The following is a 57,671-nucleotide window of genomic DNA, read 5'->3' on the forward strand; positions in this document are numbered from 1 at the left end:
CTTTTACCCCTCTTGGCCCCAACACTCTTTTAATATCTTCAAGGTTTTGTTGTTGTTGAGATTCTATTAAATAGAGTATTTCATCCGAGTCGATATTGTGGTCGAGTACAGGTGTAAGCGTGTTAATAAAGTTAGTGTCGATAAAACTAAGGTGTACGTGCGTTGTCATGACTGTCCGTAAAAGTTATGTCCTTCATGAAAGATGAAATTACCCTATAAAACGGCAAGTGTAAAACAGAGTAATACTTAGTTATGAATTTGCCGCCATTTGGCGTGAAATCCCAAAGTGTGTCTAAAGTTCTGCACTGTAAAGTCGATAAATCTAAGGAAAATAATAAGTTGTACTTTTAATGCACGGAATGATTTACATTCATTTATAATTTGTAGCAGTTCAGGTAATGTTAAGCTTAACAATTTGGCGAAGTTATGCTCAAATGAGTTCGCTGCATTAAAAATAACAACATAACAATAAGATCGTGCATACTTTTCAGGGTTGATGAATGTCATTATTTCGTTTTGATGAGGATGAGGGCTATGTCTACTTGCTCTCTCATCCAGTGGAATCCGGATTTCCGGCGAGCTCGTCTCAATTGATAGAGATGATTGAGGAGTCGCCATATGCGGATTTTGAAATCATTCATGCCAATATAGGTCAATTATTTGCTGCTAGTGAGACGCCCGAGCAGGACTCGCTGATTGTGGCTCGCGCTATCGATGCGTCTATTTCTGTGCGTATTGAAGAAGGCAATATGCTTGCCGAAGCGAGAGTAACCACAGCCCGAGGCGGTAAGTTGGTTTGTATGAACAAAGCCAAACAAGCATTAAAGCAAGCTGGTATTAAAAAAGGTGTCAGTGGCAAAGCCCTCGATAATCTTCTCGGTCAGCAGTTAGAACTCCCTCCTGGACACACTTACAATGGTATTGTTGCGCATGGTCAACGAGCCAAAGATGGCAATGACGCACGGTTTGTGCGCCTGTGTATGACAGCGCAGGACAGAGTGCTCAGCCCGCAAGAATCGAGCGGCGGTAAGGTCGATATGCGCAACTTAGGTGCTATCATCACCGTAAAGCCGGGCAGCCCATTAATGAAAAAAGTCCCGCCAACTGAAGGCGAGCCGGGCTATACCGTGTTTGGTGACGTGATTGACCCTAAACCAGGAAAAGACGCGCCACTTGAGGTGTCAGAAGGCACCAAGCTCGATCCCAACGATAAGAACCTGCTTATTGCCGATTCAAAAGGCGTGCCTGTAGCCGTTCCTCGTGGCATGCGTGTTGACGATGTGCTGTGTTATGAAAACATTGATGTGACGACTGGGCATGTTGAGTTTGATGGCAGCGTGATTGTGAGCGGTGATATTAAAGATGGAATGCGTGTTAAGGCTTCGGGCGATATTACTGTTATTGGCTTTGTGGAATCGGCCATTCTTGAAAGTGGTAGCGCGGTCACGATAATGCTTGGCACCATTGGTCGTAAGCGCACCGAAGGCGAACCTTTTTCGTGTTCGATTAAAGCAAAGCGCAGTGTTTCGTTAGGCTATGCGCAGTACTGCCGAATTGAAAGCGAACAAGATATTCTCATTGAACGTCAAGCTTTGCATTGTGATTTGGCTTCCAAGCGTTTAATCAAAGTAGGTAAAGGTGAAACCCCTAGAGGCAAACTGATTGGCGGAAATGTATTGGATGCCATGCGTATAGAAACGGGTGAACTTGGGGCACCTTCAGGCACAAGAACACGTATTTCACTAGCCCAAGACTGGGATAGTTTGCACGATAAGCACCGCGAATTAGTGGAGCTGGAAAAGGTGCTGGCGTCCAAAGTCATCGATATTAAACAAGCCATGAATAAAGCACAGGCGTCGCCGCAATCGCAAAAACGAGATGCATATCTTGCCAAGTTGCAGCACAGCGAAATGCAAATCAACAAACACTACGGCCGTAATCAGCGTAACATCGGGTTAATACAGCAAAAAATACATCGATTAGCACGCTTGAGTCGAGTCACTGTTAATGAGCTGATGCACCCCGGAACTGAAGTGAAAATAGCGAAAGACACTAAACTGTTTTCACGAATTTACCCGCCTAATTTCGTTAAATTGCATGAAGGTAAGATCATGCAGCAGTTTACGACTGCCAAAACCGCAGAAATAGCTTAAAAACGAGCACTTATAAAAATGCCAGCTGGATTTGCTGGCATTTTTATTATTCGGTGTCGGTTTCGGTTGTTGACTCAGGTTCTGACTCGGCTTCAGGCTCTGGTAATGGCCAGCCACCTAATGCTTGCCACTTGTTGACTATGTAGCAAAAGAGCTCTGCGGTGCGCTCTGTGTCGTAAAGTGCACTGTGTGCTTGACTGTTATCGAACTCGATACCTGCTGCACGACATGCCTTTGCAAGCACCGTTTGCCCTAGAGCAAGCCCGGCAAGTGAAGTGGTGTCAAAGCTGACAAATGGGTGAAAAGGCGTACGCTTTATCTTGTTACGCTCAATCGCTGCATTTAAAAAGCCGTGATCAAAAGCGGCATTATGGGCGACGACAACGGAGCGCTGACAGCCCGCGGCTTTTTGGGCTTTACGCACGGCTTTGCAAATTTCTTTCAGCACTTCATCTTCTGCAACTGCGCCTCTGAGTGGTGAAAATGGATCAATGCCATTAAAGTCAATCGCAGCTTGCTCAATATTTGCGCCTTCAAAAGGTGCAACATGAAAGTGTACTGTCTGATCTAAGCTTAATACCCCGTCATCGTCCATTTTTAACATACTGACGGCAATTTCTAGTAGGGCGTCAGTATCTTTATTAAAGCCAGCGGTTTCCACGTCGATAACTACAGGAAAGAAGCCGCGAAAGCGTTTTGAAAATAGCGTTTGCTCGGTATCAGACATAATCTTCTTGGTTTGTGAAATTTAGCGGCCTATTATACTGATACCTCGACAAGAAGCGAGCAGCTTGAGAGCGCTTAGTATGGTACATTTATTGCTTAACTCTAAATAGCGCGAATTGGTAGAGATAAGCTCTAGTTTTTGGCGTGTTGAGCGCATGTAGATTAATGGTTGATGTTGTGAGGTGTGGGGTGATCAAGTTATATAAATCAGTAGGTTGGGTTGGTATATCGTTATGCGCCATTACCTTTAATAGCGAGGCTGCAATGCGGCAATACGCTGCCGAAGCTGATTCATCACATTGGAATGTTGACCAAAACAATCGCTTGAGTTGTGCGCTTAATCATGAAGTTCCGTATTACGGTGAAGCTATATTTTCAAGTAATGCCAGTAAAAATAAAGACTTAACCTTTAACCTTGATATGATGGTACGTCCTGAAAGTTACGATTTTGCAGGACTTGAATCGGTGCCACCGCTTTGGCGAGCCGGCAAACCGGCAAGAAGCATCGGGCAAATGAAATTACTGAAAAAATTTGACGGTGAACTTGAAAATGACGTCGCGTGGCAGTTGCTGACTGAGCTTGAAAAGGGCTACTTTCCCACTTTTTATTATAAAGATTGGCACAACGACGTAGATAAAATCTCAGTTTCTTTGTCGTCAGTGAACTTTAAACAGGCATATTGGGCGTTCTTACAATGTCGCGATAACTTGTTGCCATACAGCTTTGAAGACATCGCTTTTACGGTGATGAATTACAAGAAAAATTCCAGCGAACTGACAAAGTCGTCACGCAAACGCTTGGATATGATCGGCGAATATCTTAAAAATGACTCGAAAATTGAGCAAATTTATATTTCGGCCTATAGCGATAGTTATGGCGGCCGTGATACCAACTTGAGGTTGTCAAAGAAACGTGCCGAAGCGATTAAATCATATATGGCGAGCTTAGGGGTTGAAGAGAATAAGATTATGACTGACGGCTTTGGCGAAAAGCGCCATATTGATACCAACGACAATGCTATTGGTCGCGGTAAGAACCGTCGAGTCGTGATCCAAATTTCAAGACCTTGATGTTGGGGTTTTGGTTTTGTAGTGGGTTGTTGGTTAGTTGGGTTGTCGGCTTAAAAGCCGACCTACAAGCCGAGACACGGTGCTGATATCGGTTTTATTCTAATACCGTACTACATGACGCTTTTAATGCATTGGCATGGCTTAGCTGATTGTGATAGGTGATGGTAATGGGCTGTGCGGTGTTTATCTCATAAGCCAGTGCTAAATCTAATTCTACGCTTTTACTTTGCCCAGCATTTAGGGTCATAAATTCATTGGCTGTCGGCGCGAGTCGTTTCGCCATGGGTCCTTGATAATTAAGCGACTTACCATTTTGTGTTACCTCTAAAAATTGGCTCCACCAGCCTTCAAAAGGGGTATGCCAAATTAGAAACTTTTCATCATTATGGCCTGCGTTGGTAAAAGTGAAATTAATGGGGTAGGTCATACCTGAGTCGGAACCCTTACTCACACTGCATTGAATGTTACTTTGTGCATTCATCGTTGCCTCTGATTTTGTAGTTGGGGCGGTGTCGTTGCAAGCTTGGAGCAGCATAGCAGCGGTGATCATCATTAGGGGTTTCAACATACTGTTTTTGAGCCTGTTGCCACGCTCATTCCTTTTTTATTTTCAACGTAAATACTTTGCACTATGCTGAGTATTACAGTCGAATAACGAATCGCATACTCTCATGACCAAAAATAATAACAAAGAGTTCAATTCTTTTGCATCGTTTTACCCTTATTATCTCGCGGAGCACAAAAACAAAACCTGTCGTCGCTTGCATTTTATTGGCTCAACCTTAGTGCTCTTGGTTTTGCTCTTTGCGCTGGTTTTTGCATATTGGTCTTTACTATGGTTGTTGCCAATCGCGGGTTATGGTTTTGCTTGGGTGGGGCATTTCTTTTTTGAAAAAAATAAGCCTGCGACATTTCAATATCCACTGTATAGCTTGATGGGTGACTGGGTCATGTACAAGGACATTATCCGTGGTAAAGTACCTTGGTAAAGGAGACTCAGTAGATAATAAAAATGAATGTAAAACAAAGTGTTATTGCTATGAGCTGTGCCGTTTTACTGGCTGGTTGCCAAAGTGTGTCAGCCACTGGCACACGCACGCTAGCAACTTTTAGTGTAGATAATACTCAGTGCTACGACCGCAAGGCGCAATCTAGTTATTTTGCCGTTGATTCTCATCACCATTTTCAGCCATTTCGGGGAGATGCGGTCCCGTTTGATAAGCTCGTTACTTGGGCAGAGCGTGTGGGGGTGGTGTTTATCAATGTTTATGGCATTGGTCAAACCTACGAGCGAAAGTCCGATTGCTTTGGTGAGCGTGGGTGCTACAGCCAGTTGATTTCACCCAGCATTCAAAATGACTTTAAAAATGCGAGCAATTATCTTAAATATGGCGCAGATAACGTGCATATAACCTTGTCTATGACCTTTGCTGACTTACACAAACCAGAGACTATTTTGCCAAAAATGGCACTACTTGAAGGCGAGTTTGGTGACTTATTTCGTTGGATGGGAGAAGTGAATTTAGTTAAAGCAGCGCATTTTGGTAATGGGCATCAAGCGGTAGAAAAAGAGACTATCGCCAAGTGGCAGCCATTTATGGCTGTGCTAAAAGAAAAGCGTATTCCGCTTGCTCTGCACGCTGACTTAGGCGATAACAACACGCCACTTAAATACTTACCTTTGCTTGAGGAAGTGCTAAAGCGCTACCCAGAAAACGATATTATTTGGATGCATATGGGAGTATCAAAAGAGCTAAGCCAAATTGATCCGGAGCTACACATAAACACCATGGAGCGGTTATTCTCCCAATATAAAAACCTAAAGGCCGATCTGTCATGGCGGATTTTGTACGACTATTATTTTGGTGACCCGAAAATTCAGGGGCAGTATGTTGAATTTATTAATGCCCATGCTGAGCGTTTTTTGCCAGGCAGTGACTTCGTCGCTAGTAAAAATAAACGCTTTTTCGATTATTTAGAAGAAGTCGATATCAATAGCCGAATTCTCGCCGAACTTGATGACAATGCTTTTCGCCAGATCGCCTTAGGTCAAAACTACTTTTCGCTATTAGATTTACCTTATCGCGCGCCAGAGATTTGTATTACAGCGTCTCCTTGAGCATGGATAGCACATCGTTTACGTCTAGCTTCATCACTTTGTCGGTGTTTGCGAGCAATTGATCCGCGAGGTCTTTTTTATGGTGATGGAGCTCGACAATTTGCTCTTCAATCGTGCCTTTGGCAATTAAGCGATAAATAGTAACGGGGCGTGTTTGTCCCATTCTATGTGCGCGGTCTGACGCTTGCTCTTCAACCGCAGGATTCCACCAAGGATCCATGTGAATAACATAATCTGCAGCGGTAAGGTTCAAACCAGAGCCTCCGGCTTTGAGGCTAATTAAAAATACCTCGCCTTCACCTTTTTGAAAGGCATTCACGGCCTTCTGACGTGCTTTGCTTGGGGTGCTGCCATCTAAATATTGAAACCTGATCCCGCGTTTTTCCAAGCGAGCTTTGATAAGTTGCAAATGGCCTACAAACTGACTGAATATAAGTGCCTTGTGATTGTTCTCTTGCAGCTCGGTCAGAAGCTCATCCAATGCCGCTAATTTCGAGCTGGTTATCTGACTTTCTGCCATTAACAGTTTTGGATGACAACAGGCTTGGCGCAAGCGGGTTAGCGCTGCCAGCATTTTAAAGCGTTGTTCATTGGCACTGTCTTGCTGTGTTGACTGTGAAATTTCGTCAATGGCATTTTGGCGCAGCGCTTCGTAAAAGGTTTGTTCTTCTTGGCTCAATTGAATTGGTACATTGATCTCAGTGCGTGGTGGCAATTCAGTTAATACCTGATGCTTCATACGGCGCAGAATAAAAGGCTGGATCAGGTGTTTGAGGCCTTTACGGGCACGGTGTGCTGCGAGCTTATCTTCATTGGCGTTTTCAATGGGAGCGGAAAACTTTTCGCTAAAGCGTTTGAGGTTACCGAGCAACCCTGGGTTTACAAAACGAAAGAGTGACCAAAGCTCGGTGAGGTTATTTTCTATTGGGGTCCCTGTGGTGATCAGCTTAAATTTGCCTTTGAGCGCGCACGCGGCTTGAGTACGTTTTGCTAAAGGATTTTTTAGCGCTTGGGCTTCATCGGCGACAATGGTTTCAAAAGCGATAGGCTTTAAGATATCAACTTCGCGCTGTAGTAGACCATAACTTAATATCACACAATCCAGTGGTTGCAAGTTGCTCAGCATCTCAGCTCTAGCATCAGAATGTGGATAGTCAGAAAAGAGTTTCACCGACAAGGTTGGAGCGAACTTTTGGATTTCTTGTTGCCAGTTGAAGCAGACCGATGTTGGCGCGATGACAAGCGTCGGGCCGACATTGGCACGGGCCAATATCATCGCCAGCGCTTGGATGGTTTTACCCAATCCCATATCATCGGCAAGGCACGCACCTGCACCCCAATGGGCAAGTCGCATTGCCCAGTCAAATCCCGCCTGCTGGTAGTCGCGCAGCTCGGCTTGTAATGTTGAAGGAAGCGTTGGAGTCAATGCGACGGCTTGCTGCATTTTTTCGTTTTGTTCTTCCCAAGCCGGCAAGGTTTTCATCCGCATTCCTGTGGTGGCTTCAGCAATTAAAGGCGCGGCTAACGGGTGAAACTTTCCGCCCTCGGTCGCGTTATTGAGCTGGTCAAGTTGCGCTTTTAAGTCACTTGAAAGCGCGAGTACTTGCTCACCGTCCAGCGCAATAAAGCGGCCATTGCTGGTGGCAACCATTTTTAGAAGCTGTTTAAGTTCGATAACTTGGTCATTACTTACTTGTAGCTCGCCGGTCATGTCGAACCATTCATTTTTCTTGCTCATGGCAAGTTGCAAATGTTGGCTTTCGAGCTTGCTACTGAGCTTAACCTTTTTGCCTTTAGGCCATCTGAGCTTGAGTGCCATAGGGCAAGGCTCTTGATTAATCACCAGCTCAAGTTCTTGCAGCACCTCTAGCGCTTCATCCATTTCGGCTAAACTTAAGCGATTATCCGTCATCTCCAAAAATAGCGGACAGTGCGTATCTAACTCATCCAATCTTTGCTGCTCAAGTAACAAGTTTCGGGTGGTGGATAAGCGCTTACCATCAATTTCGGCGCTGACAGTGGCAATACCGTGTCCTGGATGAAAAATCGGCCCTTTTTCGCCAAAGGGCATGACCACACAGTGAAAATCGAGGCCTTGATGATAAGGTTGAATGTTAATAACAAGCGCCGATTGCGCCTCGATACTATCCAGCCCAGTATCTATATCAGCTAAATCAGACTGTACATTAAGATAAGGTGCGATGGCTTTAATACTCGATAGCACCTTTTGTTTTGCACTGGTAGGCACGGTTAATCCAGACTCGCCAATAATCTCAGCGACCTGTATATGTGACTGGTTAAACACAATAAACTCGTAGTGATGCTCAGCTTGCTGAGTAAATGAGTAGGTTTGCGGTTGACCAAAATAGCTGGGTAAATTAGGAATAGAGAGTAGCAGATCGTCGCCATGTTGACGGATGTGTAACTCGGGAGATTTCTCGGCAATGGTAATGGCTTGTTTTAAGTCTTCTTCATGGTATAGGTTGGTGGCGCCGACTGCGGCTTTTAACGCTGGAATTCCAGCAAGGGTGTAGTCCGCACGAGCATTGTAGCCATAACCTGACTGTGGTGCGATGGCGTCGATCAGCTTTTTATCAGATTGGCTGATATAACTAAATTGCTCAGGGTGTTGTTTCAGTTGTTTGCAGGAAATTGGCTTACCTTTTCCCCAGCCTGTTTTACCCCGCTTTTGCTCGCGTGCTAAAAACTCAATATCAAAGCGACCTTGCCTAATTTGCCAAATCAGGCGAAATTGTTCGTCAACTTCTTGGCTGGTATTTGCGTTCGGGTTGAGCGCAATAAGCTTGTCCAGTGCCAGATCCCACGCCGTCTTTTTGGCAACAAGGTGACTAACATTAAGCTCGGGATTAAACGCAAGCTGATATTGCTCACCGTGCATTGCCAGCATCAACTGCTTTGCAAGCCCAGCAAAAAGAGGTAAAGAGAGGCGCTCAAAAATTGCGATGCAGTCGTCGAGACTGGCAAGCGCTTTGGCATCTAAGCTCTGATTACACCAGAAGTGTGCAAAGCAGTCGAGCAAGCGACCTAAGGAATAGTCAAAAACATGAGATTTCTTCAGACTTGAATAATTTAAATGGGCGCTGCTGTAGGTACTGTTTTGCGACAAGCTCTCTGCGCAGTATAACAGCACGTTACTGGCAAAGAAGTTATTATAAGGCGCTTTGCTGTCTTGGCTTTCAAACTCAAGCTGTTGAGAGAGGGTGTCAAATAATGCGGCATCATGGCTATTGGCTTGCTGCAATAACGCCAACTTATGAAACAAACCCAGTGTTCTACCTAGGTACTGCTTTTTACGTTTGGTGATTTTGTCTTTGGCTTTTAGTGCTTGTTCAAAACAAACGATAATATCGTCGTGTTGTTGTAAAAAAGCAATGCTTGCCATAATTTGTGCACTATAAGCGGTTTGGATATTGGCTACCAACGCCTGAGCCTTATCCAATTGCAGGGTATAGATTTGATACTCTGCTAATAAGCAGGTCAGTAGTGGGCTCTGTGTATTGGCTTGAACCTGTGTGAGTACTTCAAGTGCATAGCTAATGCTGTGACCACCTTGTAGTAAGGTATAGAGCAAAGTTGCAAAAGCTTGATATTGCAAGTCATCAGCAAGCGCCGAAAATCCTTCAACTGAAAAAGGATAAAAATACAGTGGTAATAGCACTTGATTGGTCTTATGACACACCGCCTGTGGGTCTTTCGCCAGTTCTAAATGATTGCGGGCTTTTGGTAGTTGGTTGATAAATAAAAAGTCTCGAATGAGTCGCTGTTCATCGGCAAATTGGCGTTCCCATTCATAAGCATTCAATACAGGGATAAACTCTTCAGCAGCGTTAAGGATTGCTAAAAACTGGCCGTCAGCCATGACTCGATGGCTTAAACTGGTCGCGAGTTTTAGATTTATTTGCACTCCATCTTCGTTAAAAGTCACTAACCCGGCTGAGCGCCACTTCATAATTTGGCTATGACTTACACCTTGTTCAAAGTCATTTTCGGGGATGATCTCTTTTGCCACGAGTGCTTGAACTAGGCGTTTGAGTTTGATTGCTGAAACGGGTTTATAGACGACCGCCAGCACACTCAACAGCGTTTGCTCGTGCATAGGTAGGTTATGCACTTGATTGATTAGCGCTGTGATTTCTTCGTTAATTGCTGGTAGAAAGTCAAAATTCATCGTTTGGTTGTAGTATTCAATTTAAGACACTGAAAACTACCATAATATAGGTTGGACTGCCATGAAGATAAACAAAGTCAAAGCTTATTTTTCGGTTATGGTGGTTCATTCAATACACTGAAAACTAGTACTATATTTAGTCTGAACTGCCATGAGGATAAGCAACAAGAAAGAAAGGGAGATGAGGGAGGCGATGCCTCCCTTTTGGTTAGCCTAGCATGTTATACAGTAATGCAGAAACCGCCAGCAAGCCGACGAATAGTACAAAGTAAGTGCCAATGTGGCTTTTGTATTTTTGTAGTGCCGGTACTTTAAACACGGCAATGGTTGGCATGATAAACAAGATCATCGCAATAATCGGGCCTGAGATAGCCCCCATCATGTCCAAAATACTTGGGTTTAATACGGCGCACACCCAAATAGCAACAAACATAAATACCACGCCTAGCTTGTCAGCAAGCTTGTAGCTCATACTCGTTTGCTTGGTTGCAAGGCCGTTAAAGCTTTCACGTGCACCAAGGAAGTGGCCTAGGAAAGACGAAGTAATCGCGATAAATGCCACAAGGGGGCCAAGCATTTCAATAAATGGATTGTTATACACGTTAGCTAAATAGGATAAAACAGAGACGTTCGCCGATTTTGCTTCTTCCATTTGCTCTGGTGTTAGAGAGAATACGCAGGAGAATACGAATAGCAAAACAAACACTATCAACATAATGGAGGTCGTACGAAGGATCGCTTCTGATTTTTGAACTGCCTCACTTTTGTAGTGACGACGCTGCACGTTAGCAAAGCTAGAAATGGCGGCTGCATGGCTAAATGAAAATACTACGATAGGAACGGATAGCCAAAGCAATTCGGCTAAGCTTGCAACATCTGGCGTGCTTACCACCGGCATTTGCCAGTTGGGCACTAAATAGAGTGACAAAAACAGTAATACCCCAACCAGCGGGTAAACCAAAATAGCAAAAGCACGCAGTAGCAGCTTTTCGCCGCCTAGCATAATGGCAATCATCCCGGCAACGAGCAAACCGGAGAGTAAAATACGAGATGGCGATTCAAAGCCAAGTTGATTGACAATAAAGCTGTCGACGGTATTGGTTAGGCCAACACCATAGATAAGCAAAATAGGAAAAATAGAGAAAAAGTAAAGTAAGGAAATTAAACGGCCAGCACCTGCGCCAAAGTGCTCTTCTACTACATCCGTAAAATCGGCATTTTTTTGCTTTGATGAAAGGACGAACCGGGCCAATCCTCGGTGTGCTAAATAGGTCATAGGGAAGGCAAGCACTGTCATGATAACGAGTGGCCAAAAACCACCAATACCTATGTTAATTGGCAAGAATAAGATACCTGCGCCGACCGCAGTGCCAAATAAACTTAATACCCAATGTGTGTCGTGTTGGGTCCAGCGCCCGTCGCTGATGGTATTCATCTCCATCATCGCTTCAGAGGAATTACTCATATACTTGTTGTCCTGGATTTAGAATTATAATCGGGCGCATCATATAAAAAATGACGAAGTGTTGCATGTATAAACCGTCTACTCCGAGGAGTTATGCGGTGAAATACGTTTGTTTGACTAAAACTTGCTCAAGGTATGGTGGGTTCTTAACCGGTTATTGTAAATCTAAGTCTGCAAATGTTCTTAATTGTTACCACTGGCAATGAATTGCTAGCCGACTTATAAATAAATTTTTATTCTAGTTTGCAAAGAGAATTAAAATAACCAAGTGGAAAAGTATGTTCAAGCTAAACTCTCTATTGCTCGCTTCAACTTTGTTGGGAAGCTTCGCTGCTAATGCAACGATTGTCGAATTTCAAACTTCTCATGGTAGCTTTCAGGTCAATTTATTTGATGAAAGTACGCCTAAAACCGTGGAAAACTTTTTGAAATACGTAGATAACGGGCGTTATTCTGATACGGTAATTCACCGCGTTATTCCAGATTTTGTTGTGCAAGGTGGTGGCTTCAAATATGAAGGAGACGTGCCTCTTGATGCCATCGCTACTTACGATGCTGTAAAAAATGAACCTAAATGGTCTAACGTAAAAGGCACTATTGCAATGGCAAAGGTAGCAAATAGACCTGATAGTGCGACAAGCCAATGGTTCTTTAACTTGGTAGACAACAGTAAAAATTTGGACGTTGACAATGGTGGCTTCACGGTCTTTGGTCAGGTGACTGACAGTGGCATGGATATAATAGAAGCGATAGCTAAAATTCCTCGTTGTGGTAATGTGCCATTAGTTAACTTCACTGATGAACAGTGTAAAGATAGCAATAGTGAGCCGGGTGCAGCTAACTTTGTAACCATAAACGCAATTACTGTACTAGATGATGATCCCAAATCAGCTCAAGGCTTAAGCCCAAAAGCAAATACCTTGATTGATCAAGTGCCTGATAAGCCTTCAACTGACTCTGATTCATCTGGCGGTTCAATGTTTGCCGGCCTTATGTTGCTGGCTGGTATTGTCGGATTTAGACGTAGATTTCATAGGTAACCAAGTTACTTTGGTTGCAGATGCTAACGATAGCATCACAGTCCCTAGTTAACCTGATCTCAGGTTAATAACTTGGAAGCGCACTTCGGTGCGCTTATTTCTTTATTATTAAGTTATTCGTCTTCGCCAAACAGTGCAATCGCTTTTGTCGTCAAACTATACTGGTCACGGCCATCCACTTGGATAAGCCCTTCATTAAGGTGATTAGTCACAACGTCTTCGAGTAGTTGTTGATCTACGTATGGGAGTGAAAAAGTGTGGTGATTGATATCGCACGATTCTGGAAAGCTTGCTTTCAGCTTAGACAGCAACATTATCGAATACATATTCTGTAAACGTTCCATAGCCGACCCTTTTATTATTCCAATTTTTGCGAGAACAATCCTAACAGTAAAATTGCGGGTTTGTCTATTTTTTGTGCTGGTTTATGAGGGGCAAAGATCCGCTGTGCCTGAGAAAATAAAAAGGGCCAATTTGGCCCTTCACAGTCTAATCTTATACGGCTTCAGCCGCTTTCTTCGCGAGGTATTCGTCGTACGTACCATGGAAGTCGGTGATCTTACCGTCTTTAATTTCCCAAATACGCGTTGCGAGTGATGAGACAAATTGGCGGTCGTGCGATACGAAGAATAACGTACCTTCGTATTGTTCAAGTGCCAAGTTGAGAGACTCGATTGATTCCATATCCATGTGGTTCGTTGGTTCGTCCATTAGTAGGATATTTGGCTTATGCATCATGATTTTACCAAATAGCATACGGCCTTGTTCACCACCTGAGATCACCTTAACTGACTTTTTGATGTCATTTTGAGAGAACAGCATACGGCCAAGGAAGCCGCGTACGACTTGCTCATCATCGCCTGGCTGTTGCCACTGTTCCATCCATTGGAAAAGATCCAGATCTTTTTCAAATTCGTCAGCATGGTCTTGCGCATAGTAACCAATATTGGCGTTTTCTGACCATTTATACTCACCTGCTTGCGGCGCTTTACGGCCTGCTAAGGTGTTGAGTAGTGTCGTTTTACCGGCACCATTTTCACCGATGATGGCAACTTTCTCGCCGACTTCAACAAGGCCATTTAGGTCAGAGAATAGGGTGTCGTCATAACCTTGTGATAGTGAGATAAGCTCAAGTGCGTTACGGAATAGCGGCTTTTCCTGCTCAAAGCGAATAAATGGATTTTGACGACTTGATGCTTTAACTTCTTCCAGTTGGATCTTGTCAATTTGCTTAGCACGAGATGTCGCTTGCTTCGCTTTTGAGGCGTTTGCAGAGAAGCGCGAAACGAACTGCTGTAGCTCAGCGATTTGCGCCTTTTTCTTAGCATTGTCTGACAACAGGCGCTCGCGAGCTTGCGTCGCAGCAAACATGTATTCATCATAATTACCTGAGTAAATACGCAGATCGCCATAGTCGATATCCGCCATGTGTGTACACACTGAGTTTAAGAAGTGGCGGTCGTGCGAGATGATGATCATAGTACAATCACGCTGATTCAATACGTCTTCCAACCACTTGATAGTATAGATATCCAAGTTGTTGGTTGGTTCGTCTAAGAGCATGATATCTGGCTCTGCAAATAATACCTGTGCAAGTAGTACACGCAATTTCCAGCCAGGAGCAACTTCTGACATCAAGCCATAATGTTGCTCGGTTGGAATACCCACACCGAGGAGTAATTCACCCGCTTTTGCTTCTGCGGAATAGCCATCCATTTCAGCAAATTGCGTTTCAAGGTCGGCAACACGCATGCCGTCTTCTTCGCTCATTTCTGGTAATGAGTAAATGCGATCGCGCTCTTGCTTGATTTCCCACAGCTCTTTATGACCCATGATCACTGTGTCTACAACCGTATATTGCTCGTAGGCAAATTGATCCTGATTTAGCTTAGCGATGCGCTCGTTTGGATCGTAGTTTACGTTACCTGCACTTGGCTCTAGCTCTTTGCTTAGGATTTTCATAAAGGTGGATTTACCGCAGCCGTTAGCGCCTATTAGGCCATAGCGGTTGCCGTCACCAAACTTAACGGAAATATTCTCAAACAGTGGTTTTGCACCAAACTGCATAGTGATGTTGTTACACGAAAGCATAAATTTGACTCATTACTGACAATTGCGGCGATCCTATCATTTATGGGTGACAAATGATGTAAAAAGTTTGGCTAACTCACACATTACTTTTGCAGCTGATATAGCAAAGACCTAGGCGTTGAAAATTTATCGCCATAAGATGTTTTGTTTACGATTTTATTAAATTTTATTTACCAATTGGGTGGTTGAATGTTAGCCTGTTTTAATGCGAAAGGATGGTATAAAAAACTAACTCTGGTGAACAAGGATGAAAATAGTTGAAGAAAAACATAATTGGTTGATTGACCAACAAATCGATGAGCTGGAAGTCTTACCACCCCATACCACAACCGCTCATTTACCGTCAGAAATTAGAACGCAACTAAAGCCTCATGCCAGTGATTGGATAGTATTGCAACAAAGACATAATTGGCGCCATGTTAAGCGTGACGAATTTACTCGTGTTTTTATAAAGACCAAAAAGGGCTTACAAAGTGTAAGGTCTGGCAGTGCTGCCGGTTCTAGAGAGCAGCTAATCATCGTTAAACGCAAGTCTTATTTCAAAGCAGAGATTAGAAACAATGCCTTTACAAGCAGTGGTGGGGTTGATCCTAATCAGCCCATTGGCGCAAGCCAATTAGACCCGTTAACACCGGTTGAACAGGTATTGGCCTCGATTAACGTCGATAAATCACCTGAGGTGGCTGAAAAGCGCATATTGGTGTCGCTGGAAGGGGAGTTGGCGGTGAGTTTTGTGATCCTAGGTGCTAATACTCCCACATTGTCCAGAGCTTCTGAAGGGACAACACAAACGCCTTTGATATTCGGCAAGTTGAGTGAAGATGGTCGCTATAGTCTAAAAGCAAAAATCTTGGGTGTGCCGGAGCAGGTGCTTTTTAACAATGTGCCCTATGCAGACCTACTTGATATAGAAAAAGTAAAAGCACTTAAGATTGGCGCTGAGGGTGGAGTGCAGCTGATTAAACACAGAGTGTCAGGTGAGGGTAATGTACACCTATATTTTATTAGCGAGCCACCGAGTATCGGGATCTTCTTTGATGGTACAGGCAACAACAAGTACAACGATATTTTGGACCCATTTGATGATAAAGAGCCGACGAATATCGCTAAGCTCCATGAGTTGTATGAAATGGATGATAAATTTCATTTTAAACATTATGTCGAAGGCGTAGGCACTAAGGCAGGAGAAGATAATAGTACAATTGATTTAGCCGTTGCCTACTCATTTGATGAAAGGTTGATAGAAGTCATAGATGTAATCGAGACGTTCATTAAGAGTAAAAGCTCAATTAGTCTTTGTAGCACGGTATTACTTGATTGCTTTGGCTTTAGTCGAGGCGCTGCGGCAGCAAGAGCACTTACTAATTTAGTCAATAAAATGAGGGAGAACCAGGATGCTAGACTAGCCGATAAAGAAGTGGTATTTCGCTTTGTTGGGGTTTTCGATACCGTCGCGTCTATTGGAGGGGATGGAGATAATGATCATGGTGAGCTGTATGCGAAAGATGAGTTAGACGATGCGGTTAGACTCGATCTTAATCAAGCCAGTGCAGGGGCTGTATATCACTTAACGGCTTGGGATGAGCGGCGTGATAAATTCCCACTAAGCTCATTAAAAAATAAGGATGGTAGTTTGTTTGCTAACCATAAGGAAGTCTACTTGCCAGGTGTTCATTCTGATATTGGAGGCGGGTATGCCCCTATCAGTATTGATATTGAGTATCCTTTAAAGCGCATTCGTGGTATTCCCGGAAATCCAGAGCATGAAGCAAAAGTGCAACAAGCGAAATTAGCAATTGAACATAAATATCAGTGGCCTGGCATTAATGTGGATATGGTCTACCGCTTTAAAAGGCTAAGGTATGGTGCTAGTCGCTCGGGAAGAGATAAGGATTTTTACACCACATACCGGCCTGTTTGGAGACGTAAAATAGATAATACCCTTGCCCATTATGGACTGCACCAAATGTATAACGAGGCGATTCAACATGGCGTTCCGCTAAAAGAAATGGCGCGTCTTCAAAGTATCTACCCTTATGAACTTAGCAACAAGGTCGCAACTTTGGTACCTAAAGCTCTTAAAGCTGGGCCAGCAAGCCAAGCTTGGCAGAAACTATACGAGCATTATATCCATATTAGTTCTAGGTATTCGGGATTTACAGATAAATTGGCTCACGGTGAGGAAACAAAAGCAAAGTACGTGACTGAAAATGGACAAAGGGAAATGTTTTACAATAATGCAAAAGCGCTACCGCAGGTACAAATTTGGAAAGCATTTAAAAATGGAAATAAATCAATTTGGAGAAAAGGATGAACAATAAGTTCTATACCGTTTTATTGGCAGCAATACTGCTTTGCAGTTGCTCTTCAAGTACAGAATTGGATAAGTTGCGGATTGGTGTATCTTCTTACGAAAATAGTGACCTTATGGTTAGATTAGTGTTTGATGATAAGTTTTCTCCACCAGCAGGCTCAATAGGTTGTTGTTGGGGTAATGCTAATGCAAATAGTACGTTTTGGGGAGCTGAAATCCCGCATAAAGTGAAAGCGCAGTGGTGGGATTATAAACAAGGAAGGCATTACAACGCTGAGTTCAGTGTACAACGTGATAAAGCATACAAAATCGCAAAAAACCTGCCTAGTATTACCTTCCGCACGGGAGAGGTAAAGGAAGATCTTGTCCCTCAGATTATCTTTGGTTTTGGTGAAAAGGGTGAAGTAAAAATGTGGATTTCTAATGCACCGTTTGATGGCGTCGAAGGACGAATTTTAGAAGAAATTGGTTCGGCACAAGCGACTTGGGAACCCTTTGAATTAACCGATGAAATGTTTAATTAGATAAGTGCCCACAATCCAAAGTTAATATCTAAAACAAATGAGACTAGGGATGTTCGAATTGGAGAAAAGGATGTTCAATAAGCTCTCTACTGTTTTACTGGCATTAATACTGCTTTGCAGTTGCTCTTCACATACCGAGCTAGCACAGTTGGATATAGGTATTTCAGCTTATGAAAATAGTGACTTGATGGTCAAAATAGTGTTTGATGATAAATTTTCTCCACCTGCAGGAGCGATAGGCTGTTGTTGGGGAAATGCTCAGAAAAAAGGATCGTTTTGGGGTGCTGAAATCCCACATAAAGTGGATGTTGAATGGCGAGACTACAAGCAAGCAAAACTCTACAGAGCTTCATTCAAAGTTCAGCGGAAGAAAGCCTACCATATAATTGACGAATTGACTCCTGTTACATTTGCATCAGGACGTGTTGATGATGATGTGAATCCATTCATCATTTTTGGGTTTGGTGAAAAGGGTGAAGTAAAAATGTGGATTTCTAATGCACCGTTTGATGGCGTGGAAGGACGCATTTTAGAAGAAATTGGTTCGGCACAAGCGACTTGGGAACCCTTTGAATTAACCGATGAAATGTTTCGCTAAAAAAGTGAAAACTAGGCGTTTTATCTTGGTACTTTCTGCATGGTTGTTTACATCGGTTTATCGAATTCCACCGAAATAAATTGCTATTTGGCGCTATCTTGGGTCACATTACTGACCGCAATTAAAATAATATAACATTTAGGATTGGAATATGCGTGTTAAAGCTATCTCCGCGGCCATGGTGTTGGCCTTTTCTCAGTACGTTGCTGCCGATGAAGGCATGTGGCAACCACATCAACTACCTGAACTTGAATCTATTTTAAAGTCTAAAGGACTAGAGATTGATGCTAAGTCAATTTCAAAACTCACTGAGTTCCCGATGAATGCGGTGATTAGCTTAGGTGGCTGTACGGCGTCATTTGTCTCTCCTAAAGGTCTGGTTGTGACAAACCATCACTGTGCATACGGCTCTATTCAATACAATTCAACAACAGATAACAATATTCTTGAGAATGGCTTTTTAGCAAAACAGCCAAGTGAAGACTTGCCGGCGGCACCGGGCTCACGCGTTTATGTGACAAAAGAAGTGTCGAACGTAACGGATAAAGTTAATGCTGGGACGGACTCACTGACCGGTAAAGCACGTTTTGATGCCATTGACAGTAAGCGCAAACAGCTTGTTGCCGAGTGTGAGCAAGATGAAAGCTATCGCTGTAATGTTTATACCTTTCATGGTGGATTGGAATATTACCTCATTAAATCGCTAGAGATAAAAGACGTCCGTCTGGCATACACGCCAGCGATGGGCGTGGGCAAATATGGCGGCGATATAGATAACTGGATGTGGCCTCGTCACACTGGCGACTTTGCTTTTTACCGTGCATATGTGGGTAAAGATGGTAAACCCGCTGAGTTTTCTAAAGATAACGTACCCTACAACCCAGAGTCATTCTTGAGTGTGAGTGCAAAAGGCGTGCAAGAGGGCGACTTTGTAATGGTGACGGGTTATCCGGGTCGTACCAACCGTTATCGCATTGCTTCTGAAGTAGATTATGTGTTTAACACGGTTTACCCCATGGTACGTAAACATAACTCAAAGTATGTGGCACTAATTGAAGAAAATGCACCAGAAGGGTCGCAAGCTCGTATCGCCTATGAAAGCACCATTGCAGGTTACAACAACTACATCAAAAACTTTGGCTCTATGATTGAAAGCTTCAAAAAAGGCAGTATGTATAGCCGCAAGCAGCAATTTGAGCGCGATCTTAGCACTTGGATTAATGCCGATGCAGACCGTAAAGCAAAGTATGGTGCTGTACTAAACGAATTGAGCGAGTTGGTTGCTCAATCTCAAGCTCATTATGAGCGTGATATGATGGTTGGCTATATCCACCGTTCGCAAATGATGTCTACTGCGCGTAAGCTTTATCGCTTGGCGGTTGAAAAACAAAAGCCTGATGCTGAGCGTGAGAGTGGTTATCAAGAACGTGATATGCCAAAAATCAAAGCGGGGCTTCAGCGGATGACGCGCCGCTATGATGAAACAGTTGATAAAGCGATTATGCTTTACTTCATGGAGCTTTATGCAGCCTTGCCAAAAGAAGCGCGTTTAACTGAAGTCGATAAGCAGCTTCAACTCGAAAGCGGCTTCAATAAAGCAAAACACCAAGCGCTGCTAGATGAGATGTATGCTAACTCTAAGCTTGCTGATGAAAAAGCCCGTCTTTGGATGTTAGATTTAGAGCTTGAGCAGTTAAATCAAAGCTCTGATCCATTCATTAAATATGCAAAAGCGATTTTTGCAGTGATGAAGCAAATCGAAGATGAAGAAAAAGAATTGGCTGGTAAGCAGCAATCTGCACGTCCAGCTTTGATGGAAGCCATTATTGCTTACAACAAGTCGCAAAATAAGCCAGTTTACGCAGATGCTAACAGCACACTCCGTGTCACTTACGGTACGGTAGGTGGCTACTCACCGCAAGATGGCTTAGTGGCAACGCCATTTACTTCGCTTGAAGGGTTACTGGCTAAAAATACCGATGTTGAACCATTTAACGCGCCGAAAAAGCAACAGCAGTTGATCCGCGAAAAAGTATATGGTCAATATACAGGTGGCATGAATACCGTACCGGTGAATTTCCTTTCTAACGTGGATACCACAGGTGGTAACTCAGGTTCGCCTACCTTAAACGGGAAAGCGGAGTTAGTAGGTTTACTGTTTGACGGTGTATATGAAAGCATTATTGGTGACTGGGATTACGATAAAAACCTAAACCGCTCAATTCATGTTGATTCGCGTTACATGTTATGGGTAATGGACAAGGTTGATAATGCACAAAACCTGTTAGATGAAATGAAGATAGTAAAGTAGGTCGACCTTTAGGTCGACAATCCCCCCAACGTTTAAAGGGTAGTCTTTGGGTTTAAAGGGTACCCTTTAGGTTTAAACGTTAGTCGGCCTAAAGGCCGACCTACGGGTGATATCAATTTTTCGAAAAATAATGCCGGCCATGAGGCCGGCATTATTATGTTACTTTGCCATTAACTGGCGGATATACTTCACCGGAGCACTACCAAAGCTTAAGAACTCTTCGTGGAATGTCTTTAAGTCAAATTCCTTTCCAAGCTTTTGTTTTTGCGTTTCACGAAAGTCGTAAATTTCGCGATAACCAGAGTAATAGCTGGTTAATTGTACTTGGCTCAAGGTTGCACGGCGCCATTTACCTTCGGCTTCTGCACGCTCTTGGAAAGCCCCATTCATCAGCAGATCTAAGCCTTCTTCTTTGCTTATTCCTTTTACTTGGATACCGTAATCTAGGATAGTGTTACAGATCACACGTAGATTCCACTTGTAGTACATTAACCACATTTCAGGCTCAAAGTTACCATAGCCTTCTTCTAGCATCATGCGCTCAGTGTATACTGCCCATCCTTCAATCATCGCGCCATTGCTTAAGATACTCTTCACCAAAGACGGAGATTCGTTAGAGTAAACCAACTGAGTGTAATGGCCTGGCACGGCTTCATGAATATTTAGGATCTGCAGGATCCAATGGTTGTATTCACGTAGATACGATTCAGCTTGCTCGTCGCTCATTGAGTCCAGCGGAGACACGTTATAATAGGTGTTCTCCTTTTTGTCGTATGGGCCCGGAGCACTGATTGAAGCGCCAGCAAAGCCGCGCATATATTCAGGCGTTTCGCGAACAACTAGCGGCTTTTCAGGGTCTAGCGTGATGAGATCCTTTTCCATCACAAACTTTTCAAGCTCTGGAATTTGCGCCTTGATTTCGCTCACAAAGTTTTCACGCTTTACGTGTTTGACTGAAAGGTGCTTGATAAGCGTGGCAATCGCATCAATGTCAGATTTTGGGCGTGGCTTGTCAGCAAAATACGTTGGCCAGAGTTGATCAACAATCTTAACCATTTCATTAGTAACACGGGCTTTGTCGGCCATTGCCTTTTCATACATTTGCTTGGCGGTGTAGCCAGACTGAATATCAAAGGCAAATTTTTCTTCGTACAGCTTCTCACCAATTCTAAATGAGCGCGCATTACCGTTTTCGCTTAACTCTTTTTCAAGGTTGCTAAGGTAAGATACATATCCATTGATGGCAGATTTCGCGGCAGCGAAGCGCTGCTTGAATAGGGCTTTTTCCTCGGCTGTTAATAATGAAGTCGCGAGTTTATCAAGCAACTCGTCGTTTAATACACTAAATGCGCCTTGGTTTTGTGCAATCGCAAGCTGAGTATATTCGAGCGTTGGATTGTTAATATTGTTTTGTGCTGCTTCATAATACGCTGGCACATATTGAAGACGTGCTAAAACGAGCTTGAGCTTTTCGTCATCCGTTTTAAAGCGGCTATTGAGTATCGTCGCAAAGCCATAAGAAACATTGTAGTTTGACGGATTCCACTGCCAGCTTTTGAAGGTTTCAATATGCCAGATATCGCGTTTTAGGCGATTTTCAATCAAGTGATAATCGATTTTTTGACTATTGCTTAAGTTAGCAAGGTCGAACTGTTGTAACTTAGCCAGTTGCGCCAGAGAGAAGGCAACACTTGCATCACGAGTCGCTTGGGTTGGTACAGTGATAATATCGTCGTACTTGCCAAAGCCTGCCCAGAGCGACGCTTCTGGGTACTGTTTCCATAAGTCATTGATAAATTGCTGAGAAAAGTCAGCGAATTGTGCATTTGTTGCTACTGTTTGCTGTGAAGCTGAAGGCGTCGTCTCGACAGACGAAGGAGAAAGTGAGCAGCCAGTCAGGCCCATTGCCATGGCTAGCGCCATGCACAAGGCAGTCTTTTTCATTATTGTGTCCTATTTAATGGTTTTCGCTATCATAACAAGATTTTGCTTTATTTGCTTTGTCTGGCTCATCCAACCACACCGCACCGTTAGCCTCTTTGGCAACGATGTCATCGGGGTTGTAGATAGGGCATGATTTCATCGACAAACAGCCACAGCCAATGCAACCATCGACATAGTCTCTTAAACGTTGCATGTAAGCGATTTTTTCGTCCAGCTTTGCTTGCCAGGCTGTAGAAAGTTTGGCCCAGTCCGCTTTAGTTGGTGTTCTTGAGTCGGGCAGAGTATCAAGGGTTTCTTTTATCTCCCCTAGGGTTATCCCCATTTTTTGGCCAGCTTTAATAATGGCAATTCGACGCAACACATCCTTTTTATAACGGCGTTGATTACCGTTATTACGCCAACTGCGAATAAGCCCTTTGTTCTCATAGAAATGCAGTGCAGACACCGCAACGTCAGCTCTATGGGCAACCTTACCTACACTGAGGTTCGGCTCGTCTCTTAATAATTTTTCAGTTTTCATAAATTAGTACTTTACCTTAACTTAAGGTGAGGTTTTAAGGTAGCACCCAACTTATTATTAGTGCAACTGGAATTGAAGATTATGAAAACAGTCGTTATTTACTCAAGCTCAAACCCCAATGGAAATACCTACCAATCTGCAAAGGCACTAGCAGAAGAAAAAAGAGCTGAGCTCATCTATTTAGACCGTTATAAAATTGGTGAGTATTGCTACAAACACTCTCACAGTGATGATGACTTTGTTAACCTTTTTAGATGGGTACTTGGTTTTGAGCACATCATTTTTGCATCCCCCGTTTATTGGTATGCAGTGACACCCAGAATGAAGGCATTTATCGACAGAATAACCGACTTTATGGACATCGAAGCACTAAAGCCTGAGCTTAGAGCGCTACGTGAAAAGCAGTTTTCGATTTTATCAACCTCATGCCAAGAGAAAGCACCGGCACCATTTACTGAGATGCTGGTGGGAACCTTTGAATATTTGGGTATGAAATTACAAGAGCAGCGTCATGTTCATTACCCTTATGCTGATTAATCGCTGTGGATTTTGTTAGGTGGGGTTGTGTGGCGATGGCTTTTAAAGATCGCTGCGTAAAGCAGCTCCTACTCCGAAGTAAAACCAGTCTGGTAGGAGACGGTTTACCCGCCGAGCAGTTTGTGACTGGCGCGCTAACCCCCCCCTTGCTACCCGACATTTCTCAGCGGAAGTACGCACTTCCGCCTATGCGAATAGGTGCAAGGTCACACCTTGAATTCATTGACTATTTGCGAGAGTCGTTGTGACATTTCGCTTAATTGCTGGCTCGACGCTTTGGTGTGTTCAGCGCCAAGGGCGGTTTGGTTTGCCACTGTTGCGATACCACTGATGTTGTCAGTCATGTCATTAAGATCTTCGGATTGCTTTTCACTCCAAGTGGCGATATTAACGTTAATATCATGCACGGTTGCGATGGAGAGGTTGATTTGTTCTAGTGCGTGCTTACATTCTTGGCTCACTTTGAGGCTTTGTTCGGATGCTGCACGGCAGCTCTCCATTTCTTCAACGGTTGTGGCGACGCCATTGTGCAGTTTATCAATGATCGCTTGAATGTCATCGGTAGATTGTTGCGTACGCTGGGCCAGTGTTCTTACCTCATCGGCCACTACGGCAAAACCGCGACCTTGTTCTCCTGCTCTCGCAGCCTCGATGGCCGCATTCAATGCTAATAAGTTAGTTTGATCTGCCACTTTTTTAATGACATCAAGTACTGCACCAATCTCGGTCGATGACCGTTGTAGTTCGAGCACAGCTTGTTGCGCTGAGTCGACGCTACGAGAGGCATGCGCTATGACTGCCACATTTTCGTCTACATGCGTCAGCCCTTGGGTCGTCAGTGTGGTTGTCTCTGTCACTTTATCAAGCGCACGCTTTGACTCATTATTGACAGCTTGTGCCACTTGATTAAGCGATTGCATGCGGTTTTGCAGCGATTCTGTTTCACTGTTTTGTTGTCCAATACCAGCTTGGATCTGCTCGGTAATACAGGATAATTCCTCTGCTTGGGAAGCCAAAGAATGGGTGTTTTCGTTGATATCATGCAGTACATCACGAAAATGCGAGTTCATTTTATTAAATGCGATAGCCATTTGGGCAAGCTCGTCTTTTCCGTGGCTTTTCAGTGCAATGGTGAGGTCTTTTTGCGCTGAAATAAGTCCCATAGTGCGGGTGAGCTTATCCAGTGGCTTGGTAATATTTTTGCTGATCAAGCTAGAGAGAAAAATAAGTAATATCGCATAGCCGAGCGTTTCAGCAGTCATCAACATGAGCCGGTCATAAAATTGCTCTTCAACGTCTTGAAGGTAAATGCCTGTTCCAATTGCCCAGTTATAGTGCCCTAAGTTAGCAATATAAGAGAGCTTGCCCTCAAGCTCCTTTGTCCCCGGTTTTGGCCATTGATATTGGGCAAAGCCTTGTTGATTTTGATTCGCAATGACGACGAACTGGCTGAATGCTTCGCGAATAAAGTGTTCATGATGGTGAGTCATTGAGGTGCCATTGAGCAGTGGCTTAATGGGGTGTGTTACCATATTCCCATCTAGGTCAAATAAGAAGAAGTAACCTGCATCACCATAGCGTGCGGCATCAATGAGCTTTTTTATTTTTTCTTGTCTTTGTTGTGGGGTGAGCGAGGCCTCGGTGGCAACCATATTAAGTTGTGCAATTGTGGTTTCCATTAAGTTTTTTGCATTAATACGTCTTTCTTGCGTTAAGCTGTCTCGTAAAACGAGTGCTGATGAGAGTTGCACAAGGGTAATGATCACGACAGACAAAAGCAGACTGAGTCTGAGTTTATTGGGCACTTTCATCAAACCTAAGAGTTTATTCAGCTGCTTCATGAGTTCCTCTAGTAACAAAGAATTAGTTAAAGTGACAGCGATGTCAGTTGGCGAGGATCATACTTAGAACGAACCAAAAATAAATAGCATGAACAAAAGATGAATAAGGTGTTAAGCCGTGCAGACGGCTATCTAATTGATAGTTAATAAAAATGTTAACATTCACGTTTTGTAAATAATTGTGAATGAGAACTATTTCCAATAAGTGTGTTTAAGTATTTTGTCTTAGAGAAGGATGAAGGTTAGAGGTAGATTAAGGAAATTTGATATAGATCATTGCAGATATCGCTTGAATCGAATAGCGACTTTGTTATACTCGCTGCGAATTTTCAGTTTAGACTGAAAGTTCTGAACTAATCAATTCTATCAAGATAAAAACATCAGGATAATCTGTGCCACTGTTAAGCTATGCTCGACAAACTGCTACTACTGACGACACAACCTATCAAGGTTGTGCGATGACGCGTGCGCAGTTATTTGGTCGTATTTTCAGTGTGTTAAGCGCATTGATGATGTTTAACGCGGCATTATTATTCACTGGCATGCTAGGTGATGTAGCTGAATTAGAAGCACTTTTTGCAGATAATTCACTACCTGACTCTGTTTTGGCGATGCTCGGAGAGTTTTTGGCTCAGCCTATCTTGTCATTGCAATTATTGACAGGTCTTTATTGGTTAGTTTTCCATACTATCTTGCCTACACGCGCTGGCGTTGTCCTGCGTAAAACGGCATTCGCCTCTACTGAGGCTATTCAACCTCAACCGGTGCCTAGCGCACATGGTTGTCGTGCTCCTCCTTTTGGGTACCGCTGTCTGTTTGCGTAATCGCAATATTTGAGTCCAGTGCGTTTGATTTACGCGATTTGGATCAGCAGTCAGCAATTCAGTTTCAATTACATTAATCGGCTACTTACAGTCCTTTTAGGGCGAATTGTAAGCTTAGTAAATGTGATTGTCCGTTTACTGTATCGATTATTTGGTAAATGGTTAGTGACTGGTATCAAAGGAGCTTTTCCCTTCACTAATGCATTTTCCCTGATGGATACAGTGCAATTCGAACTTGTGCAGCATAGCTTGCACAAATAGATACTCAGCGTGCTTGATAAATAAGCCGCAGCTTATCGTTGAAGGGTAATCAATTGAATAAACGTAGTGTTGTGAATTATGCGTTCGCTTCATTGGGGCTTATGCTCACCGGCTGTAGTGGTGGCATTTTAGATCCCAAGGGGCAAATTGGCATGGATGAGAAGTCCTTGATCATCATTGCCACTGTACTGATGTTACTCGTTGTAGTACCAGTTATTATTCTTACCTTATATTTTGCGTGGAAGTACCGAGACGGTCGTGACCACGAGATCTATGCACCTAAATGGGCTCACTCTAACAAAATAGAAGCCGTGGTTTGGACCATTCCGATTGTGATTATTATTGTACTTGGGGTGATCACTTGGCGCTCTACACAATCACTGGATCCGTACAAGCCGTTGGAAGGTAAGGGTGAACACCTCACTGTTCAGGTGGTATCGCTAAACTGGAAGTGGTTATTTATCTATCCAGAGCAAGGCATTGCCACAGTGAATGAGCTGGTGTTTCCAGCGAATGTACCAGTGGAGTACAAAATCACTTCCGAAAGCACCATGAACTCTTTCTTTATTCCACAGCTTGGCAGCCAAATCTACTCGATGGCTGGGATGGAAACGCAGCTTCACCTGATTGCTAACGAGCCGGGGACGTTCAAAGGCTTTTCTGCTAACTACAGCGGAGCGGGCTTTACGGGTATGAAGTTCGATGCCATTGCGACCAAAGACAAAGCAAGTTTTGATAACTGGGTTGCCGATGTCAAAGCAAACGGCGAAGCCTTAACCGCAGGTCGTTATACGAAACTGGCTGAGCCTTCGGAATATCACCCCGTTGAATATTTTGGCTCGGTAGAGCAGGGCTTATTCCACACCATAGTTATGAAGTACATGCAGGGCCATGGCGAAATGAGTTATTACGCCAAACCAGAGCATGCTGCGCATCCACATCACGGCAAGGCTGAGGAGTAATTATGTCGTTGTTTGGTAAATTATCCATAGAGGCAATCCCTTATCACGAACCCATCATTATGGTGACGTTAGCTGTGGTGGCGATTGTTGGTCTAATTGTGGCGGCAATGGTCACAAAACACAAAAAATGGGGCGTACTGTGGCACGATTGGATCACTTCAATCGATCATAAACGCCTAGGCGTGATGTACATTATCTTGGCATTAATTATGTTAATGCGTGGTTTTGCCGACGCCATCATGATGCGCACACAGCTGGCGATGGCCACAAGCGGCGCTGCCGGTTACTTACCTCCTGAGCACTATGACCAGATCTTCACTGCACACGGGGTGATCATGATCATCTTTATGGCGATGCCATTTATGATTGGTTTGATGAATATCATCTTGCCACTGCAAATTGGTGCTAGAGATGTTGCTTTTCCGTTTTTGAATAACCTCAGTTTTTGGCTGACGGCGGGCGGGGCAATTCTGATCAACTTGTCCTTGGCATTTGGTGAGTTTGCAAAAACCGGTTGGGTGGCGTATCCGCCATTGTCGGAGTTGTCGTTTAGTCCCGGCGTCGGGGTGGATTACTATATTTGGGCACTGCAAATATCCGGGCTTGGGACATTGCTCACTGCCGTGAATTTCTTGGTAACCGTATTTAAGATGCGTGCACCTGGCATGACGCTAATGAAAATGCCTATTTTTACTTGGACTTGTACTTGGGCAAATATCCTAGTTGCTGCGTCTTTCCCAATTCTTACTGCGGTGCTCGCGATGCTAACGCTTGACCGTTATATGGATTTCCACTTCTTCACCAATGAAGCCGGTGGTAATGCCATGATGTATATCAATCTGTTCTGGGCATGGGGTCACCCTGAAGTTTATATTTTGATTTTGCCTGCGTTTGGGATTTTCTCAGAAATTATTTCAACCTTTACAGGCAAACGCCTGTTTGGCTATAAGTCGATGGTGTATGCCAGCGGTGCGATTTCTATTTTGGGCTTCATTGTTTGGCTACATCACTTCTTTACTATGGGTTCAAGCGCCAATGTTAATGCTTTCTTTGGGGTCATGACGATGGTCATTGCGGTCCCGACGGGGGTAAAACTCTTTAACTGGTTATTTACCATGTATCGCGGTCGTTTGCGGATCACGGTGCCGGTCCTTTGGACGTTAGGGTTTATGGTGACCTTTACCGTAGGTGGGATGACTGGCGTACTGCTTGCAATTCCTGGCGCGGATTATGTGCTTCACAACAGTCTTTTCCTAATTGCACATTTCCATAACACCATTATCGGTGGGGCAGTGTTTGGTTATCTAGCGGGTTTTGCTTACTGGTTCCCTAAAGTTATGGGTTACAAGCTTGATGAGCGTTGGGGGAAAGCCTCATTCTGGTGCTGGCTGGTTGGCTTTTTTGTGGCCTTTATGCCGCTTTATGTGCTTGGCTTCTTGGGCATGACTCGTCGCCTTAATCATACCAACACGCCAGCGTGGAACATTTGGCTATACATCGCCTGTATTGGTGCCTTTATCATTATGTTTGGGATAATTTTCCAAGTGGTACAGCTAGTGGTGAGCTACAAAAACCGCGAGCAATTGCAAGACACCACAGGCGATCCGTGGAATGGGCATACTCTGGAATGGTCAACGGACTCTCCTCCGCAGTACTACAATTTCGCGAAAACCCCTGTAGTTGACGATATTGACGCTTGGACAGAAATGAAAGAGCAGGGACAGGCATATCAAAAGCCTGCACATTATCAGCCTATTCACATGCCAAAAAATACCCCGGCTGGAGTGCTTATCAGCGCGTCATTGACCGTGTTTTGCTTTGCCATGATTTGGCATATTTGGTGGTTAGCGGCGGTGGGTTTTGTCAGTGCTATCGCGGTATTTATTAAGCGTTGTTACACCAGCGACGTTGATTATTATGTTCAGGTTGACGAGATTGAGCAGATTGAGTCTGCCCACCTTTCTCGCGCATTACAGGAGGGTTAATTCATGAGTGCAATTACTCCCGCTACGCTGCATGCGTTAGAAGATGCTCACGAGCATGCAGATCATGACACAGGTTCAAATACCGTATTCGGTTTTTGGCTATATCTGATGACGGACTGTTTGTTGTTTGCTTCGTTCTTTGCCACTTATGCCGTATTGTACATGAACACGGCAGGTGGCGTGTCTGGCAAAGACATATTCGAGCTGGGCTTTGTTGCGGTTGAAACCGCGGCCTTACTGTTAAGTAGTATTACCTTTGGGTTTGCCATGATAGCGGCAAACAAACAGAAAAAGTCGCAAACCTTATCTTGGCTTGCGGTGACATTTGCCTTTGGTGCGGTGTTTATTGGTATGGAAGTGTATGAATTCCATCACTTAATAGTACATGGTCATGGACCGCAGCATAGTGCTTTTCTGACTTCTTTCTTCTCATTGGTGGGTCTGCACGGCATGCACGTGACGGCAGGCTTGATTTGGATGACTGTGATGATGATTGAAGTGACACGTCGTGGTCTTAAGCCACAAACGGTAACGCGTTTGAGCTGCTTAAGCTTGTTCTGGCACTTTTTAGATATCGTGTGGATCTGTGTATTTACCGTTGTTTATTTAATGGGGGCAATGTAATGAGCCATAGTGAATCTAAAGCGTTAGCACAGATGGATGTTCATGAGCATGAACACGACAGCCACGGTAGTGTGAAGTCGTATCTAATTGGTTTTGTACTATCCGTTATTTTGACAGCCATTCCTTTTGCTGCCGTGATGAGTGGAAGCTTGTCATCTAGCACGACATTTTGGACGTTAGTGACAACGGCGTTAGTGCAAATTTGGGTGCACCTGAAGTACTTTTTACACCTGAACTTTGTTACGGAAGAAGGCAAGGCAAGCACGCTTTCCTTTATCTTTAGTGCGTTGATTATTGTGATGGTAGTGGGGCTGTCGGTCTGGATCATCTACGAATCGAACGCCATGATGATGTATTAACAGGAGAGTACTCATGCTGCGTCGTTATTTTCAGGTGACAAAACCTGGGATCATTATGGGAAACTTGATTTCAGTCGCAGGAGGCTTTTTATTGGCCTCTCGAGGTGAAGTTGATTGGCTGCTATTTGCCTTGACTCTACTGGGGCTATCTTTAGTCGTTGCGTCAGGTTGTGTAGTTAACAATGTCATCGACAGGGATATCGATGCGGCAATGGCTCGCACTAAAACTCGCGTGACAGTAACTGGGGAAATTTCCTCAGTTGCTGCACTGTCACATAGTCTGGTACTCGGATTATCTGGCTTTGGGCTCTTAGCCTATTTCACCAATTGGATTGCGCTGGGTTTTGCCGCATTTGGGTTTTTTATTTATGTCGGTGTTTACAGCTTATACATGAAACGAAACTCAGTGTATGGCACGGTGGTTGGTAGCCTGTCAGGGGCAGTGCCTCCTGTGGTTGGTTACTGCGCAGTAAGTGGGGTGTTTGACTCTGGCGCTGCCATTTTATTATTGATGTTTTGTCTTTGGCAAATGCCGCACTCTTATGCCATTGCGATTTTCCGTTTTGAAGATTACCGGGCCGCGAATATTCCGGTGTTGCCAGTCGCGCAAGGTATTGAAAAGGCCAAGCATCACATTGTTTTGTATATCGCCATTTATGCACTCGTGGTGATGTTACTGCCGCTTAGCGGTTATACCGGCATAGCATTTATGGCGGTGGCCTGTACAACCAGTTTTTGGTGGTTATTGATGGCGCTAAAAGGATACCAAAGAGACTTAGATTTACATGGTTGGGCGAGGCAAGTATTTGCATTCTCAATAGCCAATATCACAGTCCTAAGTATCGCGATGGCGATTGATAATCACAGCACAGTTTCTGCGATGCTGTACTGATCGCAGATTATCCCAAAGTAACTAAAATCCAAAGGCCCACGGGGCCTTTTTTCGTTCTTATCTTATTTGTTTTACGCCGCTTGCTTTTTACCCATTTTATCTCCATATCCAGCTTATTGAATAGATGAGAAGATAATAATGGATATAGGGATCACAGAAGTATTGTTGTTATTTACGGCGATCTTTATCGCGTCCTTTTTACTTTTTAAGGTCGTGCTATGGGCCAAAAAAAATGCCAAAAGGCGCTTATCTATTTTTGGCTTTAATGCCGCTCATCTCTCTTTTTCCTATTCCACCACCCGTTTTTAAAAATGTCGCTAAAGCCAAACAAGAACAACGTAAAAAAGCACCCAAATCAGAACCATAATCTCACAGGAAAATAGTTTAATGTCAGCTTCAATATTTATTGTTAACCTTACTTATGTTACCGAAATTGAACTGGTAGAGCCGCTGCTCGCCCCTCACATTGCGTTTTTAGATCGCTTCTATGCCAATGGTACTTTTATAGCCTCTGGCAGAAAAATCCCACGAACTGGTGGGGTGATTTTGGCAAAGGCGAGTAGTAAAACTGAGCTACTTGATATTGTTCGTCAAGATCCCTTTTATGTCGCCGAAGTGGCTCGGTATGACATTATCGAGTTTGTGCCAAGCAAGTTTGCATCTTGCTTTACAGAAGTGGAGAAATACCTTAATTCTTGAGTGCCCGCTTGGCCACGTCCGTATCGTGGCAGGTATAGGCCGTTGAAATAATCCCTTCGCTCAATAGAAACAGGCGCTCGACAGAGGCATCATCAGCGTCGTTGAACGATTGTTTGAGTAACGCTTTTACCGCAAGTTTGTGCCGCTGGCATAGTTGATTTATTGGATTGGTAAGCTCACCAAATTCTGCCGCCGTGTTGATAAAGTAACAACCACGGAAATCGCCCAGCACTGCCACTTTGTTATTAATCCACTGATCTAGCGCTGAAAATAGCTGCTCTGTGAGCTGTTCATTCGTTCGAGTATTTTCGAGGCAACGAGATAACCAAGATATATATAAGTGATGCCGCTGCTCAAGTGTTGCAAGCACCAGTGCCTCTTTACTCTCAAAATGGTTGTACAGGGTTTTTTTAGCAATGCCAGATGACTTTAATACTTCGTTAATGCCAATGGCATGAATGCCATATTGATAGAACAGGTCCATTGCGCAATCGATCAGTTGTTGTCTTTTTGTACTCATCAGTCAGCCATGTTTATTACCGTGATTATAGGTTGACAGAAGTAGACCAACTTGTCTACCATTTGCGGAGTAGACAAGTTGGTCTACTTTTTGGAAAGGGAAAGAATACAATGAGAGAAATACAACTTGCTTTAATTGCTGGAGCGGGGGCGTTTATCGCAATTGCAATATTGGCGTTTAGTCAAACGATAAGTGCTGAGCATATTTTTTTAATGGCACCTTTGGGCGCAACGGCAGTGCTGGTATTTGGTGTGCCCGAAAGTCCGCTAGCGCAGCCTAAAAACGTCATCTTTGGACATATCATTACCGCTACAATCGGGATTATTTTTGCGCAGTATATCGGTGTTAACGAATTCACTTTGGCATTAGCAACGGGGCTTGGCGTATTTAGTATGTTAGTAACAAAAACAACCCACCCACCGGCTGGCGCGAATCCAATACTGATCATGTTGGCACTAGAGGGATGGAGCTTTTTATTTACGCCTGTGATTATTGGCGCCGTGGTGCTAGTCCTGGTTGGTAAAGCAACGTTAGCGGCTAAAACAAAGCTAACTACAATAACAGCTGCTTGATATGTTGATGTGCAGGCCTTATTCGCCTGCCTTCTCAAATATTGAGTCGCACAATCTGTTAGCTAGGTATTAGATTAGTTCATTGAAATTAATAAAAAATAAATAGCGATGACAAAATTTCATTAAGCGCGTTTTTGGGTTTCGTGCTAGCATGGCAGCAACGGAATTACTTTGTCTGATTGACCAATTGATAGCATTACATCTCTTTAGTCGGCTGTTTTATGGGGTACGTGGTGCCAAATGTACGAAAGAAGGCCTCCTCCTTAAGTCGAAATCTGCTGACAGTTTCATCCCCTTTAGCACTATGACAGTTCCACCAGCACCTCAGCGTGGTTGGCTTGCTCAAAAAGTCCTGATCAAACAGGGTCACGAGACCTATGTGTTAAGTGTTAAAAATCAAGGTGCAGATGAGTTAGTGCAACAATTGCAACGACTTTGGATTTTACACCATGGCAAGCACTTGCAAGTCAAAGTTCGTAAAATTGAGCAGTTATTAACGCGTCGATATCTTAGTCATCATAATCAAAGTTTAGTGCGTCATGTTTGCGGTGCCTTATGGTCCAGCTGGCAGCACCTAGATGACAATATCGTACCAAGTTCGTTAAAGCCTCAAGTAGCAACGGTACGAGAAATTGCAGTTTGGAATGAGCGTGATATTGCTGAGTTTCAGTCTGCTTTTGTCGAACACTACTTGGCAAAAGACGCTAACTTTTTTGACAGCATTGAATCAAATCCCCTTACGCTAGCTCAGCGTAAGGCTTGTGTGATCCAGGATGACAGGCAATTACTGCTTGCTGGCGCAGGCACGGGTAAGACAAGCGTTATCAAGGCCAAAGTTGGGTATCTCTTGCATCGTAAATTAGCTCAGGCGAATGAGCTGTTGTTGCTTGCGTATGGTAATGATGCCGCGACGGAGATGCGTCAGCGCTGTCGGCCTCTCTGTAATACCTTAAATTGCTCTACCTTTCATTCACTTGGCATGCAGATCATCGAAGCGGTTACCGGGGAAAAGCCGACAATTTCAAATCTAGCAACGGATAAAAAACTATTTAAACAATTTATTGCAGACACCGTGCAGTCGTTGCGACAAGAAAGCCACTTTGAGCGAGATTTTGCACTATTTCTGAAAAGTTCGAGCACACAGCAAGCGTCACAGGCGATAGACCTGATAAGTCAGATATTACCATTGATGAAGCATGCTCAAATAATGGGGGAGGTTGAGCAACTGCTGACGCAATTTAGCAATCAAATGAGTGTGATCATGCCAGTTCTTGCGGAATATCAGCTGTATTTAAGCAATGAATCTAGCATCGATTTCGATGACATGCTGGAGCGGGCTATTTATTACGTAGAGTCTGGTCAGTTTATTTCACCGTGGAAGTTCATCTTGGTCGACGAATTTCAAGACATTTCCCGTGTGCGGGCAAAGCTCATTCAGGTGCTGCTAGATAAAAAAGCCGGCTCGCAATTGTTCGCCGTTGGTGATGATTGGCAGGCTATTTATCGCTTTAGTGGTGGCGATATGCGCTTAACAACCGAATTTACTCGCTATTTTGGAAAGTCGACGACCACATACTTGGATAAAACATTCCGTTATCCTCAAACCATTTTAGACACGGCGAGTGAGTTTATTTGCCGCAATCCAGAACAAATAACCAAGCATATCACTTCTCATACCACAGGCGTGGCAGGACAGGGCGTAGTGAAAGTGATGGTTGATGACGAATTGTCGCAGGCGCAACAACTGCTCAATCATATTGAGCAGCGCAACGAAGGGAAAACTTCCGTTGCCTTACTGGCAAGAAATCACAGAGCATTACCTGATAAATCAAAGATTGCGCAGTGGCGGCAGCTCTATCCAGAGCTTATTATTTCACATAACACCTTTCACGGTGCCAAAGGGTCTGAAGCAGACTTTACGATAGTATTTGGTCTCAAGCATAGAAACTTTCCGTCACAGGTAAAAACGCCAGCATTTGTCGATGCGCTTTTACCAGCACAAGGGGCATTTCCTGACGCAGAAGAGCGACGCTTATTCTATGTGGCGTTAACTAGAGCGAAGAAACAATGCTTTTTATTAGCACCAAATGATACACCTTCCTACTTTTTAGAGGAAATCGCATAATTATTAATCCCTGTTGATGGACTTGATCTTTTTGCGCCAGGCACTCATACAATTACTTGTTGAATTAAAAAATAAGCGAGGAAAGGATGAGTACGGATCTACTAAAAGACGCGTTGAAAAGATTAAACCATATAGTCGAAAAAACAGGAGTTAACGAGTCTACCTATCAAGCGTTAGCCCAGCCTCAAAGAACGCTGTCGAGCAACATTTCAATTCGTCGTGACAACGGTAAGCTTGATTATTTTAAGGCGTATCGTTGTCAATACAATGATTTGCTAGGCCCAACAAAAGGCGGAATACGCTTCCATCAAGAATCTGATATGAGTGAGGTGCAAGCTTTAGCCCTTTGGATGACACTAAAGTGTGCAGCGGTTGGCGTGCCATTTGGTGGAGGTAAAGGTGCCGTAACCGTTGATCCTAAATCACTAAGTCCCATGGAGCTTGAGCGCCTTGCTCGAGCATACATCAGAGCTAATGCTGATTTTATTGGACCCGATCAAGATATTCCTGCTCCGGATGTGTACACCAATGCTAGGATTATGGGCTGGATGATGGACGAATACGAGAAAATCGTCCGTAAAAAAAGTCCAGCCGTGATCACTGGTAAACCGCTTATTTTTGGAGGGAGTGAAGGGCGAGAGTCCGCCACGGGTCGCGGTGCATTTTTAATGATAGAGCGGCTTAGTGAAAAAAATAATTGGAATAAAGCGGAACAAACGGTAGCTATTCAAGGCTTTGGTAACGGTGGCTATCACTGTGCAAGGCTATTGCAGCAAGCGGGTTATAAAGTCGTTGCAGTAAGCGATTCAAAAGGCGGGATTTACTGTAAAGATGGCTTAGATATAGAAAGCATTTATCAAGAAAAGCAACGCAATAAGGCGCTTAAAGCCGTGTACTGTGATGATTCAGTATGTGAAAGCGTTGAACATAAAGTGCTGAGTAATGAAGAGCTGCTTGCGCTGGATGTGGACATTTTGGTGCCCGCAGCACTATCCGGCGCAATCACCCGAGATAACGCCAAAGCAGTATCAGCAAAATATATTGTCGAAATTGCCAATGGACCCATTGAGGCGGACGCCGACGAAATCTTGCATGAACAGGGCGTGATAGTTATCCCTGATATTTTAGCTAATGCCGGCGGCGTCATCGTAAGCTATTTTGAGTGGTGTCAGAATCGCCAAGGAGAAGCTTGGGACGAGCAAACTGTGCAAGATAAATTGGCGCAATATTTATCGAATGCATTTGAAGCAGCGTGGCAGCTGCGAAGTGATAAAGGGCTTGAAATGCGAGATGCCGTATACAAACTGGCATTAAAACGTATTGAGAGCGCCTTGGAAGCCCACGGGACACAATCTTACTTTGAAAATCGTGAGTAGTTTTTTAGATTGTGTCGATAAATTTATTTTGCTGTACTGTTTTCTGGTGAGTCCACATAATCGCGCTTTTGTTTGGGGGCCGGTGATACACGAACCTGCTTAGGTGTTTTCACTTAACGATTCGTGTCGACAGCGACCCTCTTATTCCGCTACTCAAGGGGCAATTCGTATGCGCGGTTGGATCATTTACAAAGACTCTGCCAGTTTGTTAAAACCTGAAATTTATGAAATAGATAGATTGATGGCGGTGGCAAAGGAAGAAGGTATTGATCTTCAAGTTTACTCACCTGATCAATTCGATCTATTGGTAACTAGAGAAGATGAAGAAAGTATTCTAATCGATGGTCAGCCGGTTGCGTTACCTGACTTTGTACTGCCGCGTATGGGTGCAGGCACGACTTACTTTACGCTTGCGATTATTCGTCACCTTGAACGTTTAGGCGTACATTGTTTTAACTCTTCGCAGTCTATCGAAACCGTAAAAGATAAGCTGTACGCGCAGCAGATCCTTGCAGAGCAAAACTTACCAACACCAAAAACCATGTTGGTTAAGTTCCCTGTAAATATTGAACTGGTAGAGAAGCAAATTGGTTTCCCAGTCGTGATTAAAACGCTGTCAGGCTCGCAGGGCAGCGGCGTATTTTTGTCTAAATCACGCGGTGAATTTGATGATTTGATGCAACTTATTGAAGCAACAAATCCAAAAGCAAATATCATTTTGCAGCGTTTTGTGAAGTCGAGTCATGGTCGAGACTTACGTGTATTGACCATTGGCGGCCGTGCTGTAGCGTGTATGGAGCGCAATTCTGGCGGTAAGAACTTTAAGGCCAACGTGAGTTTAGGTGCAAAAGGTAGCCCACACCCGATCACCCCTGAAATCGAATGGCTAGCAACACAAACTGCTAATATCCTGAATCTGGATGTCGCTGGCATCGACTTATTATTCGATGAAGAGCATTTTAAAATTTGTGAAGCAAACTCAAGTCCAGGTTTTGAGGGGCTTGAACAGGCTGTAGACATTGATGTGGCGAGAGAGATTTTACACTTTATACGCATTCGCTTAGGGATCTTTAACCGCACTGGTCAACCAAAGAAGAGCAGTAACGGTACTAAAGCGAGCAAAGAAAAAGCAGCGGAATAATAGCGCTGAGTAATAACGAAAAAGGAGCTAGGTCAAGCTCCTTTTTTGTGCGTGAAGGGCTCAAGCGCGCCTCGTAGTGCGTCGAGCTGAATAGGCTTGGACAGGAAGTTATTCATGCCAGCTTCATAACAGGCTTCCTTATCCGACTCTGAAGTATTGGCGGTCAACGCAATAATGTGCGGCCCTTGGCGTTTCTCTTTTGACAGCCTACGAATACTGCGAGTGGCTTCGAAGCCATCCATAATCGGCATGACGCAATCCATAAACACAATATCAAAGGTTTTGTCTTGGCATGATTTTACGGCTTGCTCTCCGTTATAGACTTTGTTGATGTGAGTTGCACCAAACTGATTCAGTAACTTTTCCATCACCAGTACGTTGATTTGATTATCATCTACAAGCAGGATATTACATTCTGATAAGGAAATATGCTGCTCTTCAGTCTTTTGTTCTTGTACGTCGTCGGCCTCGTCTGCAAACTCTATTGGGAAGGTAACGACAAAGGTACTTCCTTTACCCAACTCACTTTCTACCTGTACTTCGCCTTGCAACAAATTACAGAGCTCAAATACGATTGAAAGGCCAAGGCCAGTACCACCAAAATGCCGACTTACACTGGCATTGCCTTGGCTAAATGGCTGAAAAAGATGTACTTGATTGGTCTTAGCAATCCCTATGCCTGTGTCTGAGACACTTAATTGTAGAACCGGTGAAGTTTCACTTCCCAGCACGTCGGCATAAATATCGATACTACCCGTTGGTGTAAATTTGATGGCGTTACTCACGAGGTTTGCAATAATTTGTTTAACTCGCGTCGGATCTGAATAGAGCCAATTTGTACCTTTTTTATGAATGTGGAAGTTAATTGAAAGCCCTTTTTCGCGACAGGCTGGACTGTACAGGCCTACAACTTGTTCGACTAACTGATGAAGATCAAACGGAGTATTGTCTAGCTTCAGGTTATTACTATTTAGCTTACTGAAGTCTAATACGTCGTTTATTAATGTGATCAACATATCTGCACTGTTGACTGCAACGCTCAGGTTGCTCTTGATTTCTTTTATGTCGGTTTCTTTTCTGCACGCTTGAAGCATGCCGACTAAACCGTTCAGCGGGGTTCTTAATTCATGGCTGATTTTGGCGATAAATTCACTCCGGGTTTTAAGAAGTTGCTCCGCTTCTTCGCGCTTTTGCTCCAATGCAATACGCATTTTGACTTGTTCATCTATATCTTGAATGGCACCAAAAACCCGAACGCATTCGCCATTTTCATATTCACCTTGACCGTGAGAGGCGACCCACTTTTCGTTGCCGTTGGCATCAATAATAATGGATTCTATGTCCCATTTGGTTTTGGAGGTGATGGCGTCGTCTATGGCTTGTTTAATGTTTCCTTGGTGAACGCCGGGTTTATAGAAGCTGATGGCATTGTCGAGTGTTGGTGTAAAGTTATCATCAACGCCATGAATGAGTCGCGTTTGTTGGCTCCAATACACTTTGTTCTTTTTAAAATCGACTTCCCAAGAGCCAATATCAGCAAGACGGCTCATCGCTGCTAATGCTTGTGAACGGTGTTGTATCTTTTTTAACGCCTTTTGCCGAGAAATTTCAACACCAATCCATTGACCTAATAAACTCACGTAATCTAAGTGTTCTTGACTGAACGCTTGGGCTTTGGCACTAGATGCGGAAAAGTTGACGGTACCATAGCGTTTACCATCAACAATAATCGGCGCACCAATGTAGCTCTCTAGGCCAAAGTTTGCGTAGCAAGGGTGAGTGGCAATTTCGCTGATACCAGCGTGATGAAAAGACAGTGCGCTGTCAGCTTGTAAAGTGTGCCAGCAATAGGTGTTTGCCAGTTCGAAATCCGTACCTACCAACAAAGAATTATCTGGGGTGATCACATGCCTTACTGTGTATATATCAGCCTGAATTTCACTGACGATTGCAATATCAAGCTCAAACACATCGAGGCCAAGTGTCAGCAGCGCCGTCACTTTTTCTTCAAATGTGGTGTCTTGGTTTGTGGTGATGAGGTGTAATCGTTTTAAAATACTCACAAATTTCACATTGGCAGTACAAGGCAGTTAATCACTTAACTTTAACCGCTCTTTGCTAACTTGCCAACATTAAATCGTTTGAATCTGTCGAGATAATTTCCGTTTTTCAAAGGATTATGAATAAAATAGGCGACGCGGGATTTATCACAATTTTTTAAGGCAAGTCTATGAGATACGTAGGTCTACTTTTTTTATTGATGACAACGGTCGTAAATGCACAAACACTTCGTGTTGCTACCTTTAATGTCAGTATGGAAGCAACGAACTATCAACAAAAAGGGAAAGCACTGGACTCTCAAAAGCTCAGTAAACTGCTACAGAATGGTCAACATCAACAAATCAAGAATATTGCAGAAATCATTCAGCGTGTTCGCCCAGATGTGATTCTACTTAATGAATTTGATTACATCGCTGAACCAAATAAAGGTGTACGGGCATTTGTAAATAACTATCTAGCACAACCTCAAGCGGATCAGCAGCCGATATCGTATCCTTACTTTTATATTGCGCCAGTCAATACTGGATTACCAACACCGTATGATTTAGATAATGACGGCAAGCAATCTAGTTATGGCGGTGATGCCCAAGGGTTTGGTTTATATGAGGGGCAATATGGGATGGTTGTACTGTCAAAGTACCCGATTAAAAAAGAGCAGGCCCGAACTCTGCAGACCTTTCTTTGGAAAGATATGCCAGACCATAAGGTCACAACAGACCCTGTGACGAAACAGCCTTGGTATAGTGAGCAAGAGTGGAAAAATTTGAGACTAAGCTCAAAATCTCACTGGGATCTGCCAATTGAAGTGAACGGTAAATTGTTTCGCCTGTTGGCGATGCATCCAACGCCTCCAGTCTTTGATGGTGAAGAGGATAGAAATGGCAACAGAAATCACGATGAGATCCGTTTAATGGCCGATTATATCGACCCTAAACGTAGCCAGTACATTTATGATGATAATGGCGTTAAAGGTGGCCTTAAAAATGATACACGATTTGTCATTGTCGGTGATTTAAATGCTGCCGATACAGGGGATAAACATAGACCCGGTGTGATAGAGCAATTATTAGATAACCCTAGAGTGTTTTCGGACTTAGCGCCAACGAGTAGAGGCGGAAGTGAACATAGCAAGGGAAGTGCGAGTCGCAGTTATACCGCACATTGGGGGGCACGCGTAGATTACGTACTACCATCCAAGTTCGGCTTTCAAGTACTTAGCAGCGGGGTTTTCTGGCCAAGCAAAGAAGACGAATTATTCCGTTTAGTGGAAAGTCGTCATGCCAGCTCCGATCACCGTTTAGTTTGGGTGGACGTGGAAGTTAAGTGAGCTCAGTGATTGGTCAACCGTGTCGCTTACTACAAATTTAAACAATGACTAACGGAACTAAACCGAAATAACCTCTAAGCTTGCGCTTAATGAATAGGAGAGTGTGATGAAAAGAATTCTATTAAGTGTTGGTTTAGCGGTTTGGTTATCTGGGTGTGCTCATCATGATGATGTGCGTCCATCGTCTGATGGTGTGCATAATATTATGTTATTTTCCGACAGCCGTGATGCGGGTAGTAAAGAAGCATTAAAGCAGGCTAGACACTATTGCAAACAAGCTGATATGGTCGCGTATGTTGTGAATCTAGATATCATTTATAACAGCGATACGCCTGAGAGTACTTATATCACGCAAAAAGGCGTAGCTAACGCCGTTGAGGCTGCCGGTATGGCGATGTGGATTTTTGGTCGAAATAGTGTCGATGATGCAGGGGCTGCAATGACCATAGGTGGAGGAATAGCCGATGGTGCGCTCGGTAAGCCTTATGATGTGCGATTAAATTTCAAATGTGGATGAATGATTAGTCAGCACGTCTAACGTCGCAACATGCTTCAATCTTCATCCTTTTTTGGATTGTTTTGAGGTGTGTTGTTTTTGGATGTTACTTTATCTTTGTCAAGAGGTGCCGTTTGCTCGTCTATTTTCTTTTTCATTTCAAATTTGGCGGAATACTTTAACAACGCAATATTGCTCCAAATCACCCCTAACACGCCAGCAATGATCAAGACCACTTGCCATGTTTCTAATTGATTGCCCATTCTAGCTCCTCAAAAAAGCCCTATTTTTTAAATTTGTCCTGAAATAGGTGAGCATTTTAGCGCGACTGTTGATATTATTCACCACCTAGTCATTTCGCGATAATTATGCTGCATATATTTACATTCTGAGGATAATAGCGCATTCATGGAACAAGTGTTAATTTGGCCTGCTCAGTATCCCATGCTGTTAAAGGGGTTAATCGAACAAAACGGTGCTTACATTCTAGATGCCATAGAGGCATGGCCGAATTGCCAACAAATGAAAGATGAGCAGGGCGTAACGACCACTGTTCTACCTCCTTTATTTTACCTCGCTTGGTTACGACCGCTAGAGCCGTTCGAAGCCTGTTATTTTCAGCATATTGATGACTATGACGATAAACAGCGTCAATACGTTAATAGCGTAATTCAACACATTGAGGAAAATGATACTGATCAGGATGAGCTAATAAAAACACTCATTCAGCGTCTTGGCCAGTACTCTAATATTCAAGCTCAGGTGCAAGAGCAAAGCTTATCGTTTGTAGAGTTGCTCTGTGACAAACATTATGAAAAAACGCTGATATGGCTACTGGAGAAAGGGCTTAAGTTTAGCGCGAAAGAAATTGTTTCTCTGTGGTGCAACAGCTCGGAGGCAACACATGCGGCACTATTGACTCATATTGATACTTGTCTGCTTGACCGAGCAGCCACGGCTAAACTAGCAACAGATAGTTTGCTGGATGGACAGCAGACTTTTGAGCTGCTTTGCACTATGTGTGACAAAGATGAAGTAACGGGTCTTTTGGAACAAGCGCTATTGTTCCAGCTAACCCAACAACAGGTGAAGCAATCAGCGATTATCACCTTAGTCACGCAGGGCGCGACAGGAACTGCGAGAGATAGCAGTGGGCGCTCAGCGATTATGTTAGCGGTTGAAAATGGCTTTGTGAGCGCGGTTGAAACCATGTTGCCGCACCATAAAGTAAATGAATTGGACGAATCGGGCAGGAACTTAATGCACTATGCGGCGGCATCGAACTCTGCAGCTATGATCGAAATGATTTTTGAACATGGTGATGACCCGACGCTTGCGGATATTCATGGCGACACCCCTTACCGTGTGGCTATGAAAAATCAGGCGCTTACTTCTAAGCAAACATTTGAGCAGCACGGTATTATCGAGCTTTCTAATGAGGCAAAGTATCAAAAAATAAAAACTGTCCATATTCTTTATGCCTTTGCTGCTATTTTGCTACCACTGCAGTTATTTTTATTCTTTACTGATGAGGTGGATGAAAAAACCATCGCAACACTTGTCACTACGGCAGCTTCTATCGCAATTTTTGTTTTTGCGAGGCGTAAACGCAGCAACCCTCTATACCCAAACAGCTCAACGCCTTGGTCACTGATCGGGGTAAATGCGTTAGCATGGCTTAGTATTGGTGTGCAGGTATTGTTTTCAGTATTGGTGTTGATAGCCGTACTATCGTTGCAGTAGCTTACAGTGACGAACTAAGCTGACGGATTGATGCTAAAAAGCGCAGTTACTTCATTGAAGACTGCGCTTTTTTAATGGAGTTATGCGAGCGAGATTATGGCTCTTTATGCTCGTGCGCTGCCTTTTCGTCAGCAAGGTCTTCTTTTAACTTGCGGATCTTCAACCCTAACTCTTGGCCTCTGTGTCTTGCATAGTAAGTGCAACCAATAAACATGGACGTTGCAAAGCCAATCTCAAGCAGGACTAACAATAGCTCGTCTGGAGATGTCCACAAAAGGGTAAAGCCGTGGATAAAATAAAACATTACGACAAAGTTTGCCCACGCATAAGTGTATGGCTTATCTTGTAAAATACCTTTAAGCGGGAGTAATAAAGGTAAAACGTACACCACAAAGACAAAGCCCAAGCTGTAACCTTCTCTTGGTGCAAGCACAAAGAGCCACAGTGGCATCAGGATCAAAAGACCAAAATACCCGACTAGCGCAAAGCGTTGAAAGCGTCTAGTGATGGGCTTTTTTGCAATTTCATTCATGTTAACTTTTCCGCGACGCGTAGCAGTCGACTCGCTGCTGCACGACAAATTTTGATTTCTGTTTGAGTGAGTGAAACATTGTTTTGGCTGCCCGCAACATGTGTTGCACCGTAAGGCGTTCCGCCCATTTCGGTCGCCAAAAGCTCTGGAACATCATAGGGGATACCTAACAACATCATGCCGTGGTGTAATAACGGTAAGGAGAGGTTGAGTAGGGTAGCCTCGTTGCCACCGTGCATACTGCTTGAAGACGAAAATACGCAGGCTGGTTTATCGATGAGCGTGCCTTTAAGCCACAAATCGCTGGTGGTTTCCCAAAACGCTTTCGCTTGGGCTGCCATCATGCCAAAGCGTGTTGGAGTACCGAACGCTAACCCGTCGCATGCTACTAAGTCTTGCTTTGTTACGATCACATCATGGTCTTGGCGCTTCTCAAATACGCGCACTATGGCTTCACCACCTTGTGACACTATGGTGTCTGCAAATTCGTGCGCCATATTTGCCACAGAGCCATGACTGGAGTGGTATAAAATAAGAATTTTACTCATTACAGGATATTAAGCACCGACTCTGGAGGCCTGCCAATCGCCGCCTTATCATCTTTAACAACGATAGGACGCTCAATCAGTTTAGGGTTTTCAAGCATGGCAGTGCGCAGTGTCGCTTCATCCGACTCTTTCGATAGTCCAAGCTCTTTGTAGAGCGTTTCTTTGCTACGTACAAGCTGATGAGCAGAACTAAATCCAAGTTTAGAAAGTAAATTAGCCAAAGTGTCACTATCGATTGGCGTCTTTAGGTATTCAATAACGGTAGGATTAACGCCATTGGACTCTAGTAAAGCTAGGGTTTCACGTGATTTTGAACAACGCGGGTTGTGATAGATTTCTACTGACATGATTTCGCTCTAATTCGTAATGTAAACGGATCATAGCTTAATGTAGAGATGACGAAAAGCGATGTGCAAGAAAATTGGCTTAAATACGTTTCTACTATCGCTGTAAGAAATCGCTAAGCCTACAGCTTAGCGATTTCTTTTTGCATATTACGGTATTGGCTAAGTAGCGCTTTTAATCTGGTACGCTTGATATCTTCGTTATCTTCGACATGATTGAGTGCACGCTGGACTTCGTCTGCCGCCTTATTAAATGCACCATACTGGGCATAGACACTCGCTTTTGACTCATGGTAAGCCGCCTTGTTTTCTTGGGCTTCATAGGCTTGTGTGAGTAAATCACGGGCGAGAATATGATCCGGTTTCTCAAGCAAAAAGATCTTAAGCAATTGCTCGGCAACTTCATACTGTTTTGCTTTTATTGCGGCATTGGCATAGTTTAGCGTGATAACTTGGTTATTGGGTCTGAGTTGATGTTGAGCTTGAAGCATCTCAACCGCTTTGCCAGAATGCTCTGTCGCAATTAAATAATCGGTATACACATCAAGATAAAACAGGTTATTCGGATCTTTTTCTAACAACTCATCCAATAGTTTGCCAGCTTCCTCGTATTTTTTTTGATCGAGTAACGTAATTGCTAATCCGTATTGTAGCGGGCGCTTGTCGAGTTCTGCTGAGCGCTTTAAAGAGTTTCTGAAAAAGGCTTCTCCTGCATCTTCTGAATAATAGTATCGTGCAAGCACACGGCTTTTAGCTAACGCGTAGGAAAGGCTTGAGGGATAATGCTTTTTCTCGAATTGTTGTGCCCTAAGCCTAACGTCCGATACTCGGCTGTCAGGTAACGGGTGCGTAAGCAAAAATGCAGGGGGCTTATTTTTAAAACGAATTTGATCCGAGAGCTTAGTTAAAAACTCACTGGCCGCATAGGGGTCAAAGCCTGCTTTATGTAGTGTATTCATACCAAATCGGTCGGCTTCTTGCTCGGCTTTTCGGCTATGCGTTAGTTGGTTCAACGATGATTGCGTTTGGCTTGCGGATAAAATGGCGATACCCGCATCTGGGGCAACTACGGTTGCCAAAATACCAGTAATAAGCCCCGCTATGGTCAAGGCGCTGTTGTCTTTTGCGTTTTGTACGCGGCGTGCTAAATGACGTTGGGTAACGTGCGCAATTTCGTGGCCAATAACGGATGCTAATTGACTCTCATTATCGGATTGCGCAATGAGTCCCGTATGTACACCAACGTGGCCTCCATAAAAAGCGAAGGCATTAATATCTTTGTTATTTATCCAAAAAAAGGTAAATGGAAAGCGTACATCATTAGCATTGGCGACGAGGCGATTGCCCAGGCTGGTTAAGTACTCTTCAAGTACCGGATCGCCAACCACTGGGGAGCGGGAGCGCAGCTGCATCATCATGACTTCGCCGATCGCTTGTTCTTTTTCAATAGGTAGTACTTGGAGAGCTGAAGTGCCTAAATCTGGTAGTTTCAGTTCTGTTTGTGCAATAGCGCTGCTTGATGCAGCGAGCGCAAATGTTAAAACGATTGAATTTAATAGGGGTTTTAACCGCATTTTAATCCCTTTTAAGGTCTTCTCCGAGCATGATCCTAGCTAAGTCGACTTCATCATTGCATGCTCGAGCATCTTTTTCACAAAGTTGGTAAAAATCTTTTATTGAGACCCCAGCAACACTCGTGATGTTCAATTCTTTTTGCAAAAACGTCACTGTCATATGCAGCACTTTGTGCGCATGAAGTATCAGAGCTTTGTCAGCTATATCACCGCGTTCAAAGTAAAACGCAATGAATTTATGGAGCTGGTTGATGCGCAGTAAGTTTTTCATCGTATGCGGATCCCATACTCGAAACTCCAAAAAACGATTGTCTTTAACATAGGCATCAATCTTGGTGCCTTTGGCTATTGGGTAAGCCCAAAGCTCAAAACCTCTGTCAGTAAATGCTTGATGTAACGCGATTTGAGGTTTATTGTCACAGTGAATTATGCCACTGTCATCTTCATAACCACCTAATAGTTCTATATTCCAATTTCGCTTATCTAGCAAACGCTTTACCGCATTGTCAAAGCCGTGATGGAGCAGACCTTCACATTCACTTACCGCTGAGGCGACAAGGTGATAAAAAGGCGGAAGTTCTCCCCAATTAATTTGCTTTTTGTACCAATTTATTTCTTTTAGTGTTGGATTGGCTGGCAATCGGGCCTTATTATTAACGCCTGGCATTAAGATTCCCAAGAAGTAGAGTATGCTATTAAGAATAAACCATCAACGCCTTGAGGGCTACCGCATTGAGTGATTTGTGTGGAGACAAGACGACAAAATTTGTACATGATCTACGAGAATTTACCTGTCCTGCATTATTTGTTCAGTTTAAGTGGCGGTTAAAGCGCCATGACTATACTCTAGGCAAACTAAAATTGCTGATGAGTCAGGATCAGAGCTTGTTAGATATCAAAAAGTATTTGGATGGTAACTCGGTGAGTTACCAAATTATTGAAATTGAAAGCGGTGAAGTGTGTTTGGAGATCATGGATGTTTGAGTTAGTAAAAGCGTGGTACATCAAAAAGTTTTCAGATCCACATTCCGTCACGCTATTGTTGATGCTAGTTGCCACAGTTGCTTTGCTGTACTTTTTTGGCAGTTATGTCATGCCGGTACTGGTCGCAATTGTGATCGCCTATTTACTTGAATGGCCAGTGAATAAGCTCACCCGAGTGACTGGCAGTAGGATGTTATCAGCAGTAGTCGTAATGGCGGTATTTGTGGGCGTCGCTTTGGGGCTGGTATTTGGTATCGTTCCTGTTCTGTGGCAACAGTTAAGTAACTTGCTCCAAGAAAGTCCAACCATGGTAGAAGAGGGTAAGGACTTCCTTTTACATTTACCTGAATACTACCCGACGCTGATCTCTACAACTCAGGTACAGGCAATTGTGAGCTCTGTGGAAAGTAAATTGCTAGAGCTTGGCGAAGTTATTGTCTCAGCCTCATTAACCTCATTAAAAGACGTTGTCGCATGGATGATTTATTTGGTCTTAGTGCCACTGCTTGCTTTTTTCATGTTGAAAGACAAGTCAGAACTTACATCTGGAGTGTCAAAAATTATACCTAAGGACAGAAAGCTTATTTCACAAGTGTGGCATGAGATGGACCAACAAATCATGAATTATATTCGTGGTAAAGTTTTTGAGATTGTCATCGTTGGTGTAGTGAGCTTTGTGACCTTTTCTATTTTGGATTTACGCTATGCCGCATTACTGGGGACATTGGTTGGACTTTCTGTACTTATCCCATTTATTGGTGCTGCACTCGTTACCTTACCCGTTGCCGCAGTAGCTTTGTTTCAATTTGGTCTAGCGCCAGAATTTTGGACCATTCTCATCGCGTACGGCATTATTCAAGCATTAGATGGTAATGTTTTAGTGCCGTTATTGTTTTCAGAAGCAGTGGATCTCAACCCTGTTTATATCATTGTTGCAGTGTTATTTTTTGGTGGTTTATGGGGATTTTGGGGGGTATTCTTTGCGATTCCACTTGCATCTCTGGTCAAGGCGCTGATCAATGCATGGTCGAGTAAGAGTGAAGAACTGTTGGCGAAATAGTGAGAATTTTTGATGTTAGTCGGCTCAAGAGCCGACTAAATAAATAGCTATTGTGTGATCCTACCCGTGCTTTCACGAACTACCATACTCGGTGTGAACACATGTGAGACTTCTTTATCATTTTTTCGATGTCCCCGTGTTTTAGAAAACAATAAACGCGCAGCATGTTCAGAAATAATGTTGTTAGCCTGATGTGCAGTCGTAAGCTTTGGCCAAGTTTGGCGGGAGAATGGAGAGTCTTCGAAGCCACTGATAGACAATTGACCCGGGATCTCTATATTCATCAGCCGCGCAGCGAATAAAGCTCCAGCGGCTACCTCATCGTTACCACCTAAAATCGCAGTGATTTGGTTTGGATTACCATCGGCCAGCAGCGCTTTAGCGCCTTTTACCCCTGATTCAAATGAGTAAGTACCGTGATAGAGCAGTGTATCGTCTTGTTTTATATCGTGTGCTTTTAGGGCATCGCGATATCCGGCTAACCGTTCCGTCGTTGATTTGTGTTCTTCATCCCCAAGTACAAACGCAATTTTTTTATGTCCAAGTTGGATCAGATGCTCAGTAATTTCATAGGCTGCAGCGTAGTCGTCAACAAAGATACAGTTATTTGCGCTATTTTTCGCTTCTTGCGCTCGACCAGAAAGTAGACGCACGTAATGTATGCCCAGCTCATCTAGCATATCAATAATGGATTGTTGCTCGGATAGAGGAGGAGTCAAGACTAAACCTGCAAGACGTGAGCGTTTGATCATAGTGACGAATTCTTCGGCCATATTTTCCGAATTGGATTCACAGGGGTGGATGACGAGTTCATATCCTTCATCTCTACAGCGAGATAACACCCCGTTTTGCATATCAATGACATAATACGCATTGGGATTGTCGTAGACCAAGCCAATTGCAAATGAAGAAGTACCAGCTAAGTTTCTTGCAGCAATATTAGGCTGATAATTAAGCTCTTTGACAGCCTGCATTACTTGATCGTAGGTTTTTTTTCTAACCGAAGGTTCTTTATTGATTACCCGCGATACGGTTTTCATAGATACGCCAGCTAGCTTGGCAACATCATTAATAGTGACTTTCATGTAGTTGTTCTTCTATTTACAGGTCTGTATCGATCATTATTAAGCACAGAGGAATAGTAGCGCTTTATGTATGCAGAAGCTAGCGCCCAATTTCTGTGATATTTAGCCGCTAAGGCGACCATCGGCTTAATAAAAGGATCATCTGTTTTTCTTAGTCTATCTAATAAGTACAGAATTTAGCACTACAATTCGCAGAAATAAATGAATGATACCGGTGTCAAAAATTTTATTTTAGGTTATTATTCGCAATGTAAAATTGAAAAGAAGCAATTTGACAGCGTTGTCATTTTGACATAATGTGCTTGTTTAATAATGTTTCTTTGTTGTTACTACCTGAAAAGTAAGGTAACTAACAATCACTTACGTCTTAGGGGAATATGTAATGGGTGGTCGTGTAGATTTGGATAGTTGGCAAAAGCTCAGTAGTTCTGCGCAGCGAGTAGAGCAGCAGCATTTAAAAACGATGTTTGCAAACGATGCACAAAGATTTGAAAAGTTCTCTCGTCAAATCCCTGGTGTGTTGTTCGACTTTTCCAAGCAACGCATTGACGACCAAACATTCTCTGAAATGATGCAGCTCGCAAAAGAGAGCGATATCGCGCTTTGGCGAGAAAAGATGTTTTCTGGTGAAAAAATAAATATCACCGAAGACCGAGCGGTTTTACATACGGCGCTGCGTAACCGAGCAAATACACCTATTTATGTGGATGGTGTAAATGTTATTGAGCAAGTCAATGCGGAATTAGAAAAACTACAAGCATTTAGTAACCGAGTTCGTTCAGGTGAGTGGCAAGGGTATACAGGCAAAGCTGTAAAAGATGTGGTTGCGATTGGCGTTGGTGGGTCTAACTTGGGCCCGCAAATGGTAACTGATGCGCTAGCCGCGTATGCAGATGACACGCTAAACGTGCATTATGTTTCGAATGTTGACGGTGTACAGATTGCTTCAGTACTAAAAGGCTTGGACGCAGAAACAACCCTGTTTGTCGTGTCATCAAAAACCTTCACAACCTCTGAAACCATGACCAATGCAAAGACTGCCGTTGAGTGGTTTTTGAATGCTGCAAATGATAGAGCGGCAATCGCCAAGCATTTTGTTGCGGTGAGCACCAATCTTGAGAAGACCAGAGCGTTTGGTATTAGCGATGACAACGTGTTTACGATGTGGGACTGGGTTGGCGGTCGTTTCTCGCTTTGGAGTGCAATCGGATTACCAATCGCACTTTATTTAGGCTTCGATAAGTTTGTCGAAGTGCTTGAAGGTGCATTTGAAATTGATGAGCACTTTAAAACGGCAAACAACAAAGACAATATTCCACTGTTGATGGCGTTACTCAGCGTTTGGAATACCAGCTTCTTAGGATATCAAGCACAAGCAATTTTGCCTTATGATCAGGCGCTTCATATGCTGCCTGCGTATTTACAACAAGGTGAAATGGAAAGTAACGGTAAGCATGTTACTTTTGCAGGAGAGCAGGTAAACTATACGACTGTGCCAATTATTTGGGGCATGACAGGGATAAATGGCCAGCATGCTTTTTATCAGTGTTTACACCAAGGTAATGTGATTGTACCGGCTGATTTTATCGCTTCAATTGAACCGCAAAACAAAGTAGGCCAGCATCACGATATTTTACTGTCTAACTTCTTTGCGCAAACGGAAGCGATGATGGCGGGTGTAGATGCACAGCAGGTTCGTGAAGATTTAACGGCTAAAGGTAAGTCGGATGCGGAAATCGACAAGTTGATTCCGCATAAAATACACCAAGGTAACCGTCCAACCTCTTCATTTATCTTAGATAAGGTAGATGCAAAAGCTGTGGGCCGACTAATTGCCTTGTATGAACACAAAATTTTCTGCCAAGGCATTATTTTGGATGTGTGTTCATTTGACCAGTGGGGTGTTGAGCTTGGTAAAGGGCTTGCTTCAAATATTGAAGCCGAGCTAACGCAAGAAGGCGTTACTAACCCGCATGATAGCTCAACGGCGGGTCTAATCGCTTATTACAAGCAAAAGAGAACAAATTAATACTTCGAGTGGAACTGGAAGTAAACAAAATACCTTTGAACGGGTAGCGCTGGAGTGCTTAGAACCTGTATTTTTGTGAGAGGAAATACAGGTTTCTAAGACTCATTTATACCAACTTACTTAATCCCTCAAATTGAGCAGGTATTAAGTCGAATTGATATTACTAGTGCATTGCAATCGAAATCATCACCCGTTACACAATGAGTTTGGTAGGCTTTGGAGTGGCTCCAAATCGAATAAACACTGCGTGCTTGTAGTGCACGCCTAACCTAATGAGAGTGAATTATGCTTAATCCTTTTGACATCGTAATTTTTGGTGGGGGAGGCGATTTAGCACTTCGCAAACTCCTACCTGCTTTGTATCGTGCATATCAAGAAGGTAACTTACCTGAAGGCACTCGCATCTTACCGACCGTTCGTGAACAAAACAAACAACAAGAATTTATCGAAACGGCACATATCGCATTACAAACTCACCTTGGCAAAGGCGAATACAACAAGAAAGATTGGTCCGCATTTGAACAGTTTTTAGTGCCTGTGGTAGTCAACGTTACTGAAGAAGATGAACACTGGGATACGCTAAAGAATATTTTGGCTGATGGGGAAGATAAGTCTCGTGTATTCTACTTGTCACTTCCTCCAGCGGTTTATGGCCGTTGTTGTGAGCTATTGTCAATCAAAGGGCTAATCACTGAGCAATCACGTGTAGTTGTTGAAAAGCCTATTGGTTATTGCGGCAAATCTGCAGAAGAAATTAATGCCAAAATCGGTGAGTTCTTCTCGGAAGAGCAAGTATTCCGTATCGATCATTATCTAGGTAAAGAAACGGTTCAAAACCTGATGGCGCTTAGGTTCTCAAACGCACTGTTCGAGAATTTATGGGATGCTAAAGCCATAGATAATATTCAGATCAGTATCTCTGAAACGGTAGGTCTTGAAAGCCGAGCTGGCTTCTACGACAAAGCGGGCGCGCTTCGTGATATGGTGCAAAATCACTTATTGCAACTACTTTGCTTGGTTGCGATGGAGTCACCACATAAACTTAATGCCAACAGTATTCGCACTGAAAAGCTTAAAGTATTAGAAGCGCTTAGACCGCTAATTGACTCAGATGTAGATAATAATGTTGTGCGTGGTCAATATGTACCAGGCGACCTTGAAGGTAAGCTGGTACCTGGTTACCTAGAAGAGCTGGGCGAAGGGTCGAGTAAAACAGAAACATTTGTTGCTATTCGTGCTCACATTGATAACTGGCGTTGGTCTGGTGTGCCTTTCTATTTAAGAACAGGCAAGCGTATGAAAAAGCGTTGTGCTGAAATTGTGGTTGAGTACAAGCCTGTTTCTCACAACGTCTATGGTGATGCGGCGGGTCCAATTCAGCCAAACCGCTTGGTGATAAGATTACAGCCTGAAGAAAGTATTCAATTAACGCTAATGTCTAAGCGTCTAGATAACCTTGAAATGCAACTAGAGCCAGTGACGCTAAATATCTCATTGAGTGAAAAGTATAACAATGGCTATCATTCAGATGCATATAAGCGCTTAATGCTAGACGCAGCTGCAAATAACCCTGCTTTATTTATTCACCGTGACGAAGTACGCCAAGCGTGGCAGTGGGTTGATCCAATCATTGAGCGTTGGCAGAGTAAAGGGACTCCGTCACTTTATCGTGCTGGCTCTTGGGGTCCTGAAGATGCCGATGAACTGCTTGAAGAAAACAAACATGTTTGGTTCAATGCGGGAGAGCAAGCGTAATGGCACAGTTAACAGAAAGAAACTTCAACTCGAAAGACGAAATGACAGCAGCGCTTGCAGAGCTACTTCAAACTGGGCTCAGTCAAGGTATTGAGCAAGACGGTGAAGCGGTGTTGCTAGTGTCTGGCGGTTCATCACCGGCTCCAGCGTATCGTTACCTTTCAGGTGTTGAGCTAGGCTGGGACAAAATTACGGTTGCTATGGTTGATGAACGTTGGGTCGAACCGGATCACGAAAAGTCTAACGAAGCATTTATTAAGTCGACATTGCTGAAAGACAAAGCGGCAAATGCTCGATTTGTGACAATGAAGAATGCGGCAGAGTCAGCAGAAGAGGGCGCTGATCTATGTGAGTCTGCTTATGCGGCGTTGAAAAAGCCGTTTGATGTCACTATTTTAGGAATGGGGCCGGATGGTCATACCGCCAGTTTATTCCCAAGTGCAAATGGCCTAGAACACGCATTAACGACCACAAACACCGTGTGCGCAATTAATGCTCATCAAAGCGAAGTGACAGGTGAGATCACCGAGCGCATGAGTTTGTCTTTGGCAGGAATAGCTAATTCTAAGGCGGCTGTTTTATTGATCTCTGGTGATGAAAAAAAAGCGGTGTATGAAGCGGCAAAACAACCCGGCTCAGAGTATGAAGTACCACTGCGTGCAGTATTAAATCATCCTGATATTAATTTGACCGTATTCTGGTGCCCGTAACCCGAGTGCATCTACTAAAAATAGTAAAATGCAAGGCTGGCGTGATAGCTGGCCTTACCTTGATTACTTGAGTCAATTGGTTAAATATCTCTAGACATTCAGCTCGAAGCGACAACACTTCTTACTTCTTACTTCTTACTTCTTACTTCTTACTTCTTACTTCTTACTTCTTACTTCTTACTTCTTACTTCTTACTTCTTACTTCTTACTTCTTACTTCTTACTTCTTACTTCTTACTTCTTACTTCTTACTTCTTACTTCTTACTTCTTACGAATAAAAGCAATAAATTTTACTGATTCAATATACGATCATTAGAAAATCAATAAGTCCCGTAATAGGGTATTCAAATTTGTGCAAAAGATAGTGATAGCTAACTCGCTAATCTTAGATTTTATAAGCCTTTGTCATAAAAAATTCTCTTAAAAGAACTAGACAGTACTTACAGATAAACCTATAATGACAGCGTTGTCATTGATATTGATTCTCATCTTTAGCTTCTGCCCAAGCTTGATGAGGGAATTGAATACACATCCCCTTGTGTGTATTCAGATAATTAAAATGTCCCTTTATTAAGACAATTCCATCTTAAAACCCTACAGCAGCAAAATTTTTTGTGCTATTCTCCAATCGTTTTTGTAACAAACCATATCTTGGTCATATTTAAATTTATATTTATCAATAAGATATATATCTATATGAATATTTTTTGAATAACAGGCCAAAAAAATTGTAGCGAATATGTAATTTAGGGTGTATGGTTTGTTATTAGATGACAGCGTTGTCATCATCACTGGGCAGAAGTGATTTAAAAAACCAACAAAATGATTCAAGGGGAATCCTGTGTTAGCTAATAATTTCAAAAAAAGCTTACTTGCAGTTAACGTCAGCATCGCACTAGGTGCGAGCTTTTCAGGCGTTGTAGCTGCAGAAGAAAGTCAAAGCCAAAATCAAGTACAAGAAAATGTAGAAGTCATTGAGGTTCGTGGCTTGCGAGCATCAAACAAAGAAAATATTAATACAAAAAGATTCGCGACTGCAGTTGTTGACGCAGTGAGCGCTGAAGATATCGGTAAGTTTCCTGACTCAGACGTGGGTCAAGCGTTAGGGCGTATTCCAGGTATTAGCGTTGGACGAGCTTTTGGTCAAGGTAGCTCTGTATCCATTAGGGGTACCGATCCTTCTATGACGTTGACTACGTTAAACGGCCAGAATGTGGCTTCAACCGGCTGGTATGATCAAATGAATTTAGACCGTTCATTTAATTATTCGATGTTACCGTCACAGCTGATTGGCGGAATTGAAGTTTATAAAGCGACACAGGCGAACCTGGTTGAAGGTGGTATCGGTGGTACAGTAATCGTAAAAACACGCAAGCCTCTTGACTTAGAATCTAATACATCGTTTCTTTCGCTAAAAGGTGAATATGGTACCCTAAACGAGGAGATATCTCCTGAAGTTTCTGGGCTATACAGTTGGAAAAACAAAGATGAAACTTTTGGTGTACTTGTAGCCGCTGCATACATCGATCGTGAATATCTTCGTCAAGGCACCGAAGCCGATCTTGATTGGGGTGGAAACTCATCAGTACAACCTTCAAGCTTTTTACAAGATCAAGAGCGCACAGCTATAGATGTAACGCTTCAATATCGTCCAACAGAACAACTTGAATTGGGTATTCACGCACTTTCATTAGAGCTCGGCGCTGACAGCACTGGTGCTAATATGTACTTTGGTACTGATAATAACTGGGGCGCTTGGACACCGGAAGAATCAGTATGTAAAACGTACAATGCTGCCGGCGTCTGTACATATAGCGATACGCCAAAAGATAGAGGAAGCAACGTATTTTTCCAAAATTGGGCTCGCCAAGGAGAAATGACTTCAGACACTCTAGAATTTAACTGGAAGTACCAGTCTGATACTTATGAAATCTCAGGTGTTCTTGGTCACTCGAAAGCGGAAGGTGGTACAGACATGAGTGCTAACTTTGGTTTTGGTTGGTGGGGAAATGCTTATGTTGATGGAAATGGACTAAAGCAAACGTCCGATGCTAACTTCGACCAAGTAAACTGGTGGGGAGTCGTAGATGCAACTGGTAAACAAATAAAACTTGATGGTGCTGATCTTGGCTTTACCGTTGAACAGCTACCTGCATATGGTACAACGTCTACTTGGACAGGTATAAAGGGTCCAAATAAAGATGAGGAAGTGTATGGTCAAGTTGATTTTGATTACTACGTTGACTTTGGCGCGATCAACAAACTTGAGTTTGGGGTAAGATATACTGAACATGAATTTGAGAAAAAGCTATATACGGCTGTATACGACCAGTCAAAAATAACAGCCCCTGCAGATGGTGAAAATGCAGGAGGTTTTGCCAACTATTTTAGTGTTCAGGATTTATATAGCGGTACAATGCCAATTGGCTATGATGGTTGGACTATTCCTCGTGCAAACCGAGATGCAATGATTAATGCTACATTGTCTCTAATCGATCAGTTTGCTTATAACCGTTCGGGCTACGGAAAAATAGAAGAAGACAATCTGTCATTGTATGCTATGGCGTCTTTTGAGGGCGAAGGTTTCCGGGGTAACTTCGGGCTAAGATATGTCAGTACAGATGTGACTTCAAAAGGTCATATCATCGATAATAGCCCAGCTGATATTCTTGCAAATAACAATGGTTGGAGCGAAGCTCCAGTAGGTGTTGATGGTGATTACAATGATGTGTTGCCAAGTGCTAATATTACCTTTGACCTATCTGAAGACTTAATTCTTCGCGTTTCAGCTGGTCAAGCTATTACTCGTCCAAACTACGACAACTTACTACTTTCAAAAGTAACTGGTTATCCTGATGACCGTATTGGTAATGAGGAGATTACTTACGGTAATCCTGACCTGAAACCAATGAAATCATCTCAAGCCGATGTTAGTTTAGAGTATTATTATGGTGAAGATGGCCTATTTGCCGTAACTTACTTTATAAAGGATGTGAGTAATTTTATTGTTGCGACGACTGATTTTAATCAACAAATTGGTGTAATTAATAATGACCTTACTACACCAGCTGATGATTGGACCGTAAATCGCTATAAAAATGCAGGTGGCGGCGAGATTGATGGCGTTGAATTCCAGTGGAATCATGCTTGGGATAATGGGTTTGGTATAAACGCTAACTACACATACACAGATGCAGGTGCACCAGCAGAGGTTTATACTGATAATCTATCCCGTTTTACCGAGTCATCAGAGCATATGCTAAATCTAGTTGGCTATTGGGAAAATGATGAATTCTCGGCGAGAGCAGCGTATAACTGGAGATCTGAATACATGATTCGTGAATATGGTAACTATTACGGAAACCGTATGCACGATGACTTTGGTACACTTGATTTAACTTTCGGTTGGCAAGTTACAGACTACGCAGCGTTGACATTTGAAGTCGTAAATGTTACCGAGGAAGATGATGTTCAGTATGGTGCGGCAGAGGTTGGTGCTGATGTTAAGCCTGCGCTTCAGGATGGTTTCCCAACATGGTCTTTCCGTGGCGAAGCAACTTATAGATTAGGTGTTAATTTTAACTTCTAATTATAAATTGTGTAAGCTATAGCCCAGTTTTTACTGGGCTTTTTTATTTCA

At 43.3% G+C, this 57,671-nt stretch carries 50 protein-coding genes (1 of these 50 only partly in view); 31 read left to right on the forward strand and 19 right to left on the reverse strand.

What is annotated here, in order from left to right; translation table 11 throughout:
- Positions 1-169, reverse strand: the start of a protein-coding gene (locus tag PNC201_RS06455) for a Card1-like endonuclease domain-containing protein (protein ID WP_102056538.1). The gene continues 983 nt to the left of window position 1, outside the view; only the first 169 of its 1,152 coding nucleotides appear in the window; the start codon lies at positions 167-169; the stop codon falls past the left edge of the window.
- A 331-nt stretch (positions 170-500) separates the two neighbouring features.
- Here PNC201_RS06455 and PNC201_RS06465 point away from each other — a divergent pair, with 331 nt between their 5' ends.
- Positions 501-2,153: a DUF342 domain-containing protein gene (locus tag PNC201_RS06465; RefSeq protein ID WP_102056540.1), complete on the forward strand. Its 1,653-nt coding sequence runs from the start codon at positions 501-503 to the stop codon at positions 2,151-2,153.
- 46 nt (positions 2,154-2,199) lie between these two features.
- On the opposite strand, the gene rnt is transcribed toward PNC201_RS06465, so the two are convergent.
- Entirely contained in the window at positions 2,200-2,880 is a 681-nt protein-coding gene (gene rnt, locus PNC201_RS06470) for a ribonuclease T (RefSeq protein WP_102056541.1), read from the reverse strand.
- Between the two features lie 164 nt (positions 2,881-3,044).
- Between rnt and PNC201_RS06475 the strand changes: the two genes are divergently transcribed.
- Positions 3,045-3,950, forward strand: a complete 906-nt coding sequence (locus PNC201_RS06475; RefSeq protein WP_010606468.1) for a flagellar protein MotY — start codon at positions 3,045-3,047, stop codon at positions 3,948-3,950.
- Between the two features lie 94 nt (positions 3,951-4,044).
- On the opposite strand, the gene PNC201_RS06480 is transcribed toward PNC201_RS06475, so the two are convergent.
- Entirely contained in the window at positions 4,045-4,518 is a 474-nt protein-coding gene (locus tag PNC201_RS06480) for a hypothetical protein (RefSeq protein ID WP_029215860.1), read from the reverse strand.
- A 103-nt stretch (positions 4,519-4,621) separates the two neighbouring features.
- Between PNC201_RS06480 and PNC201_RS06485 the strand changes: the two genes are divergently transcribed.
- The gene (locus PNC201_RS06485) at positions 4,622-4,939 is read left to right on the forward strand and encodes a DUF962 domain-containing protein (protein ID WP_095727714.1); all 318 of its coding nucleotides are present in this window, start codon (positions 4,622-4,624) and stop codon (positions 4,937-4,939) included.
- Positions 4,940-4,962: 23 nt separating this feature from the next.
- Positions 4,963-6,069, forward strand: a complete 1,107-nt coding sequence (locus PNC201_RS06490) for an amidohydrolase family protein (protein ID WP_102056542.1) — start codon at positions 4,963-4,965, stop codon at positions 6,067-6,069.
- On the opposite strand, the gene PNC201_RS06495 is transcribed toward PNC201_RS06490, so the two are convergent.
- Positions 6,053-10,258 carry a DEAD/DEAH box helicase gene (locus PNC201_RS06495; protein WP_102056543.1) on the reverse strand — a complete coding sequence of 1,402 codons (4,206 nt, stop codon included), beginning with the start codon at positions 10,256-10,258 and terminating at the stop codon, positions 6,053-6,055. The two genes, PNC201_RS06490 and PNC201_RS06495, sit on opposite strands and share 17 nt — an antisense overlap.
- Before the next feature lie 208 nt (positions 10,259-10,466).
- Positions 10,467-11,723, reverse strand: coding sequence for an aromatic amino acid transport family protein (locus PNC201_RS06500; protein ID WP_102056544.1), 1,257 nt, complete (start codon positions 11,721-11,723; stop codon positions 10,467-10,469).
- A 278-nt stretch (positions 11,724-12,001) separates the two neighbouring features.
- Between PNC201_RS06500 and PNC201_RS06505 the strand changes: the two genes are divergently transcribed.
- Complete coding sequence (locus PNC201_RS06505) at positions 12,002-12,763, forward strand: peptidylprolyl isomerase (RefSeq protein WP_102056545.1); 762 nt, start codon at positions 12,002-12,004, stop codon at positions 12,761-12,763.
- Between the two features lie 113 nt (positions 12,764-12,876).
- On the opposite strand, the gene PNC201_RS06510 is transcribed toward PNC201_RS06505, so the two are convergent.
- A complete protein-coding gene (locus PNC201_RS06510; RefSeq protein WP_102056546.1) occupies positions 12,877-13,107 on the reverse strand; it encodes a hypothetical protein in 231 nt (76 codons plus the stop codon).
- A 151-nt stretch (positions 13,108-13,258) separates the two neighbouring features.
- Positions 13,259-14,854: an ABC-F family ATPase gene (locus PNC201_RS06515; RefSeq protein ID WP_010375453.1), complete on the reverse strand. Its 1,596-nt coding sequence runs from the start codon at positions 14,852-14,854 to the stop codon at positions 13,259-13,261.
- Between the two features lie 247 nt (positions 14,855-15,101).
- Here PNC201_RS06515 and PNC201_RS06520 point away from each other — a divergent pair, with 247 nt between their 5' ends.
- The 4 genes from PNC201_RS06520 (at position 15,102) to PNC201_RS06535 (ending at position 20,601) form a co-directional block, all read left to right on the forward strand.
- Entirely contained in the window at positions 15,102-17,168 is a 2,067-nt protein-coding gene (locus PNC201_RS06520; protein ID WP_102056547.1) for a T6SS phospholipase effector Tle1-like catalytic domain-containing protein, read from the forward strand.
- Positions 17,165-17,692, forward strand: coding sequence for a hypothetical protein (locus tag PNC201_RS06525; RefSeq protein WP_102056548.1), 528 nt, complete (start codon positions 17,165-17,167; stop codon positions 17,690-17,692). The genes PNC201_RS06520 and PNC201_RS06525 overlap by 4 nt, the downstream gene beginning before the upstream one ends.
- A gap of 70 nt (positions 17,693-17,762) precedes the next feature.
- Positions 17,763-18,290, forward strand: a complete 528-nt coding sequence (locus PNC201_RS06530) for a hypothetical protein (protein ID WP_102056549.1) — start codon at positions 17,763-17,765, stop codon at positions 18,288-18,290.
- Positions 18,291-18,441: 151 nt separating this feature from the next.
- Entirely contained in the window at positions 18,442-20,601 is a 2,160-nt protein-coding gene (locus PNC201_RS06535; protein ID WP_102056550.1) for a S46 family peptidase, read from the forward strand.
- Between the two features lie 159 nt (positions 20,602-20,760).
- Here PNC201_RS06535 and PNC201_RS06540 read toward each other — a convergent pair whose 3' ends face one another.
- Together PNC201_RS06540 and soxR are read right to left on the reverse strand one after the other, a co-directional pair.
- Positions 20,761-22,545, reverse strand: coding sequence for a DUF885 domain-containing protein (locus PNC201_RS06540; protein WP_102056551.1), 1,785 nt, complete (start codon positions 22,543-22,545; stop codon positions 20,761-20,763).
- A gap of 13 nt (positions 22,546-22,558) precedes the next feature.
- Complete coding sequence (gene soxR, locus PNC201_RS06545; RefSeq protein ID WP_102056552.1) at positions 22,559-23,065, reverse strand: redox-sensitive transcriptional activator SoxR; 507 nt, start codon at positions 23,063-23,065, stop codon at positions 22,559-22,561.
- Between the two features lie 81 nt (positions 23,066-23,146).
- Here soxR and PNC201_RS06550 point away from each other — a divergent pair, with 81 nt between their 5' ends.
- Positions 23,147-23,602 (forward strand): flavodoxin family protein, encoded by a 456-nt coding sequence (locus PNC201_RS06550; protein ID WP_088530936.1) that lies wholly within the window; start codon positions 23,147-23,149, stop codon positions 23,600-23,602.
- 206 nt (positions 23,603-23,808) lie between these two features.
- On the opposite strand, the gene PNC201_RS06555 is transcribed toward PNC201_RS06550, so the two are convergent.
- The gene (locus PNC201_RS06555; protein ID WP_102056553.1) at positions 23,809-25,443 is read right to left on the reverse strand and encodes a methyl-accepting chemotaxis protein; all 1,635 of its coding nucleotides are present in this window, start codon (positions 25,441-25,443) and stop codon (positions 23,809-23,811) included.
- Between the two features lie 392 nt (positions 25,444-25,835).
- Here PNC201_RS06555 and PNC201_RS06560 point away from each other — a divergent pair, with 392 nt between their 5' ends.
- The 8 genes from PNC201_RS06560 to PNC201_RS06590 all read left to right on the forward strand — a co-directional run bounded on the left by PNC201_RS06560 (position 25,836) and on the right by PNC201_RS06590 (position 32,049).
- Complete coding sequence (locus PNC201_RS06560) at positions 25,836-26,267, forward strand: hypothetical protein (protein ID WP_102056554.1); 432 nt, start codon at positions 25,836-25,838, stop codon at positions 26,265-26,267.
- Positions 26,268-26,629: 362 nt separating this feature from the next.
- Entirely contained in the window at positions 26,630-27,490 is an 861-nt protein-coding gene (cyoA, locus tag PNC201_RS06565; RefSeq protein WP_045989113.1) for a ubiquinol oxidase subunit II, read from the forward strand.
- Positions 27,491-27,492: 2 nt separating this feature from the next.
- Positions 27,493-29,475: a cytochrome o ubiquinol oxidase subunit I gene (gene cyoB, locus PNC201_RS06570; RefSeq protein ID WP_102056555.1), complete on the forward strand. Its 1,983-nt coding sequence runs from the start codon at positions 27,493-27,495 to the stop codon at positions 29,473-29,475.
- Between the two features lie 3 nt (positions 29,476-29,478).
- Positions 29,479-30,099, forward strand: coding sequence for a cytochrome o ubiquinol oxidase subunit III (gene cyoC, locus PNC201_RS06575; protein WP_010606488.1), 621 nt, complete (start codon positions 29,479-29,481; stop codon positions 30,097-30,099).
- Positions 30,099-30,458, forward strand: coding sequence for a cytochrome o ubiquinol oxidase subunit IV (gene cyoD / locus PNC201_RS06580; protein WP_102056556.1), 360 nt, complete (start codon positions 30,099-30,101; stop codon positions 30,456-30,458). The genes cyoC and cyoD overlap by 1 nt, the downstream gene beginning before the upstream one ends.
- Before the next feature lie 13 nt (positions 30,459-30,471).
- Positions 30,472-31,350 (forward strand): heme o synthase, encoded by an 879-nt coding sequence (cyoE, locus tag PNC201_RS06585; RefSeq protein WP_102056557.1) that lies wholly within the window; start codon positions 30,472-30,474, stop codon positions 31,348-31,350.
- Between the two features lie 232 nt (positions 31,351-31,582).
- Positions 31,583-31,717, forward strand: coding sequence for a hypothetical protein (locus PNC201_RS23615; protein ID WP_267895183.1), 135 nt, complete (start codon positions 31,583-31,585; stop codon positions 31,715-31,717).
- Between the two features lie 20 nt (positions 31,718-31,737).
- Positions 31,738-32,049 carry a YciI family protein gene (locus PNC201_RS06590; RefSeq protein ID WP_010606492.1) on the forward strand — a complete coding sequence of 104 codons (312 nt, stop codon included), beginning with the start codon at positions 31,738-31,740 and terminating at the stop codon, positions 32,047-32,049.
- Here PNC201_RS06590 and PNC201_RS06595 read toward each other — a convergent pair.
- Complete coding sequence (locus tag PNC201_RS06595) at positions 32,039-32,569, reverse strand: TetR/AcrR family transcriptional regulator (protein WP_102056558.1); 531 nt, start codon at positions 32,567-32,569, stop codon at positions 32,039-32,041. The two genes, PNC201_RS06590 and PNC201_RS06595, sit on opposite strands and share 11 nt — an antisense overlap.
- 110 nt (positions 32,570-32,679) lie before the next feature.
- On the opposite strand from PNC201_RS06595, the gene PNC201_RS06600 reads away from it, so the two are divergent.
- The 4 genes from PNC201_RS06600 to PNC201_RS06615 all read left to right on the forward strand — a co-directional run bounded on the left by PNC201_RS06600 (position 32,680) and on the right by PNC201_RS06615 (position 37,783).
- Positions 32,680-33,141 (forward strand): HPP family protein, encoded by a 462-nt coding sequence (locus PNC201_RS06600; protein WP_010375489.1) that lies wholly within the window; start codon positions 32,680-32,682, stop codon positions 33,139-33,141.
- Between the two features lie 151 nt (positions 33,142-33,292).
- Positions 33,293-35,266, forward strand: a complete 1,974-nt coding sequence (locus tag PNC201_RS06605) for a UvrD-helicase domain-containing protein (protein ID WP_102056559.1) — start codon at positions 33,293-33,295, stop codon at positions 35,264-35,266.
- Positions 35,267-35,352: 86 nt separating this feature from the next.
- On the forward strand, positions 35,353-36,642 hold the full coding sequence (locus PNC201_RS06610; RefSeq protein ID WP_102056560.1) for a Glu/Leu/Phe/Val family dehydrogenase: 1,290 nt from the start codon (positions 35,353-35,355) through the stop codon (positions 36,640-36,642).
- A gap of 169 nt (positions 36,643-36,811) precedes the next feature.
- A complete protein-coding gene (locus PNC201_RS06615; protein WP_102056561.1) occupies positions 36,812-37,783 on the forward strand; it encodes an ATP-grasp domain-containing protein in 972 nt (323 codons plus the stop codon).
- Between the two features lie 32 nt (positions 37,784-37,815).
- Here the strand turns inward: PNC201_RS06615 and PNC201_RS06620 are convergent, their stop codons facing one another.
- A complete protein-coding gene (locus PNC201_RS06620) occupies positions 37,816-39,846 on the reverse strand; it encodes an ATP-binding protein (RefSeq protein WP_102057853.1) in 2,031 nt (676 codons plus the stop codon).
- Positions 39,847-40,013: 167 nt separating this feature from the next.
- Between PNC201_RS06620 and PNC201_RS06625 the strand changes: the two genes are divergently transcribed.
- Together PNC201_RS06625 and PNC201_RS06630 are read left to right on the forward strand one after the other, a co-directional pair.
- Positions 40,014-41,171 carry an endonuclease/exonuclease/phosphatase family protein gene (locus PNC201_RS06625; protein WP_102056562.1) on the forward strand — a complete coding sequence of 386 codons (1,158 nt, stop codon included), beginning with the start codon at positions 40,014-40,016 and terminating at the stop codon, positions 41,169-41,171.
- A 106-nt stretch (positions 41,172-41,277) separates the two neighbouring features.
- A complete protein-coding gene (locus PNC201_RS06630; protein ID WP_017218873.1) occupies positions 41,278-41,688 on the forward strand; it encodes a hypothetical protein in 411 nt (136 codons plus the stop codon).
- Between the two features lie 35 nt (positions 41,689-41,723).
- Here PNC201_RS06630 and PNC201_RS06635 read toward each other — a convergent pair whose 3' ends face one another.
- Entirely contained in the window at positions 41,724-41,930 is a 207-nt protein-coding gene (locus tag PNC201_RS06635) for a DUF2897 family protein (protein WP_102056563.1), read from the reverse strand.
- A 145-nt stretch (positions 41,931-42,075) separates the two neighbouring features.
- On the opposite strand from PNC201_RS06635, the gene PNC201_RS06640 reads away from it, so the two are divergent.
- Positions 42,076-43,410: an ankyrin repeat domain-containing protein gene (locus PNC201_RS06640; protein WP_102056564.1), complete on the forward strand. Its 1,335-nt coding sequence runs from the start codon at positions 42,076-42,078 to the stop codon at positions 43,408-43,410.
- Between the two features lie 94 nt (positions 43,411-43,504).
- On the opposite strand, the gene PNC201_RS06645 is transcribed toward PNC201_RS06640, so the two are convergent.
- From PNC201_RS06645 to PNC201_RS06665, 5 genes are all read right to left on the reverse strand, one after another.
- Positions 43,505-43,942 carry a DUF2069 domain-containing protein gene (locus PNC201_RS06645; RefSeq protein ID WP_102056565.1) on the reverse strand — a complete coding sequence of 146 codons (438 nt, stop codon included), beginning with the start codon at positions 43,940-43,942 and terminating at the stop codon, positions 43,505-43,507.
- A complete protein-coding gene (gene wrbA, locus PNC201_RS06650; protein ID WP_102056566.1) occupies positions 43,939-44,490 on the reverse strand; it encodes an NAD(P)H:quinone oxidoreductase in 552 nt (183 codons plus the stop codon). Before wrbA ends, PNC201_RS06645 begins: the two co-directional genes overlap by 4 nt.
- The gene (arsC, locus tag PNC201_RS06655) at positions 44,490-44,837 is read right to left on the reverse strand and encodes an arsenate reductase (glutaredoxin) (RefSeq protein WP_102056567.1); all 348 of its coding nucleotides are present in this window, start codon (positions 44,835-44,837) and stop codon (positions 44,490-44,492) included. The genes wrbA and arsC overlap by 1 nt, the downstream gene beginning before the upstream one ends.
- Positions 44,838-44,956: 119 nt before the next feature.
- On the reverse strand, positions 44,957-46,408 hold the full coding sequence (locus tag PNC201_RS06660) for a beta-barrel assembly-enhancing protease (protein ID WP_102056568.1): 1,452 nt from the start codon (positions 46,406-46,408) through the stop codon (positions 44,957-44,959).
- Position 46,409: 1 nt separating this feature from the next.
- Entirely contained in the window at positions 46,410-47,075 is a 666-nt protein-coding gene (locus tag PNC201_RS06665; protein WP_010606506.1) for a hypothetical protein, read from the reverse strand.
- A gap of 65 nt (positions 47,076-47,140) precedes the next feature.
- Here PNC201_RS06665 and PNC201_RS06670 point away from each other — a divergent pair, with 65 nt between their 5' ends.
- Together PNC201_RS06670 and PNC201_RS06675 are read left to right on the forward strand one after the other, a co-directional pair.
- The gene (locus tag PNC201_RS06670) at positions 47,141-47,392 is read left to right on the forward strand and encodes a hypothetical protein (RefSeq protein ID WP_010375515.1); all 252 of its coding nucleotides are present in this window, start codon (positions 47,141-47,143) and stop codon (positions 47,390-47,392) included.
- Positions 47,385-48,452, forward strand: coding sequence for an AI-2E family transporter (locus PNC201_RS06675; protein ID WP_045989076.1), 1,068 nt, complete (start codon positions 47,385-47,387; stop codon positions 48,450-48,452). Before PNC201_RS06670 ends, PNC201_RS06675 begins: the two co-directional genes overlap by 8 nt.
- Before the next feature lie 47 nt (positions 48,453-48,499).
- Here the strand turns inward: PNC201_RS06675 and PNC201_RS06680 are convergent, their stop codons facing one another.
- Positions 48,500-49,537: a LacI family DNA-binding transcriptional regulator gene (locus tag PNC201_RS06680; RefSeq protein ID WP_102056569.1), complete on the reverse strand. Its 1,038-nt coding sequence runs from the start codon at positions 49,535-49,537 to the stop codon at positions 48,500-48,502.
- A gap of 382 nt (positions 49,538-49,919) precedes the next feature.
- Here PNC201_RS06680 and pgi point away from each other — a divergent pair, with 382 nt between their 5' ends.
- From pgi to PNC201_RS06700, 4 genes are all read left to right on the forward strand, one after another.
- Positions 49,920-51,566: a glucose-6-phosphate isomerase gene (gene pgi / locus PNC201_RS06685; RefSeq protein ID WP_102056570.1), complete on the forward strand. Its 1,647-nt coding sequence runs from the start codon at positions 49,920-49,922 to the stop codon at positions 51,564-51,566.
- Between the two features lie 285 nt (positions 51,567-51,851).
- Positions 51,852-53,321 (forward strand): glucose-6-phosphate dehydrogenase, encoded by a 1,470-nt coding sequence (gene zwf, locus PNC201_RS06690; RefSeq protein WP_102056571.1) that lies wholly within the window; start codon positions 51,852-51,854, stop codon positions 53,319-53,321.
- Positions 53,321-54,031 (forward strand): 6-phosphogluconolactonase, encoded by a 711-nt coding sequence (gene pgl, locus PNC201_RS06695; protein ID WP_102056572.1) that lies wholly within the window; start codon positions 53,321-53,323, stop codon positions 54,029-54,031. The genes zwf and pgl overlap by 1 nt, the downstream gene beginning before the upstream one ends.
- Before the next feature lie 841 nt (positions 54,032-54,872).
- Positions 54,873-57,620 (forward strand): TonB-dependent receptor, encoded by a 2,748-nt coding sequence (locus PNC201_RS06700; RefSeq protein ID WP_102056573.1) that lies wholly within the window; start codon positions 54,873-54,875, stop codon positions 57,618-57,620.
- Positions 57,621-57,671: the final 51 nt, after the last annotated feature.

The sequence above is a fragment of the Pseudoalteromonas sp. NC201 genome, from assembly GCF_002850255.1.
Lineage (GTDB): Bacteria > Pseudomonadota > Gammaproteobacteria > Enterobacterales > Alteromonadaceae > Pseudoalteromonas.

What these genes read in the sequence shown, in the direction of transcription:
- PNC201_RS06510 (WP_102056546.1), bottom strand. Translation starts at nt 13,107, where the DNA reads ATGGAACGTTTACAGAATATGTATTCGATAATGTTGCTGTCTAAGCTG.
- PNC201_RS06465 (WP_102056540.1), top strand. Translation starts at nt 501, where the DNA reads ATGTCATTATTTCGTTTTGATGAGGATGAGGGCTATGTCTACTTGCTC.
- PNC201_RS06635 (WP_102056563.1), bottom strand. Translation starts at nt 41,930, where the DNA reads ATGGGCAATCAATTAGAAACATGGCAAGTGGTCTTGATCATTGCTGGC.
- soxR (WP_102056552.1), bottom strand. Translation starts at nt 23,065, where the DNA reads ATGAAAACTGAAAAATTATTAAGAGACGAGCCGAACCTCAGTGTAGGT.
- PNC201_RS06645 (WP_102056565.1), bottom strand. Translation starts at nt 43,942, where the DNA reads ATGAATGAAATTGCAAAAAAGCCCATCACTAGACGCTTTCAACGCTTT.
- PNC201_RS06675 (WP_045989076.1), top strand. Translation starts at nt 47,385, where the DNA reads ATGTTTGAGTTAGTAAAAGCGTGGTACATCAAAAAGTTTTCAGATCCA.
- PNC201_RS06555 (WP_102056553.1), bottom strand. Translation starts at nt 25,443, where the DNA reads ATGAAGCAGCTGAATAAACTCTTAGGTTTGATGAAAGTGCCCAATAAA.
- PNC201_RS06615 (WP_102056561.1), top strand. Translation starts at nt 36,812, where the DNA reads ATGCGCGGTTGGATCATTTACAAAGACTCTGCCAGTTTGTTAAAACCT.
- cyoB (WP_102056555.1), top strand. Translation starts at nt 27,493, where the DNA reads ATGTCGTTGTTTGGTAAATTATCCATAGAGGCAATCCCTTATCACGAA.
- PNC201_RS06680 (WP_102056569.1), bottom strand. Translation starts at nt 49,537, where the DNA reads ATGAAAGTCACTATTAATGATGTTGCCAAGCTAGCTGGCGTATCTATG.
- PNC201_RS06480 (WP_029215860.1), bottom strand. Translation starts at nt 4,518, where the DNA reads ATGTTGAAACCCCTAATGATGATCACCGCTGCTATGCTGCTCCAAGCT.
- PNC201_RS06600 (WP_010375489.1), top strand. Translation starts at nt 32,680, where the DNA reads ATGAGAGAAATACAACTTGCTTTAATTGCTGGAGCGGGGGCGTTTATC.
- rnt (WP_102056541.1), bottom strand. Translation starts at nt 2,880, where the DNA reads ATGTCTGATACCGAGCAAACGCTATTTTCAAAACGCTTTCGCGGCTTC.
- PNC201_RS06630 (WP_017218873.1), top strand. Translation starts at nt 41,278, where the DNA reads ATGAAAAGAATTCTATTAAGTGTTGGTTTAGCGGTTTGGTTATCTGGG.
- PNC201_RS06505 (WP_102056545.1), top strand. Translation starts at nt 12,002, where the DNA reads ATGTTCAAGCTAAACTCTCTATTGCTCGCTTCAACTTTGTTGGGAAGC.
- PNC201_RS06495 (WP_102056543.1), bottom strand. Translation starts at nt 10,258, where the DNA reads ATGAATTTTGACTTTCTACCAGCAATTAACGAAGAAATCACAGCGCTA.
- PNC201_RS06550 (WP_088530936.1), top strand. Translation starts at nt 23,147, where the DNA reads ATGAAAACAGTCGTTATTTACTCAAGCTCAAACCCCAATGGAAATACC.
- cyoA (WP_045989113.1), top strand. Translation starts at nt 26,630, where the DNA reads ATGCTCACCGGCTGTAGTGGTGGCATTTTAGATCCCAAGGGGCAAATT.
- PNC201_RS06660 (WP_102056568.1), bottom strand. Translation starts at nt 46,408, where the DNA reads ATGCGGTTAAAACCCCTATTAAATTCAATCGTTTTAACATTTGCGCTC.
- PNC201_RS06595 (WP_102056558.1), bottom strand. Translation starts at nt 32,569, where the DNA reads ATGAGTACAAAAAGACAACAACTGATCGATTGCGCAATGGACCTGTTC.
- PNC201_RS06520 (WP_102056547.1), top strand. Translation starts at nt 15,102, where the DNA reads ATGAAAATAGTTGAAGAAAAACATAATTGGTTGATTGACCAACAAATC.
- PNC201_RS06525 (WP_102056548.1), top strand. Translation starts at nt 17,165, where the DNA reads ATGAACAATAAGTTCTATACCGTTTTATTGGCAGCAATACTGCTTTGC.
- wrbA (WP_102056566.1), bottom strand. Translation starts at nt 44,490, where the DNA reads ATGAGTAAAATTCTTATTTTATACCACTCCAGTCATGGCTCTGTGGCA.
- PNC201_RS06500 (WP_102056544.1), bottom strand. Translation starts at nt 11,723, where the DNA reads ATGAGTAATTCCTCTGAAGCGATGATGGAGATGAATACCATCAGCGAC.
- PNC201_RS06640 (WP_102056564.1), top strand. Translation starts at nt 42,076, where the DNA reads ATGGAACAAGTGTTAATTTGGCCTGCTCAGTATCCCATGCTGTTAAAG.
- PNC201_RS06610 (WP_102056560.1), top strand. Translation starts at nt 35,353, where the DNA reads ATGAGTACGGATCTACTAAAAGACGCGTTGAAAAGATTAAACCATATA.
- PNC201_RS06625 (WP_102056562.1), top strand. Translation starts at nt 40,014, where the DNA reads ATGAGATACGTAGGTCTACTTTTTTTATTGATGACAACGGTCGTAAAT.
- cyoC (WP_010606488.1), top strand. Translation starts at nt 29,479, where the DNA reads ATGAGTGCAATTACTCCCGCTACGCTGCATGCGTTAGAAGATGCTCAC.
- cyoE (WP_102056557.1), top strand. Translation starts at nt 30,472, where the DNA reads ATGCTGCGTCGTTATTTTCAGGTGACAAAACCTGGGATCATTATGGGA.
- zwf (WP_102056571.1), top strand. Translation starts at nt 51,852, where the DNA reads ATGCTTAATCCTTTTGACATCGTAATTTTTGGTGGGGGAGGCGATTTA.
- PNC201_RS23615 (WP_267895183.1), top strand. Translation starts at nt 31,583, where the DNA reads ATGCCAAAAGGCGCTTATCTATTTTTGGCTTTAATGCCGCTCATCTCT.
- PNC201_RS06515 (WP_010375453.1), bottom strand. Translation starts at nt 14,854, where the DNA reads ATGCTTTCGTGTAACAACATCACTATGCAGTTTGGTGCAAAACCACTG.
- pgi (WP_102056570.1), top strand. Translation starts at nt 49,920, where the DNA reads ATGGGTGGTCGTGTAGATTTGGATAGTTGGCAAAAGCTCAGTAGTTCT.
- arsC (WP_102056567.1), bottom strand. Translation starts at nt 44,837, where the DNA reads ATGTCAGTAGAAATCTATCACAACCCGCGTTGTTCAAAATCACGTGAA.
- PNC201_RS06665 (WP_010606506.1), bottom strand. Translation starts at nt 47,075, where the DNA reads ATGCCAGGCGTTAATAATAAGGCCCGATTGCCAGCCAATCCAACACTA.
- PNC201_RS06605 (WP_102056559.1), top strand. Translation starts at nt 33,293, where the DNA reads ATGGCAGCAACGGAATTACTTTGTCTGATTGACCAATTGATAGCATTA.
- PNC201_RS06530 (WP_102056549.1), top strand. Translation starts at nt 17,763, where the DNA reads ATGTTCAATAAGCTCTCTACTGTTTTACTGGCATTAATACTGCTTTGC.
- PNC201_RS06475 (WP_010606468.1), top strand. Translation starts at nt 3,045, where the DNA reads ATGGTTGATGTTGTGAGGTGTGGGGTGATCAAGTTATATAAATCAGTA.
- PNC201_RS06490 (WP_102056542.1), top strand. Translation starts at nt 4,963, where the DNA reads ATGAATGTAAAACAAAGTGTTATTGCTATGAGCTGTGCCGTTTTACTG.
- PNC201_RS06590 (WP_010606492.1), top strand. Translation starts at nt 31,738, where the DNA reads ATGTCAGCTTCAATATTTATTGTTAACCTTACTTATGTTACCGAAATT.
- cyoD (WP_102056556.1), top strand. Translation starts at nt 30,099, where the DNA reads ATGAGCCATAGTGAATCTAAAGCGTTAGCACAGATGGATGTTCATGAG.
- PNC201_RS06540 (WP_102056551.1), bottom strand. Translation starts at nt 22,545, where the DNA reads ATGAAAAAGACTGCCTTGTGCATGGCGCTAGCCATGGCAATGGGCCTG.
- pgl (WP_102056572.1), top strand. Translation starts at nt 53,321, where the DNA reads ATGGCACAGTTAACAGAAAGAAACTTCAACTCGAAAGACGAAATGACA.
- PNC201_RS06485 (WP_095727714.1), top strand. Translation starts at nt 4,622, where the DNA reads ATGACCAAAAATAATAACAAAGAGTTCAATTCTTTTGCATCGTTTTAC.
- PNC201_RS06535 (WP_102056550.1), top strand. Translation starts at nt 18,442, where the DNA reads ATGCGTGTTAAAGCTATCTCCGCGGCCATGGTGTTGGCCTTTTCTCAG.